52 protein-coding genes, 1 other RNA gene, 2 pseudogenes and 1 other annotated feature (2 of these 56 only partly in view) are annotated in these 57,671 nt (G+C 29.0%); of the genes and pseudogenes, 5 read left to right on the top strand and 50 right to left on the bottom strand.

Going from position 1 to position 57,671, the window contains the following annotated elements:
• From GPX08_RS10315 to GPX08_RS10265, 11 genes and pseudogenes are all read right to left on the bottom strand, one after another.
• A protein-coding gene (locus GPX08_RS10315; protein ID WP_156626723.1) for an N-6 DNA methylase crosses the window boundary here: on the bottom strand, positions 1-160 show its 5' end (the start). It extends 2,501 nt beyond the left edge of the window; the window shows 160 of its 2,661 coding nt (coding positions 1-160); its start codon is at positions 158-160; its stop codon lies off the left edge, out of view.
• Positions 161-317: 157 nt separating this feature from the next.
• Positions 318-671: a transfer-messenger RNA gene (gene ssrA / locus GPX08_RS10310) on the bottom strand.
• Between the two features lie 241 nt (positions 672-912).
• Positions 913-1,401: a DUF1284 domain-containing protein gene (locus GPX08_RS10305; protein WP_156626722.1), complete on the bottom strand. Its 489-nt coding sequence runs from the start codon at positions 1,399-1,401 to the stop codon at positions 913-915.
• Positions 1,402-1,443: 42 nt separating this feature from the next.
• Positions 1,444-1,875, bottom strand: coding sequence for a VOC family protein (locus GPX08_RS10300; protein WP_156626721.1), 432 nt, complete (start codon positions 1,873-1,875; stop codon positions 1,444-1,446).
• A gap of 21 nt (positions 1,876-1,896) precedes the next feature.
• Complete coding sequence (locus tag GPX08_RS10295; RefSeq protein WP_156626720.1) at positions 1,897-2,112, bottom strand: hypothetical protein; 216 nt, start codon at positions 2,110-2,112, stop codon at positions 1,897-1,899.
• A 62-nt stretch (positions 2,113-2,174) separates the two neighbouring features.
• On the bottom strand, positions 2,175-2,588 hold the full coding sequence (locus GPX08_RS10290; protein WP_156626719.1) for a GNAT family N-acetyltransferase: 414 nt from the start codon (positions 2,586-2,588) through the stop codon (positions 2,175-2,177).
• A gap of 12 nt (positions 2,589-2,600) precedes the next feature.
• Positions 2,601-2,842 (bottom strand): annotated as a pseudogene (locus GPX08_RS10285) (hypothetical protein).
• Between the two features lie 218 nt (positions 2,843-3,060).
• Entirely contained in the window at positions 3,061-4,053 is a 993-nt protein-coding gene (locus GPX08_RS10280; protein ID WP_156626718.1) for an oxidoreductase, read from the bottom strand.
• A 225-nt stretch (positions 4,054-4,278) separates the two neighbouring features.
• A complete protein-coding gene (locus GPX08_RS10275) occupies positions 4,279-4,674 on the bottom strand; it encodes an Rrf2 family transcriptional regulator (protein WP_156626717.1) in 396 nt (131 codons plus the stop codon).
• Between the two features lie 578 nt (positions 4,675-5,252).
• Complete coding sequence (gene gltA, locus GPX08_RS10270; RefSeq protein ID WP_156626716.1) at positions 5,253-6,650, bottom strand: NADPH-dependent glutamate synthase; 1,398 nt, start codon at positions 6,648-6,650, stop codon at positions 5,253-5,255.
• A 2-nt stretch (positions 6,651-6,652) separates the two neighbouring features.
• On the bottom strand, positions 6,653-7,540 hold the full coding sequence (locus GPX08_RS10265; RefSeq protein WP_156626715.1) for a sulfide/dihydroorotate dehydrogenase-like FAD/NAD-binding protein: 888 nt from the start codon (positions 7,538-7,540) through the stop codon (positions 6,653-6,655).
• A 507-nt stretch (positions 7,541-8,047) separates the two neighbouring features.
• On the opposite strand from GPX08_RS10265, the gene GPX08_RS10260 reads away from it, so the two are divergent.
• Positions 8,048-9,112 (top strand): beta-propeller fold lactonase family protein, encoded by a 1,065-nt coding sequence (locus tag GPX08_RS10260; RefSeq protein WP_156626714.1) that lies wholly within the window; start codon positions 8,048-8,050, stop codon positions 9,110-9,112.
• Positions 9,113-9,184: 72 nt separating this feature from the next.
• Here GPX08_RS10260 and GPX08_RS10255 read toward each other — a convergent pair whose 3' ends face one another.
• The 25 genes from GPX08_RS10255 to GPX08_RS10135 form a co-directional block, all read right to left on the bottom strand.
• The gene (locus GPX08_RS10255) at positions 9,185-10,351 is read right to left on the bottom strand and encodes an iron-containing alcohol dehydrogenase (protein ID WP_156626713.1); all 1,167 of its coding nucleotides are present in this window, start codon (positions 10,349-10,351) and stop codon (positions 9,185-9,187) included.
• A 506-nt stretch (positions 10,352-10,857) separates the two neighbouring features.
• The gene (smpB, locus tag GPX08_RS10250) at positions 10,858-11,328 is read right to left on the bottom strand and encodes an SsrA-binding protein SmpB (protein WP_136007795.1); all 471 of its coding nucleotides are present in this window, start codon (positions 11,326-11,328) and stop codon (positions 10,858-10,860) included.
• A gap of 271 nt (positions 11,329-11,599) precedes the next feature.
• Positions 11,600-13,816, bottom strand: coding sequence for a ribonuclease R (rnr, locus tag GPX08_RS10245; RefSeq protein WP_156626712.1), 2,217 nt, complete (start codon positions 13,814-13,816; stop codon positions 11,600-11,602).
• Between the two features lie 151 nt (positions 13,817-13,967).
• Entirely contained in the window at positions 13,968-14,345 is a 378-nt protein-coding gene (locus GPX08_RS10240; RefSeq protein WP_156626736.1) for a PH domain-containing protein, read from the bottom strand.
• Between the two features lie 125 nt (positions 14,346-14,470).
• Entirely contained in the window at positions 14,471-14,701 is a 231-nt protein-coding gene (gene secG, locus GPX08_RS10235; protein WP_156626711.1) for a preprotein translocase subunit SecG, read from the bottom strand.
• A gap of 213 nt (positions 14,702-14,914) precedes the next feature.
• Positions 14,915-16,210 (bottom strand): phosphopyruvate hydratase, encoded by a 1,296-nt coding sequence (locus tag GPX08_RS10230; protein ID WP_156626710.1) that lies wholly within the window; start codon positions 16,208-16,210, stop codon positions 14,915-14,917.
• A gap of 444 nt (positions 16,211-16,654) precedes the next feature.
• Positions 16,655-17,248: a protein kinase gene (locus GPX08_RS10225; protein ID WP_156626709.1), complete on the bottom strand. Its 594-nt coding sequence runs from the start codon at positions 17,246-17,248 to the stop codon at positions 16,655-16,657.
• A gap of 66 nt (positions 17,249-17,314) precedes the next feature.
• Complete coding sequence (locus tag GPX08_RS10220) at positions 17,315-18,142, bottom strand: transporter substrate-binding domain-containing protein (protein ID WP_156626708.1); 828 nt, start codon at positions 18,140-18,142, stop codon at positions 17,315-17,317.
• A gap of 326 nt (positions 18,143-18,468) precedes the next feature.
• Positions 18,469-19,212 carry an ATP-binding cassette domain-containing protein gene (locus tag GPX08_RS10215; RefSeq protein WP_156626707.1) on the bottom strand — a complete coding sequence of 248 codons (744 nt, stop codon included), beginning with the start codon at positions 19,210-19,212 and terminating at the stop codon, positions 18,469-18,471.
• Positions 19,213-19,224: 12 nt separating this feature from the next.
• Complete coding sequence (locus GPX08_RS10210; protein WP_156626706.1) at positions 19,225-19,899, bottom strand: ABC transporter permease subunit; 675 nt, start codon at positions 19,897-19,899, stop codon at positions 19,225-19,227.
• A complete protein-coding gene (locus GPX08_RS10205) occupies positions 19,880-20,545 on the bottom strand; it encodes an ABC transporter permease subunit (RefSeq protein ID WP_156626705.1) in 666 nt (221 codons plus the stop codon). Before GPX08_RS10205 ends, GPX08_RS10210 begins: the two co-directional genes overlap by 20 nt.
• A 415-nt stretch (positions 20,546-20,960) precedes the next feature.
• The gene (locus tag GPX08_RS10200) at positions 20,961-21,827 is read right to left on the bottom strand and encodes a DegV family EDD domain-containing protein (RefSeq protein ID WP_156626704.1); all 867 of its coding nucleotides are present in this window, start codon (positions 21,825-21,827) and stop codon (positions 20,961-20,963) included.
• A 136-nt stretch (positions 21,828-21,963) separates the two neighbouring features.
• Positions 21,964-23,490: a 2,3-bisphosphoglycerate-independent phosphoglycerate mutase gene (locus tag GPX08_RS10195; protein WP_156626703.1), complete on the bottom strand. Its 1,527-nt coding sequence runs from the start codon at positions 23,488-23,490 to the stop codon at positions 21,964-21,966.
• A 347-nt stretch (positions 23,491-23,837) separates the two neighbouring features.
• Positions 23,838-24,584 (bottom strand): triose-phosphate isomerase, encoded by a 747-nt coding sequence (locus tag GPX08_RS10190; protein WP_136007787.1) that lies wholly within the window; start codon positions 24,582-24,584, stop codon positions 23,838-23,840.
• Positions 24,585-24,940: 356 nt separating this feature from the next.
• Positions 24,941-26,119, bottom strand: coding sequence for a phosphoglycerate kinase (gene pgk / locus GPX08_RS10185; protein ID WP_156626702.1), 1,179 nt, complete (start codon positions 26,117-26,119; stop codon positions 24,941-24,943).
• A gap of 135 nt (positions 26,120-26,254) precedes the next feature.
• Positions 26,255-27,253: a type I glyceraldehyde-3-phosphate dehydrogenase gene (gene gap, locus GPX08_RS10180; RefSeq protein ID WP_136007789.1), complete on the bottom strand. Its 999-nt coding sequence runs from the start codon at positions 27,251-27,253 to the stop codon at positions 26,255-26,257.
• A gap of 46 nt (positions 27,254-27,299) precedes the next feature.
• On the bottom strand, positions 27,300-28,343 hold the full coding sequence (locus GPX08_RS10175) for a sugar-binding transcriptional regulator (RefSeq protein ID WP_156626701.1): 1,044 nt from the start codon (positions 28,341-28,343) through the stop codon (positions 27,300-27,302).
• Positions 28,344-28,611: 268 nt separating this feature from the next.
• Positions 28,612-29,994 (bottom strand): RNA polymerase factor sigma-54, encoded by a 1,383-nt coding sequence (locus GPX08_RS10170; RefSeq protein ID WP_156626700.1) that lies wholly within the window; start codon positions 29,992-29,994, stop codon positions 28,612-28,614.
• Between the two features lie 510 nt (positions 29,995-30,504).
• Positions 30,505-31,341, bottom strand: a complete 837-nt coding sequence (locus GPX08_RS10165; RefSeq protein ID WP_156626699.1) for a DegV family EDD domain-containing protein — start codon at positions 31,339-31,341, stop codon at positions 30,505-30,507.
• Positions 31,342-31,357: 16 nt separating this feature from the next.
• A complete protein-coding gene (locus tag GPX08_RS10160) occupies positions 31,358-31,822 on the bottom strand; it encodes a tRNA (uridine(34)/cytosine(34)/5-carboxymethylaminomethyluridine(34)-2'-O)-methyltransferase TrmL (RefSeq protein ID WP_156626698.1) in 465 nt (154 codons plus the stop codon).
• A 253-nt stretch (positions 31,823-32,075) separates the two neighbouring features.
• A complete protein-coding gene (locus GPX08_RS10155; RefSeq protein ID WP_156626697.1) occupies positions 32,076-32,915 on the bottom strand; it encodes a Cof-type HAD-IIB family hydrolase in 840 nt (279 codons plus the stop codon).
• Between the two features lie 279 nt (positions 32,916-33,194).
• Positions 33,195-34,697: a vancomycin resistance protein gene (locus GPX08_RS10150; RefSeq protein WP_156626696.1), complete on the bottom strand. Its 1,503-nt coding sequence runs from the start codon at positions 34,695-34,697 to the stop codon at positions 33,195-33,197.
• A gap of 164 nt (positions 34,698-34,861) precedes the next feature.
• Entirely contained in the window at positions 34,862-35,803 is a 942-nt protein-coding gene (locus GPX08_RS10145; RefSeq protein ID WP_156626695.1) for a muramidase, read from the bottom strand.
• A gap of 81 nt (positions 35,804-35,884) precedes the next feature.
• Entirely contained in the window at positions 35,885-37,465 is a 1,581-nt protein-coding gene (locus tag GPX08_RS10140) for a HAMP domain-containing protein (protein ID WP_156626735.1), read from the bottom strand.
• On the bottom strand, positions 37,458-38,168 hold the full coding sequence (locus GPX08_RS10135; protein ID WP_156626694.1) for a response regulator: 711 nt from the start codon (positions 38,166-38,168) through the stop codon (positions 37,458-37,460). Before GPX08_RS10135 ends, GPX08_RS10140 begins: the two co-directional genes overlap by 8 nt.
• A gap of 599 nt (positions 38,169-38,767) precedes the next feature.
• Between GPX08_RS10135 and GPX08_RS10130 the strand changes: the two genes are divergently transcribed.
• On the top strand, positions 38,768-39,067 hold the full coding sequence (locus GPX08_RS10130; RefSeq protein WP_156626693.1) for a hypothetical protein: 300 nt from the start codon (positions 38,768-38,770) through the stop codon (positions 39,065-39,067).
• 219 nt (positions 39,068-39,286) lie between these two features.
• Here GPX08_RS10130 and GPX08_RS10125 read toward each other — a convergent pair whose 3' ends face one another.
• Both GPX08_RS10125 and GPX08_RS10120 read right to left on the bottom strand, forming a co-directional pair.
• Complete coding sequence (locus GPX08_RS10125) at positions 39,287-42,115, bottom strand: hypothetical protein (protein WP_156626692.1); 2,829 nt, start codon at positions 42,113-42,115, stop codon at positions 39,287-39,289.
• Positions 42,115-42,501 carry a CopY/TcrY family copper transport repressor gene (locus tag GPX08_RS10120; RefSeq protein WP_156626691.1) on the bottom strand — a complete coding sequence of 129 codons (387 nt, stop codon included), beginning with the start codon at positions 42,499-42,501 and terminating at the stop codon, positions 42,115-42,117. Before GPX08_RS10120 ends, GPX08_RS10125 begins: the two co-directional genes overlap by 1 nt.
• 187 nt (positions 42,502-42,688) lie before the next feature.
• On the opposite strand from GPX08_RS10120, the pseudogene GPX08_RS10115 reads away from it, so the two are divergent.
• Both GPX08_RS10115 and GPX08_RS10110 read left to right on the top strand, forming a co-directional pair.
• A pseudogene (locus GPX08_RS10115) lies at positions 42,689-43,146 on the top strand (NUDIX domain-containing protein).
• Between the two features lie 50 nt (positions 43,147-43,196).
• Entirely contained in the window at positions 43,197-43,682 is a 486-nt protein-coding gene (locus GPX08_RS10110; protein WP_156626690.1) for a GNAT family N-acetyltransferase, read from the top strand.
• 260 nt (positions 43,683-43,942) lie between these two features.
• On the opposite strand, the gene GPX08_RS10105 is transcribed toward GPX08_RS10110, so the two are convergent.
• The 9 genes from GPX08_RS10105 to GPX08_RS10065 all read right to left on the bottom strand — a co-directional run bounded on the left by GPX08_RS10105 (position 43,943) and on the right by GPX08_RS10065 (position 55,147).
• A complete protein-coding gene (locus GPX08_RS10105) occupies positions 43,943-46,042 on the bottom strand; it encodes a sodium-translocating pyrophosphatase (RefSeq protein ID WP_156626689.1) in 2,100 nt (699 codons plus the stop codon).
• A 266-nt stretch (positions 46,043-46,308) separates the two neighbouring features.
• Positions 46,309-47,208, bottom strand: a complete 900-nt coding sequence (locus tag GPX08_RS10100) for a D-alanine--D-alanine ligase (RefSeq protein ID WP_156626688.1) — start codon at positions 47,206-47,208, stop codon at positions 46,309-46,311.
• Positions 47,209-47,574: 366 nt separating this feature from the next.
• Positions 47,575-48,219 (bottom strand): endonuclease III, encoded by a 645-nt coding sequence (gene nth, locus GPX08_RS10095; protein WP_156626687.1) that lies wholly within the window; start codon positions 48,217-48,219, stop codon positions 47,575-47,577.
• A 141-nt stretch (positions 48,220-48,360) separates the two neighbouring features.
• Positions 48,361-49,065 (bottom strand): 1-acyl-sn-glycerol-3-phosphate acyltransferase, encoded by a 705-nt coding sequence (locus GPX08_RS10090; RefSeq protein ID WP_156626686.1) that lies wholly within the window; start codon positions 49,063-49,065, stop codon positions 48,361-48,363.
• Positions 49,066-49,097: 32 nt separating this feature from the next.
• The gene (gene queG / locus GPX08_RS10085; protein WP_156626685.1) at positions 49,098-50,081 is read right to left on the bottom strand and encodes a tRNA epoxyqueuosine(34) reductase QueG; all 984 of its coding nucleotides are present in this window, start codon (positions 50,079-50,081) and stop codon (positions 49,098-49,100) included.
• 328 nt (positions 50,082-50,409) lie between these two features.
• Complete coding sequence (gene cysE / locus GPX08_RS10080) at positions 50,410-50,994, bottom strand: serine O-acetyltransferase (protein ID WP_156626684.1); 585 nt, start codon at positions 50,992-50,994, stop codon at positions 50,410-50,412.
• Positions 50,995-51,029: 35 nt separating this feature from the next.
• Positions 51,030-51,938 (bottom strand): cysteine synthase A, encoded by a 909-nt coding sequence (cysK, locus tag GPX08_RS10075; RefSeq protein ID WP_156626683.1) that lies wholly within the window; start codon positions 51,936-51,938, stop codon positions 51,030-51,032.
• 336 nt (positions 51,939-52,274) lie between these two features.
• Positions 52,275-52,506: a binding site (T-box leader), on the bottom strand.
• 73 nt (positions 52,507-52,579) lie between these two features.
• Entirely contained in the window at positions 52,580-53,839 is a 1,260-nt protein-coding gene (locus tag GPX08_RS10070; protein WP_156626734.1) for a CBS domain-containing protein, read from the bottom strand.
• A 423-nt stretch (positions 53,840-54,262) separates the two neighbouring features.
• Positions 54,263-55,147 (bottom strand): YegS/Rv2252/BmrU family lipid kinase, encoded by an 885-nt coding sequence (locus tag GPX08_RS10065; protein WP_156626682.1) that lies wholly within the window; start codon positions 55,145-55,147, stop codon positions 54,263-54,265.
• 304 nt (positions 55,148-55,451) lie between these two features.
• On the opposite strand from GPX08_RS10065, the gene pssA reads away from it, so the two are divergent.
• Entirely contained in the window at positions 55,452-55,973 is a 522-nt protein-coding gene (gene pssA, locus GPX08_RS10060) for a CDP-diacylglycerol--serine O-phosphatidyltransferase (RefSeq protein ID WP_156626681.1), read from the top strand.
• Positions 55,974-56,032: 59 nt separating this feature from the next.
• Here the strand turns inward: pssA and GPX08_RS10055 are convergent, their stop codons facing one another.
• The 3 genes in view from GPX08_RS10055 to GPX08_RS10045 are tightly spaced (at most 12 nt apart) and all read right to left on the bottom strand, a layout consistent with a single transcriptional unit that may run on beyond the window.
• Positions 56,033-56,398 carry a hypothetical protein gene (locus GPX08_RS10055; protein ID WP_156626680.1) on the bottom strand — a complete coding sequence of 122 codons (366 nt, stop codon included), beginning with the start codon at positions 56,396-56,398 and terminating at the stop codon, positions 56,033-56,035.
• A 12-nt stretch (positions 56,399-56,410) separates the two neighbouring features.
• Positions 56,411-57,145, bottom strand: a complete 735-nt coding sequence (locus tag GPX08_RS10050; protein WP_156626679.1) for a hypothetical protein — start codon at positions 57,143-57,145, stop codon at positions 56,411-56,413.
• Positions 57,146-57,156: 11 nt separating this feature from the next.
• On the bottom strand, positions 57,157-57,671 hold the 3' portion of the coding sequence (locus tag GPX08_RS10045) for a rubrerythrin family protein (protein ID WP_156626678.1). It continues 28 nt past the right edge of the window; 515 of the gene's 543 nt are visible here — the last part of the coding sequence; its start codon lies beyond the right edge, outside the window; the stop codon is at positions 57,157-57,159.

Here is a 57,671-nt window from a genome sequence, read left to right as displayed (position 1 = left end):
AAATATTTATACTTCCATTTTGTAATCTTGTTATAGAAGCTTTGGGTACTCCATAACAATTTAATAATTCATATATAAAAGTCTCTCTTATTGCTTCGAATTCATTTTCTATAACATATGCTAATTTATTAATATTTTTTTCTATATCAATTAAATTCATAAACTTCTCCCTCATATCTAACATTATCTCTTTTATTATACCTTATTTTTTTTATCTTAAATACTACTTTATATTACACACTTACAATTTCTTACACATTTCTTATCTAGAAAATAAAAAACCTCGACAACACATTTCTGTATTGTCGAGGTTTTCATGGTGGAGGCGACGGGTGTCGAACCCGTGTCCGAAAGCAGACCAATCTGACTTTCTACGAGCGTAGTTTGTGACTAAAATTTCGGTCCTTAGTTCGCTCACAAACAAACTCCTAATTCCCTAGCTTCATGAATACCCCTTTAGCTCAAAGCTTTGCTAAACTTCGTTTCCCACTTCAATGACACCAGTGATCCGGAGCGTGGGAACCCCGGGCTGATGAGCGGCTATATTAAGCTGCTAATGCAAAATTGTCTTCTGCGTTTATCTTTAATGCATACTTTATTATCGAGGTGACATGCTTGCCTCGGCTCGCTTATCAAACCCATCTTACCCCCGTCGAAGCCAAAACGCCCCCAGGTTAAAGTTTAGTTTAACGCGAAATATTCAATTTTCATTCCGTGTTGTAATTATATATTATAAATTTTTTTCTGTCAACAACCTTAAATCATGCATTTTATCTATGATTTTCTTAATTTACTAGTGTAGAATATTTATCTAAATAATTCACTTACTTTTTTATAATTGCATGATACTATCTCTATTTTTTCAGCTTATAATTTTTATTTTTAAATAAAATTTCTATTATATTTTTAAAACTAAACATCTTTATATTTATATTTCTCTAAGACTTTGTATGTCCCCATTATTGTAAAAGCAAATCTAAATTGTAATTCTTCCTCATTAGCATATTCCCAAACTTCTTCAAATAGGCTATAACTTAACTTCTTCATTAATAGATTAAATATATCTTCAAGTTTATAGCTTTCCTCTTCTTTTATCCCAAGTATTTTCAATAACCTATCATCAATTTCTTTATTTAATTTATCCTTACTATAATTATCTAAGAAGGAAACATAATCAGAACATTCATTGTTTGCTCTATGCTTACACGGTTCACAAATATCATCACAATCTCTAGTAAATGTAACTTCACTAACTTCTAAATTTATGATTTCATTTGCTATTTTATAAAAGTCATGGCCAAACTCCATATCTTTAACAAATACTTCAATTCCTTTTCCATGCAATTTTAATATATCTAATAAATGATGAGGTTTTATTCTTATACTTTCCACTAAGTTTATCCCCCTTCCCCTTCTATAAATTATAATCTCCCTCTAATATCCTTAAAAAACAAGCATATCATTTTCATCATACTGAAAATTTGGTCCCCAAGCTACTTCCCAGTAGTATCCATCAGGATCTGCAAAGTAAGCATGATAACCTCCCCAGAAAACATCTTGAGGTTCTTTTGCTATAGTTGCTCCTGCTCTTCTAGCTAGTTCAATTACTTCATTTACTTCATTTTTACTTTTAACATTAAGTGCTAAAGTAACTCCTGAAAATCCTGTGCCTATTTTAGGTGGATTCTCAGAGCTTATATCTTCTGCTAAAAGATTTAAAGGATATAATTCAAACTTTGTTCCTGTTGTATTAAAAAATATTACTGCTGGATTATCCTCTTTTTCATCTGTTTGAAATCCTAATCCATCTCTATAAAATTGGATAGATCTCTTCATATCTCTAACGCCTAAACAAATAATATTAATTCTATTCATAATAACCTCCTAATTCTCTAATTAACAATTTATAATAATATAATCTGCTACTTCTATTGGAGTCAGTTTTGATACATCAACTTTTTGTGTTAATAATTTTTCATAAAGTTTAAGTTGTTCCAGGCTTCTATTAATAACATCCTCAGTTCTAACACCTTTATCTACATCGTTTCCTAATCTAACCTTTAAAGATTCCTTATCACAAGCTAAAGAAATTAAATGTAATAAATGTTTCATATAATTAATAATCCATTTCATAGTGATTTTAAGAATATCTTATAATCTCTTTTACTTCTTAATTATAAGTTTTTAATAAAATAATGCCTCTTACCTGTAATAGGATACTCTTCTAATGAAAATACTTTTTCATAGCCTAACTTTAAATAAAAACCTTCTGCTTGAAAGCTAAAAGTATTTAAGAAAACATACTTGCATCCTCTTCTTCTTGCTTCCTCTTCAGCCTTCTCTATAATTTCAGTGCCAATATCTTTACCTCTTATATCTTCACTTACCCATAAATAATTAATAGTTAACCAATTTCCATGGGTATCTCCTATAAGTCCTGCTACCTTCTTACCTTCTTCATTTTCTAAAAATATCCCCAGCTCCTGTACATCTTTATTTTCTATATGAGCAAGATTATATTTTAATAACTCTTCAAATATTTCTTTTTTATCTTCTTCTGAAGGATTATTAGTTAATTTATATTCCATATTAATTCCCCTCTACTCCCATTGTCCTGGCAATTTTAACTTCTCCATATAAGGAAACTTCTTATCAAACTCTTCAACCTTCTCTGGTATTAACATTTCAAAAACCTTTGATTCATAGAACTTGCCCTAAGAATATGAACTAAATAATGTTCATTACAGCCTGGAACATGTAAGTTCCAGAAAGCCTTCTTAGTCATGTATTCAACATTAAAATAATCACTTTCTCTTTCATCCCTAATAATTAAATTCTTCAAATACCCTTCTCTATTTTACATTTATTAAACTTATTATATTTCCGCAATCATTTGTTCTTAGACTCCTCAAATTCAAACTACCTAAATTCCAAAGGAATTAATTATTTAATTTTTTCATTTCGATTTTGCGTCAGCAAAGGAGAAACTTCATTCTTTCATTTACCAAAACTCTTTAGTCCTTTTTCCTTAATAATTTATTACCCATTATGCATTATCAATTATTGACTAATTTTGTCTGCTGGATATATAACTCCTATTTGCTTCCTAGCTTCTTCTATTACTTCTATTACATCTCTTGAAACCTTTAATGAGTTTATCTTAGATTCTTTTTCTCCTGATTGAATTAGCTTTACAAATTCTTCAACTTCATAGCACATATTAGCTTTCTTATGTTCTAAAGTTAAGTCTTCTTCTCTTCCATCTCTATATATTATTTTTACATTTTCAAAGGTGTTGATTTTATTAATTATTATACTTCCTTCTTCTCCTTGGATTTCTGATGGTAAATATGAATTACTTATTTTTGAGTAAATAACTGCTGCCTCCATATCATCGTAACCAAAGACTACACTTCCTTCACCATCCACACCTGTTTTAAGCATTATTCCATTAGCCTTTATTGTATTTGGCTTTCCAAAAAGATTAACCATAGGTGCTATACAGTAGACCCCTATATCCATAATAGCTCCATTAGATAATTCATTTTTAAAAGCATTTAATATTTCTCCTGCTTTATATTTATCGTATCTTGAGGAGTATTGGCAGTAGCTTGCAAAGTATTTTCTTATCTTACCTATCTTATATAAATTATCTCTTACCACTTTAAAATTAGGTAACATTGTAGTTCTCATAGCTTCCATAAGAACTACATTATTCTCTTTAGCTGCATTTATCATTTTATCTACTTCTTTAGTATTTGAAGCAAAGGCTTTTTCTCCTAATACATGCTTCTTATTATTTAAAAATAAAATAGCTTGGCTAGCATGTAAGGCATTTGGTGATGCTATATAAACTGCATCTATTAAATCACTTTTTGCCATTTCCTCTAGATTAGTAAAGGTATTCTCTATTCCATATTTCCCTGCATATTCTTTTGCTCTTTCTTCTGTTCTTGAATAAACAGCTGATATTTTTGCATCCTTAACCTCCATAGCTCCCTCAATTAAACTATCAGTGATAAAGTTAGTCCCTATTACACCTATATTAACCATATTATCCTCCTTCTGTTTCATTTATTATTTTCTTCTATATATTTATTGTATAAAAAAAAGGAACTGAATTACAACCTATTAAGTAAGATTAATGTAAATTCAGTTCCTATCTTCTTATGTATATGTACTAAATAAAAATTATCATTTAATTTAATATTAATTTTATGATAATACTCATTACGACTATATTTCTTTCATGTCTATATTTTAATACTAAATAAACTTTTATAAGATATCTTGTAAAGTATATTTAGAAAATTCATGTATAAAGGCATCTAAAGAGTTTTGCATTATTCCTTTTAGTTTACATCCTGATCCCATATAAGGGCAACAGTCTGTTTTACTGAAACATTGTGCAATATTTAAGTTATCTTCAGTAATTTTAATAACCTCTCCCAAATTTATATCTACTGGATCTAGTCCAAGTTTTAATCCACCAGTTCTACCTTTCATAGAAATAACTAAATCCGTCTTCGCCATCTTATGTATTATCTTTTTTAAATGATGCTCTGATATTTCTAGTTTCTTCGCTAGTTCTTCAACAGTACAAAGCTTATCTCTGTTTTCTGCTAAATAAATTAGCGATCTAAATGAATAATCAGTGAATTTGGATAAATACATTTTAATACCCCTCTTTCGTTTAATATAATGTCATTTTATAAATAGATATTTATTTATTATAAGAATTAATTTTAATTTATTAATATAAAATTTATATATGTAAACTTATTCCAAAACTACATATTTTTCAAAACAAATTAAATAAAATTCTTTCTATAATTATACTATATTTCATCTAATAATTACTTGGAAAACTATATACTGTTAACAAAAATTTAATACTTTATCCATAATTTATATAAAACCCTATTTTACATATTTAATTATAGGTGTTTTCTACTAGAATTATATAAAACTTTTTCCATTATAAAGACCCATATAATTATTTTTCTTTCATTAAAAATTTAAAAGTTGTTCATTGTTAAAACATGTTGTTTAAACTATTTTTTCCAAAATTATTATTTATTTAAACTTTAAATTTAACTTTTATTTTTAGTGATTTTAATCTTAAATCCCAAAGCTATTTTTAGTAACATTAACTAAAATAACTTTAGGATTTAATATCATAAATTAAAATTAAATTTTATTTTTATCTACTATAATATTTAAATTTATATTCCCTAAATCTTATTACTTAATTATTTATCTAAGTTATTCAAGTACTCATCTATGGCTTGTGCAGCTTTCTTACCAGCTCCCATAGCTAAAATAACTGTAGCAGCTCCTGTAACTGCATCTCCACCAGCATAAACTCCTTCTTTAGTAGTAAGTCCGCTTTCATCTGCAATTAAGCACTTCCACTTATTAGTTTCAAGCCCTTCAGTAGTAGAAGATATTAATGGATTTGGTGATGTTCCAAGAGACATTATAACTGTGTCTACTTCCATAACATATTCAGAACCTTGTTTAACCACAGGCTTTCTTCTTCCTGATTCATCTGGCTCACCTAGCTCCATTTCAACACATTTCATACCTCTAACCCAACCATTTTCATCTACTAAAATTTCTGTTGGATTAGTTAAAACATCAAAGATTACTCCTTCTTCTTTAGCATGGTGTACTTCTTCGGCTCTTGCTGGTAGTTCAGATTCGCTTCTTCTATAAACTATATGTGATTCTGATCCTAATCTTAAGGCAGTTCTTGCTGCATCCATAGCAACATTACCTCCACCAACTATAGCAACCTTCTTACCAACCTTAACTGGAGTATGGTATTCTTCCTTAAATGCCTTCATTAAGTTAACTCTAGTTAAGAACTCGTTAGCAGATAATACTCCATTAGCATTTTCTCCTGGAATTCCCATAAATTTAGGTAGTCCAGCTCCTGATCCTATAAATACTGCTGAGAAGTCCTCATCAGACATAAGTTCATCTATAGTGATAGTTCTTCCTATAATAACATTAGTTTCTATCTTAACTCCAAGTTTCTTTATGTTTTCAATTTCTGGTCTAACTACATCATCCTTAGGTAATCTAAACTCAGGGATTCCATAAACTAAAACTCCACCTGGTTCATGTAGTGCTTCAAAAATAGTTACATCATAACCCTTTCTTGCTAATTCTCCTGCACAAGTTAATCCTGCAGGACCACTTCCTATAACTGCAACCTTAGTATCCTTAAGCTCTGCTCTCTCAGAAAGGTCAACTTCATTTATTCTAGACCAGTCAGCTATAAATCTTTCAAGCTTACCTATAGATACAGCTTCTCCTTTTATACCAAGAACACATTTACCTTCACATTGACTTTCTTGTGGACATACTCTTCCACAAACTGCTGGTAATGCACTATATTTTGCAACTTCTTTAGCTGCTTTTTCAAATTCTCCTTCTTTCATGTATGCTATGAAACCTGGAATATTTATAGATACTGGACATCCTTCAACGCATTTAGGATTCTTACAACCTAAACATCTATTAGCTTCTTTAATTGCTTCTTCATCCGAATATCCAAGGCAAACTTCATCAAAGTTTTTAGCTCTAACTTCTGGAGCTTGTTCTGCTATAGGTACTCTTTTCATTCTATCTTGCATATTCATAATTAATCCACCTTACAACCACAACCACCATGATTATGAGTATCCCCTTCTTCTATTTTTAATTGAGATCTGCCTTCCTCAGTCTTATACATAGCTTGTCTTCTCATGGATTCATCAAAATCTACTAAATGTCCATCAAATTCTGGTCCATCAACACAAGCAAACTTAACTTTTCCACCTACAGTAACTCTACAAGCACCACACATACCTGTACCATCTACCATAATAGGATTTAAACTTACTGTAGTTGGGATATTTAGCTCCTTAGTAAGCATAGCCATAAACTTCATCATAATCATAGGTCCAATTACAACTGCATGGTCATATTTATTGCCTTTTTCTTCTACTAAATGCTTTAAGCAATCAGTAACTCTTCCATTAAATCCATAGCTACCATCATCAGTTGATATATATAAATTCTTAGATACCTTCTTTAATTCATCTTCTAATATTAATAATTCCTTATTTCGACTTCCAACTATAACGTCACATTCAATACCATGATCATGCATCCATTTAACTTGCGGATATACAGGTGCTGCCCCCACACCACCTGCTATAAAGATAATATTTTTTCTTTTTAGCTCGTTTATATCTTCATGGATAAATTCACTTGGCTGTCCTAATGGACCAACAAAGTCTGAAACATAATCTCCCTCATTAAAACTTGCAAGTTCTTTAGTTCCTCTACCAACTGCTTGAAAAACTATAGTTACAGTCCCCTTGTCTTTGCTATAGTCAGCAATAGTTAGTGGTATTCTTTCACCCTTATCATCATTTTTAATAATAATAAATTGTCCTGGTTTAGCTGACTTGGCAACTCTTGGTGCTTCTATATCCATAAGATATATATTATCAGCTAACTCTCTCTTACTAACGATTTTATACATAGCTGTACCCCCTGTTTTATTTTTAACATACTTTTATCTTATCATTTTTTTAATATTCATACAATTCTTAATCTAATTTTTATATAAAAATTTATTAATAATATATTCTAGCCTAATTTAATACTTTTAATGCTCCTTCTTCATTATATAAATCTCTTGATATTTTAAAAGGTGCTATAATATACCATCCTAAATTTATATAATTTACTTTTTACTTAATTCACATTAATATATTTAGCAAGGTTTATGACAATCTTTGAATTCAACAATATCGTTAAATTATTCACTTTTTTCTAGTTTTTAATTTTAATAATAAATATACCCTAAGAAAGAATACGCCTTTTACTTTTCCTTATATTTATTTGATTTATATATTTTAGTAAATGTTATATAATCTAAGTATATATTCCAACAAATATTATATAATTTAAATATACATTTTAACAAATGTTATATAATCCAAGCATAATTAAATAAATTTTATGCAATTTGATTATTTTTTAGGAGGTGTTTTTAATAGATATAACTACAATTTCAAAAGGCTTTATAGGAACTTATACTAAAGGAAATAGCAAAGGAATTTATAAATTCTCTTTCAATAATATAAATTGTGAAATAGACTCTATAGATCTTGCTGCTGAAATCGGGAATCCAACTTTTTTATCAATTTCTAAAGATAAGAAATTTTTATATTCCGTAATTAAAACAACTAATGAAGGAGGAGTTGCATCCTATTTAATAAATGAGGATTTAAGCTTATCTCTTCTAAATTATAAGATTTCACCTGGAGCCTCACCATGTCATTTAATAACTGATAGTAAAAACTCATTCTTATTTTCCGCAAATTATCATACTGGTGAAATATCTTGCTATTCTCTACTAGCTGATGGTTCTATAGGTAATTTAGAATCTAGAGTTTATCATACTGGTTCTGGAATAAATAATGAAAGGCAAGAAAAACCTCACCCACATTTTGTATGCCTTACTCCTAATGAAGAAAAACTTCTTGCTATTGATTTAGGTGTTGATAAACTTTTTGTTTATGATTATGAAAATGGGCTTTTAAAAGAAGATACTTCACGTTCTGTTAAATTGCCCGATGGAGTAGGCCCAAGACATATGGCTTTTCATGAAAATAATAAAGTTGCATTCTTGATTAGTGAACTAACTTCAGAAGTTTTCGTATTATCTTATAATATTGAAAATAATACCTTTAATATATTTCAAAAAATTTCAGCTATTCCTGAAAATTTCAAAGGACAAACTGATGCTGCTGCAATCCATATATCACCAGATGGAAGATTCTTATATACATCTAACCGTGGATTTGACTCTATTGCTGTATTCTCTATAGATAAAAAAACCTTTAAACTCAATTTAGTTGAAATTACAGAAACAAAGGGCTCTCATCCTAGGGATTTTAGTATAGATCCAAGCGGAAAGTTTTTAATTGTCCCCCATCAACTTACACCTAATATAACTCTTTTCCATAGAGATATTAAAACAGGTAAGTTAACTAAGGCTGACAAAGAATTTGTTATTGAGAGTGGAGTTTGTATCAAGTTCATTTAATAAAAGATAGACATATCAAAATGTAATTGTTTTGATATGTCTATTTGTCTATTTAGATTTAATATTATACAACTAAAAATCTACTTTAGTTCCATAGAATGTACATTCAAATAATTTTGACATTGTATTAGCATCTATCTCCCTTGGATTAGAGCCTGTACAAGCATCTGATACTGCATTTTTAGATATAAATTCCAAATTGTCTTTAAAGTCATCCTCTTGAACTCCATACTCCTTCATATTATGTGGTATATGAAGACTGGTATTTAACTCATTGATTAATTCTACTAATGAATCAGTAAGTTCAGTATTATTTTCACCCTTTAAATTTAATGCTCTTGCTATATCTGCATATCTGTCTTCACATTTGATTCTATTATATTGAATTACATAAGGTAAAAAGATAGCATTTGCACATCCATGAGGTATATGGAATACAGCTCCTGTCTTATGAGCCATAGAGTGAACTATTCCAAGTAATGCATTTGAAAATGCCATTCCAGCTAAACATTGAGCTTCATGCATTAAATTTCTCGCCTCTCTATCTCCATTATATGATTTAATTAAATTTTCATTTATCATTTCAATAGCCTTCATAGCTAAAGGATCAGAAAAATTAGATCTTAATGATGCTGTATATGCTTCTATAGCATGAGTAAGTGCATCCATTCCTGTATGAGCTACCAATTTATCTGGCATAGTTTGAGCTAATGATGGATCCACTATTGCAATATCTGGAGTTATATTAAAATCTGCTAGTGGATATTTAATTTTTGCCTTATAATCTGTAATTACTGAAAATGCTGTAACTTCTGTTGCTGTACCACTTGTAGATGGAATAGCTACAAATTTTGCCTTTTGTCTAAGTTCTGGTAATCCAAATGGAATAATTGCCTTTTCAAAAGTAAAATCAGGATACTCATAGAATATCCACATTGCCTTAGCCGCATCTATTGGAGATCCTCCCCCCATTGCAACTATCCAATCTGGTTCAAAATTTCTCATAACTTCAGCTCCAGCCATAACAGTTTCAACTGATGGGTCTGGTTCTACACCTTCAAAAATTTCTACTTCCATTCCAGCTTCATTTAAATAATTTTCTACTTTTTCTAAGAATCCAAAGCGTTTCATAGAGCCTCCACCAACTACTATTATTGCTTTCTTACCCTTTAATGTCTTAAGTACTTCTAAAGATCCTTCCCCATGATATAAATCCCTTGGTAACGTAAAACGAGCCATATAAAAACCTCCAATAATATTAATTTATTTCTATACCCTCTTTAAATTTATTAAATAAATCTTACAGATTGGTTATATTGTTAAAGTATTAACTTTTATATATAAAAAAATAACAACTTACCTATAAGTTATGATAATTACAAGTATATCTAAACAACTATCCTTAAATTATAGTTATCTATCATATAATATTTTTTTCTTTTGAATATCTCTCTTTTAAATTGTTAAAATTACTACAAATAAAGTTATTCTTTTCTAATTTTTATCTCTTTAACCTATCATTTAAAAATAGTTATCCTATTTATTTAGTAATTTTATTTAGTAATTTTATTTTCTACTCTTATTCATTTATAGTATATGATGGTTATTAACTAATAATTATATTATTAGTTAATCTTTTTCATAAAAAGTAATATATTACTATTTTAAACCCTTTTTGATAATTTTTCTACAAAATAAAGACTATAATTTAAATTATTAAAAATCTAAATTATAGTCTTATTTTATTAGTATCTTGTAGAATTTTTTAATTGTCTTTCAATATCTCTCTTATGAGCTTTCTCAAGCATAGAATCTCTCTTATCGTAATTCTTTTTACCTCTGCATAAACCAAGCGCTACTTTAACTTTTCCATTTTTTAAATATAGCGAAAGTGGCACTAGAGTAAAGCCTTGTTGAGATACAAGCCCTGCAAATCTTGATATTTGCTCTTTATGAAGTAAAAGTTTTCTTTCTCTTAACGGATCAACATTAAAGATATTTCCTTGTTCATAAGGACTAATATGCATTCCCTTAATTGTTATTTCTCCATTTTCAACATCAGCATAACTTTCTTTCAAGTTACACTTTCCTGCTCTTATTGATTTTACTTCTGTTCCCACTAAAGCTATCCCAGCTTCAATGGTTTCTTCCACGAAATAATCATGTCTTGCTTTTCTATTTTCAGCTAATGAATTACTATTTTTCTTTCTTACCATAATATCCACCATAAATTTTATTTTATTCTATTTATTAATTATAACAAAATAATTAAAAGTAAACCACCAGTTATAAAATGCGAAGCATTTTATTAATGAAAGAATGAAAAAATTAAAAAATTAAAGAATGTATATAAAAAATCTTTACAGATTTTTTTAAGGTTATCTTTAAAACAAAGGAGGTTTTGCATAGCAAAGCCTTTTCCTTCATTTTTTCATTTTTTCATTCTCTTAATTTTTTCATTTTAAAATGCTGCGTATTTTAAAACTATTATTCCTCTTCTTCATCAGTTAGGGTGTTTTGTATTTCCGCCTTAGCCTTTTGAATTTCTTCACTTAGCTTTTCACTTGGCACTATTTCCTCTTTATTATCTTCTTCTATTAAATCAAAATATACTTCTCTATTATCAATATCTACTCTAGTACATTTTACTTTTACTTCGTCACCTAGTCTATAAATCTTCTTAGTTCTTTCACCTATTAAGCATAAATGTGCTTCATCATAAACATAATAGTCATCATCTAAAGCTGTTATGTGAATAAGTCCTTCTATAGTATTAGGAAGTTCTGCAAATAATCCAAAAGAAGTTACTGAAGAAATTATTGCTGAGAATTCTTCTCCAATTCTTTCTTGCATGTATTCTGCCTTCTTTAAGTCATCTACTTCTCTTTCAGCTTCTTGAGCTAATCTTTCCATTTCTGATGATTGCTTAGATGCTATTTCTACTATTCCAGATAGTTTTGCACTTCTCTTCTCATCTATTTTACCATTAAGCTGTTCCTTAATAATTCTATGAATTTGAAGATCAGGATATCTTCTTATAGGTGAAGTAAAGTGACAGTAGTATTTTGCAGCAAGACCAAAGTGTCCTACACATTCTGGTGAGTACTTAGCCTGCATCATTGAACGAAGTAATAATGTACTAACTACAGTTTCTTCTTTCTTTCCCTTTACCTTTTCTAATATATCTTGAAGAGCTCTTGGGTGGGTTTCTTGTCCCCACTTAACTACATGTCCCAAATTGTATACAAATTCTTTAAATTTCTCTAGCTTTTCTTCATCTGGATCTTCGTGAATTCTATATACAAAAGGAAGATTAGTCCAATACATATGCTCTGCTATAGTTTCATTACAAACTAACATAAATTCTTCTATTATTCTATTTGCAATGGCTCTATCATAAGGTTTTATATCAATAGGCTTTCCTAAATCATTTAATATTATCTTAGATTCTTCAAAGTTAAAGTCTATTGCGCCTCTTTTAAACCTCTTTGCACGAAGAATATTGCATAACTCTTCCATAGCCTTAAAGTCATCTACTAAATAATCATATCTATTAATTAATTCTTCATCATTATTTTCAAGAATCTTAGTAACGTCTGTATAAGTCATTCTTTCTGAAGTTCTTATTACAGTTTCATCAATCTCATGTTTAATAACCTTTCCCTTGTTATCTATAATCATAAAACAACTTAAGGCAAGTCTATCAACCTTAGGATTTAATGAACAAATTCCATTAGATAATTTCTTTGGTAACATCGGAATAACTCTATCTATCAAATAAACTGAAGTTGCTCTCTTTAACGCTTCCTTATCTAGAGGATTCTTTTCTCTTACATAATGAGATACGTCAGCTATATGAACTCCAAGTTTATACTTACCATCATCAAGTCTTTCTATAGATACAGCATCATCTAAGTCCTTAGCGTCTTCCCCATCTATAGTTACCATTCTTAAATCTCTTAAATCTAATCTTCTCTTATATTCTTTTTCTTCTATTTCTTCTTCTATATTCTCTGCATAATTAAGTACCTTTTCAGGAAACTCTTCTGGGAGACCATACTTCTTTATAATAGTTAATATATCTAATCCCTTATCGCCTTTTTTACCTAGGACTTCTTTAACTATTCCTTCTGGACTTCTTCTTTTATCTGCCCATTTTACTATTTCACAGATTACAACATCTCCATCACTTGCACCATTTCTATCTTTTTTAGATATAAATATATCTTGGTTTAGTCTAGTATCTTCAGGCACTACAAAACCAAAGTTTCTACTATCTTCGTAAACTCCGATTACTTTATTATTAACTCTTTCTAATACTTCTTTAACTTCACCTTCACGTTTTTTACCGTTAAAATCTTCTCTTGTAATTTGAACCAGTACCTTATCTCCATTCATAGCACCATTCATTGAAGAACTAGGTATAAATACATCCTTTTCTCCTTCAATTTCAGGTATTAAAAATCCAAATCCCTTTTGATGGACTTCTAACTTTCCTTTAATAAGTCCAAGTCTTTCTGGAACTCCAAACTTATCTTTCTTAGTTCTAACTATTAGTCCTTCTTTTTCCATAGCCTTTAAAACTTTTTTAAAAGACTTATATTCATCAGGGTTTATATCAAATACTGATACTAATTCTTGTATATCCATTGGTCTATAAGCTTCTTCTCTCATAAAGCTTAATAACGTTTGCTTAATTCCCATTTTCTCACTTCCTTTATTAGAAATATAGAGTCATCTTTCGTACCTATACTTCTATATTTTATCCATATATACGTTAAATAATCTTTTATTATACAGATATAATTTATATATTCTATTTCTATATTTTTTTCTATTTATTATTTTCCTTTTATTATCTAAGACAGTATTCAGCAAGAATAGATTGTAACTCATAAATATTAAGACTTTGATTAAATTGCTTTTCAATAGGTAGAGCTGTTCCAGATATCCATATTTTAAGCTCTGCATCTAAATCAAAATGACCAGAAGTCTCAATACTGAAATGTGTTATTGATTTATATGGTATTGAATGATACTCTGTTTTCTTACCAGTAACTCCTTGCTTATCAACTAATATTAATCTCTTGTTTGTAAATAAAAATAAATCTCTTACTAACTTATAACCTTTTTCAATAGTTTCTGTTGATGAAAGTATATTTTCATATTCTTTTCTTAAGCTTTCTAAGTTTATCTCTGAAGCATTTCCCATTAATCCATTAAAAATTCCCACCAAAAACACCATCCTTTTTTATTTTAATTTATGTTAATTAAATTTATTTAAATTAGTATTCCCTAAAATTTATCCCTTAAAAGCATAAAAGAGCTACTAATGATTTAAGCAGCTCGTTTTAATCCCTATATTAAATTTAATGCTATTGTGTTAACAGCAAATAAAGTCATTGTAATGATTGTTAACTTTAACAACATAGATTCCTTTGTTTTTGCCTTGTTCTTAGAGAAAAAAGTTTCATTTCTACTTCCTTGAATTAAACCGCTTAACGCATCTGTTTTACTTGGTTGTAATAATACTGATATTATAATTACTAGTCCTAATACTGCTTCTAACACTAATAAAAAGTTCTTCATTGCTATACCTCCCAACCTAGATATAAATGGTCGTATTTACATAAGGTTATCTTATCATATTGAGTCTAATATTACAAGTAACTATTATTAAATATACTTAAAATTTGTATTTATAAGGAAGAAAATTATTAAAAGGAGCTATAACAAGTTTAGAAAATCAATCTTGTTATAGCTCCTATATTAATCTTATTGCTTAATAAAGATTATAAGAAATTACTTCTTAATGTTGAAGAATGCTCTTCTTCCTCTGTATTCAGCAACGTCATCTAATTCTTCTTCAATTCTGATTAATTGATTGTACTTAGCAACTCTTTCAGATCTTGCAGGAGCACCAGTCTTGATTTGACCAGCGTTAACAGCTACAACTAAGTCAGCTATAGTAGTATCTTCAGTTTCTCCTGATCTGTGAGAAATTACTGCTGTGTATCCAGCTCTGTTAGCCATTTCGATAGCATTTAAAGTTTCAGTTAAAGTACCGATTTGGTTTAACTTGATTAGGATTGAGTTAGCAACTCCTAAATCAATACCCTTTTCTAATCTTTCAGTGTTAGTAACAAATAAGTCGTCTCCAACTAATTGAACTTTCTTACCTAATCTTTCAGTGATTAGCTTCCAACCTTCCCAGTCTTCTTCAGCCATACCATCTTCGATTGAGATAATTGGATACTTATCAACCCAAGCTTCTAAGAAATCAACCATTTCAGCTGCAGTTAAAGTCTTTCCTTCATGTTCTAATACATACTTTCCATCTTTGTAGTATTCTGATGAAGCAGCATCTATAGCTATGAACATATCTTCTCCAGCCTTGTATCCAGCTGCAGTGATAGCTTCTATGATAACTTCGATAGCTTCTTCGTTTGACTTAAGGTTTGGAGCGAATCCACCTTCATCACCGATAGCTGTTGAATATCCTTTATTGTGTAAAGTTTTCTTTAAAGTATGGTAAACTTCAGCACACATTTGTAAAGCATCGCTAAAAGTCTTAGCTCCAACTGGCATTACCATGAATTCTTGTAAATCTACTGAGTTATCAGCATGTGATCCACCATTGATTATGTTCATCATTGGAACTGGTAAAACTTTAGCATTTACTCCACCAACATATTGGTATAATGGTAAATCTAAAGATTTAGCAGCTGCATTAGCAACAGCTAAAGAAACACCTAAGATAGCATTAGCTCCAAGCTTTGCTTTGTTTGGAGTTCCATCTAATTCAATAAGTAATTTATCAATGTATGGTTGATCATAAACGTTACATCCTATTAATTCTTCTGCAATTGTATCATTAACGTTTTGAACTGCCTTTAAAACACCTTTTCCTAAGTATTGGCTCTTATCCCCATCTCTTAATTCAACTGCTTCATACATACCAGTTGATGCTCCTGATGGAACAGCTGCTCTTCCTACAGTACCATCTTCTAAGTATACTTCTACTTCTACTGTTGGGAAACATCTAGAGTCTAAAATTTGTCTAGCTACGACATCTACTATTTCGTTATAATTTTTCACGATTTTTTCCTCCTTTATTTTAATGTTACTATTTACCTTTTTCTATTCATACCATTATTATTATCTCTATCCTCGACAGAATTATTCATAATAGTATTACTTATAAGAAAATTTTAAAATAAATAACATTTTATAGCATATAATAATCATTATCACATTTTCACTATTATTATACCACTTTGACCATATATTTCAATACGTATTTACTTATGTAAACAATTACCCATTATTAAATTTAAATTAAATCCACATTTTAATAGTTTAATTTAACTTTGTTTACATTAATACTTAATTATATACATAAAATCACAATTAAGTACAAATACATTAAGAGAATTATAATTAGCTTTTTATTGATAATACAAGATAATATTGATAATTTGGTAATTTAAAGCAATTTATTCCGTTAATTATTAACTAAAAAAACAGTGGCCATTATAGCCACTATTCTTCCTCATCTTTACTTTGTGTATATTGATTATATCTTTTTTCCCATAATGCTGCCGTCTTTTTGTCTATAATATAAATATCTTCAAGAAAACTATCCAAAACTCCAATTTTATCAAGACCTTTCATAAGGTGCCTCGGATAATTCACTTTCTTTTTATAACATTGCTTTGGATCTATTACCATGACTTTATTATCATCAGTTATATAAATATCCCTACATCTTGCATCAAGCTTAGTAAACTTTAATTTTTTAAACTCACCAATCAAATCATATAAGCTTTCTGATATCTCATAGTTAAATCCTTTTTTCTTAATATAGTGATCTAGTCTCTTTCCTTGAACCTTGTCTCTTACCATATAAAAATTGCCTATATTATATACTCTAGGAAAATATTTAGATCTACTAACCTTTTTAAGGATTTCTCCTTCTTCTTTGCAACATTTTGACTCCTTAAATATCTTAACTGCTTTGTTATCTGGTAATTCATATACTATTCCATTATGACCTTCTCCAAGAAATAAAGCTTCTTTAAAAAGCCCTTCCGTTTCAGAATCAAAGTCAGCTGAATAAGAATAGGTTCTAGGCATAATGTTCTCCCCAAAAATTATTATTACTATATACTATTATTATTAAAGAAATATTATAACAAATCTTTATTCAAAAATAACTGATTCTGGCTTTACTGTATCCCCATAAGCAGGAGCTAAAGTCTTATTAAATGCTTCTTTAAAGAATCCTTCACTAGTTAAAGTATCTATTTCTTTATTTACCCATTCTAAAAGCTCAGTATCTCCTTTTTTAACTGCTGGAGCTATTGTATCTTCATCACCTAATGAAGAAATATAAGTTGTGTATCCTGGATTTTCTTTTGCCCAAGCAAATAATAAAGTATTATCATGAGCTAAAGCATCTCCTCTTCCATCTTTTAATGCTGCAAAAGTTTCTGTATTTTGCTCAAATTTAACTAATTCTATATCTGGGTGATTCTTAGTAAAGTAACTTTCTGCTGTAGTTCCTTTATTAACTAAAAGCTTTTTCCCCTTTAACTCTTCAACTGACTTAATAGGAGAACCATCAGATGATACTACACCTAAAGCAACCTTCATGTATGGATTTGCAAAATCAACTTTTTCTTTTCTTTCAGGAGTAACAGTAAAGTTTGCAAGAATTATATCAACTTTATTAGATTCTAAATATTCAACTCTATTTGCTGCCTCAACTAATACAAATTCGACTTTGCTTTCATCTCCAAGTAAGTCCTTAGCTATTCTCTTTGCTAAATATACATCATAGCCTTGATTCTCTCCTTTTTCATCTACAAATCCAAAAGGAGGTTTATCGCTAAATACTCCAATTCTCACTTTTCCTTCTGCCTTTATTTTATCGATTGAAGACTTATTTTCATCTACTTTTTGACCGCATCCAACTAATATCCCCACTGCTAATACAAATGTTAAAATTATTGATAATAGTTTCTTCATATTATTTACACCATCCCTTTTTTATTTTTTATATTTAATTACTTATTATTTATTTATTTTAAAACGCGAATCATTTTATTAATTAAGAATTTAAAATTAAAAATGAAGAATTAATGATGTTTTGCTATACAAAACTTAAAATTCAACTTATAAGAAAAACTTTTTTATTCAAAACTCCGTAGGAGTTTTTTCCTTTAGTATCCTACATTCACAAAATAAAATGATTCAAGGAGTCTTAAACATATTATGTGTAAGCCGACTTGGAGCTAGCGATGGAGGCAGAGCATAATATGTTTAAGACTCCTGCGCATTTTAACAAATCGCTACTAATAGAAATCAAAAGAAGCTAAAAAGCTCTTAGCTCTTTCTGTTTTTGGATTACTGAAAAATTCCTTAGGAGTAGATACTTCTACCACCTTTCCTTCCTCCATGAAAACTATCTTATCTGCTACATGCTTTGCAAATTCTAATTCATGAGTTACAACCATCATAGTCATACCATTCTTTGCAAGCTCTAAAAGTACCATTAATACTTCTCTAACCATTTCTGGATCTAAAGCCGCAGTAACTTCATCAAAAAGCATTATTTCTGGGTTCATGCATAAAGCTCTAACTATTGCAATTCTTTGCTTTTGACCACCTGATAACTCTCTTGGATAAGAAAATTTTCTATTATATAACCCAACTCTATTTAGTAATTCATCTGCCTGTTTTTCTACTTCTTCCTTTTTTCTATTTTGAGCCTTAGTTGGCCCAAGAAGTATATTATTAATTACATTTAAATGTGGGAATAATTCATAGCTTTGAAATACCATCCCTATAATTCCTCTTACCTTTTCAAAAGGTGTCTCTTTTCCCAAAATACCATAGCCTTCAAGATAAATTTCTCCATTACTTATTTCCTCTAAACCATTAATACACCTTAGAAATGTACTTTTCCCACAGCCAGATGGTCCAAGTATTACTACTACTTCCCCCTTTTTTACTTCTAAATCTATTCCCTTTAAAGCTTCAACTTCTCCATATTTCTTCTCTATGCCTTTTACCTTTAATAAAAATTCATCACTCACAACTCTTCCCCCTTAGTTCAATCTTCTTTCAAGTGCCTTTGCCCCTAAAGAAATAGGGAAACAAATAATAAAATAAATAATTAGCATACAGCCATAAATCCAAAATGGAGTAAGAGGCTCTGTTAAAATAGATCTTTCAATAATTTGCTGACCAACTTTAACTAAATCTACTGTCCCTATTAATGTCATTAAAGTTGTTGTCTTAATCATTCTTGTAGTTAAATTAATTATTCCTGGCAGAACCCTCCTTATACTTATTGGAATTATTATAAACCTATAGGTTTTAAATTTATTTAAAGATAATGCCATTGAAGATTCATAATATATTTTGGGTATAGAAGTTATAGCACCTCTTACTAAATCTCCAATCTCGGCTGTACCCCATAATGTAAAGACTATATACCCAACTAATGTTGATTCTATATGGATATTAAAAAGTTTAGGAATTCCAAAATAAAATATAAATAGCCATACCATTATTGGGACAATTCTTATACTTTCAAGATAGATAAAGGATATATTTTTTATAACCTTGTTTTTACTAGTCATTATTATTCCAAATATAACTCCTAAAATAGTTGATAGTATTACCGAAACTAAGGCTATATTTAAAGTTACAACTAGTCCCTCCATTAATCTTTTAAAATTATCTATATTAAAAATTGCGTTATTCGCCAAATTCTCCATACCTTAACCTCCTTTCTATAAATCTACTAAATATAGATATTGGAAGTAAGATAATAAGATAAAATACTACTACTAATATTAAAGCTTCACTTGTCTTATAATACATCCCTATAACATCCTTAGTCACAAACATAAGCTCAGCCACTGCTATGGATGCAATAATTGAAGTTTCTTTGACTAAAAAAATACAATTAGCAACTATAGATGGTATTGAAATAGAAAAGCTTATTGGAATTATAATATTAGATAGTATTTGCATTTTACTAAGACCTAAGGCTTCACCACTCTCTATTTGTGATTTTTCCACAGCATCAACTCCCCCCCTTAAAGACTCTGCCATATAAGCTCCACCTAAGAAAGCTAGTCCTATAACTCCGCAAGCGAAACCACTTAGTTTTATTCCAAACTTAGTTAATCCATAGTAAAGAAAAAAAACTTGAATAAGTAAAGGTGTGTTTCTAGAAAACTCAATGTAAGCCTTGGATATGAAATTCAAAACCTTTAAATTGAAATATCTTGCAGTCTCTATAAATATCCCAATTAATAAGGATAATATAATAGAAACCACTCCAAGCTTTAAAGTCATAATCGTACCTTGCATAAATGTAGGTATAATTTCTCTAATAAAATTAAAATCTATATTCATTTATATTCCCCCATTGTAAAGTCGAATAAAGCTCACTATACGCAAACTATAAATACAATTTATCTTATAAGTTTATTCATAACTCTGTGTAAATTCAGTTTTATTTCTTCTTAATTATTTATTCCTACTATTCCGATATGTTTTGTTGTTTATATTCTTTATTCTATATATTCTGTTTATTTTTGTCAATACATTTTTTGGGTAATTTGTATGTTTATTTTATTATCTTTTCTTAGTAATGTTGTTTAATTTCTAATAAATTTTTAATTTAATATTTTAGAATTAATCTGAGATCTTTACTTTTTTATTAATAACATCAACAACTAATAGATAGTTTATGTTTTAGAGTATAGTTGGTGAAAAATAAAAAAAGGAACTCGTTTAACGAATTCCTTAAAATCATAGTTTTATAAAATTATCTTTCATTACCCAAGAACACAACTCCTATAGTTCCAGGACCACCATGAGTACCTATAACTGCTCCAATTGAGTTAATTATTACACCTTTAACATTATACTCATTTAATATCATTTCCTTAACTGCTAATACATCTTCTAAACAGTCAGCATGGCATAAAAATATAGTTTGATCTTCTATATTTTCGCCTTTTTCTTTAATTAAATTAACTAAGTGCTTTAGAGCTTTCTTTCTTCCCTTTAGCTTTTCAGCAGGAACCACTCCACCATCATTATCAATTTTTAAAGTAGGTTTTATTCCAAGTAATCCACCAACTACAGCAACAGCTCCAGAGATACGTCCACCTCTCTTTAAATGATTTAAATCATCAACTGTGATTCCATGAATTACTTTTCTTTTTATAGATTCTAAATAATTAACTATCTCTTCAATAGTATTATTGTTTTTTATCATTTCAATAGCCTTATATATTAATAGTCCTTGCCCCACAGACACACTTAGGGAATCTACTATATTTATATTAGCTTCTGGATACTCTTCTAATATCATTTTTCTAGCTGTTACAGCACTACTAACTGTACCACTTAAGGCTGATGATAGTCCTATATATAAAATAGTCTTACCTTCTTTAACATACTTCTCAAACATATCATGAAATGTACCTACATTAACTTGTGTTGTTGAAGGCATAGCCCCTTCCCTTACTGCTTTAAAAAAGTCTTTATGACTTAAAGTTTGTCCTAAGTCATCTGGGATAAACTCTCCATTTAAATTTACCATTAACGATGCTACATCAATATCATTTTCTTTAATAAAATCTATAGATAAATCACATGCTGAATCTGTAACCAACTTAATACTCATATAATTCACTCCTATAAGTTATAATTTCATTTTTATTGATATTATAACTTCCAATCATTTCATTGTCAAATGTTTTGATTTTCAAACTAACTTTGAATATAAAAAAGCGTAGCCTTAAGCTACGCTTTTATTATAATTAGTTATTTACTATTAAACATTCTCCAGTCATTTCTGATGGCTTTTCTAATCCCATTACATTTAACATTGTAGGAGCTATATCAGCAAGTTTTCCTTCTTTTAAGCTTCTACCCTCTGTTCTATTTGATACCCATATAAATGGAACTGGGTCAGTTGTATGAGCTGTAAATGGATTTCCTGTTGAGAAATCTATCATGATTTCAGCATTACCATGGTCTGCAGTTACAAATAAAGTTCCATCTTTTTCTAAGATCTTATCTGCAATCTTACCTAGGCATCCATCAACAGTTTCTATAGCCTTAACTGCTGCTTCCATAACTCCAGTATGACCAACCATATCTGGGTTAGCAAAGTTAAGTATAATCATGTCATACTTATCTTCATCTAATCTCTTAAGTAATTCATCAGTTACTTCGTGAGCACTCATTTCAGGTTTTAAATCATAAGTTGCAACCTTTGGAGATGCTATTAATGCTCTATCTTCTCCTTCATATTCCTTTTCAACTCCACCGTTAAAGAAGAATGTAACGTGTGCATACTTTTCAGTTTCAGCAATTCTTAATTGATTTAATCCTTTATTTGAAACATATTCTCCTAAAGTATTATTAATACCTTCTGGTCTGTAAGCAACATTAACTCCTTCTAAAGTCTTGTCATATTGAGTTAAAGTTACGAAAGTTAAGTTTAAAGTTTCTCTATTAAATCCAGTAAATTCTTTATCATTAATAGCTCTAGTTATTTCTCTAGCTCTATCTGGTCTGAAGTTAAAGAATATTACTGAGTCTCCATTCTTTATAGTTCCTTCTGAATCTACTACAGTTGGTAGTACAAATTCATCTGTCTTATTATCGTGATAAGACTTTTCTATTGCTTCTACAGCTGATGTAGAAGTTTCACCTTTTCCTAGAACCATTGCATTGTAAGCAAGTTCTACTCTTTCCCATCTGTTATCTCTATCCATTGCATAGTATCTTCCAGATATAGTAGCTAACTTACCAACTCCAATTTCTTTCATGTACTTTTCAATTTCAACTATGAAATCTTTACCTGATGATGGTGGAACGTCTCTACCATCCATGAAAGCATGAACATATACTTTTGTTAAACCAGCATCTTTTGCTAATTTTAATAATCCTTTTAAGTGATCTATATGTGAGTGAACTCCTCCATCTGATAATAATCCTAATAAATGTAAAGCAGAGTTGTTCTTCTTAGCATTTTCTACTGCTAAATTTAAAGCTTCATTCTTAAAGAATCCGCCTTCTTCAATTTCCTTTGTTATTCTAGTTAATTCTTGATATATAATTCTTCCAGCACCAATATTTAAATGTCCTACTTCTGAATTACCCATTTGTCCATCAGGTAATCCAACAAATAATCCACTAGCTTGTAATTGTGTGTTTGGATATTGAGTCATTAATCTATTATAATTTGGTTTTTGTGCTGCTTCTACAGCGTTTCCATCGGACTTTGGAGCTATTCCAAATCCGTCTAATATCATTAACATTACAGGTTTCTTCGCCATAATTCCCTCCAAAATTTACTTAATCTATATTTGAAATCTATATTGACAATACTTTAATATTATCTTTCTTTAATTTCACCTTTATTATACTACAATTACTTTATTTAAACAATAAATGTGCAAGCCTGTTAAACCTTTGCATGAAAATAATTTGAGAATAATTATTAATTAATAATGAAATTATTGTATTTTATGTAAAAAATATAGCCATTGTCAATATTTATCTTCATCTTTTTTTATAAAAGTTACTTCGTTAATTTAATTTTATATCTACTACAATTAATACCAATAATGAATAAAAAGGCTGTATAATAATTATCTAATAATCATTATACAGCCTTAATCAATTAAAAGTTAACTATTTGTGAGAAATCTGCAGCAACTAAGCTAGCTCCACCAACTAAAGCTCCGTCTATGTCTGACATAGCCATTTGATCTTTAATAGTGTTTGGCTTAACTGATCCGCCGTATTGAATTCTTATCTTATCAGCAACTTCTTTTCCAAACATTTCAGCTAAAACAGCTCTTATAGCCATAATAGTTTCATTTGCTTGTTCATTTGTAGCAGTTTTTCCAGTTCCTATTGCCCAGATTGGTTCGTAAGCAACAACAACTTTTTCTGCTAATTCTTTAGATAATCCTTCTAAATCAGCTTTAATTTGTGCTCCAACAACATCATTAGTTGTTCCGTTTTCTCTTTGCTCTAAAGATTCTCCACAGCAAAGGATTGGAGTTAAGTTATGAGCAAATGCAGCCTTAACTTTCTTGTTTAAAGCTTCATCTGTTTCATTGAAGTATTCTCTTCTTTCACTATGTCCTAATACAACATAGCTAACTCCCATAGCTTCAAGCATTCCTGGAGCAACTTCTCCTGTGAAAGCTCCTTTTTCTTCAAAGTGCATGTTTTGAGCAGCAACTTTAATGTTTGATCCTTCAACTGCTTTTAAAACAGCATCTAAACAAACAAAAGTAGGGCATACTACAACATCACATGTAGCATTTGCTACTAATGGTTTTAATTCTTCTACAACTTTTACAGCCTCAGCTGGAGTATAATGCATCTTCCAGTTTCCAGCGATAATTGGTTTTCTCATTTAAATCACCTCTTATTTTTAATGGGAAGAATGAAGAAATGAAAGAGTGAAAAAATTTATGAAGTTATTCAACTAAGTTGAATAATTAAAATCAAATTTAATTTTATAACTTCACTTAAATAAAATTATAAATATTTTTGATTTACTTAATCCAGTTAACTGGATTATTTTCATAATCCTTTCATTTTTATTTAAAAGTACAACCTTTAAATATAACTTTCATTTTTCAATTCTTCACTTTCTTTAATCCAACTTTGTCTGGATTACTTCCTTAATTCTTTCATTATAGTAAAAAGTGCAACTTTTAACTATAATTTTCATTTTTTCATTTTTTCATTAATAAATAAAACTTGTTTTTATTTATTATTTAAAGCTTCTATTCCTGGTAAAGCCTTACCTTCTAAGAATTCTAGAGAAGCTCCGCCACCTGTAGAGATGTGAGTCATCTTGTCTCCAAATCCTAAGATATTAACAGCTGCAGCTGAGTCTCCTCCACCGATAACTGTTGTTGCATCTGCATCAGCCATAGCCTTAGCAACTGCAATTGTTCCCTTGTTGAAGTTATCGAATTCGAATACTCCCATTGGTCCGTTCCAAATAACTGTTTTAGCATCTTTAATTGCATCAGCATATAAAGCTTCAGTCTTAGGTCCGATATCTAATCCCATGTTTCCAGCTGGAATGTTTTGATCTTCTGTAACTACTGCTTCAACATCTTTGAATTCTGCAGCAATTCTGTGGTCAACTGGTAATAAGAACTTAACTCCCTTTGCAGCTGCCTTTTCGATCATTTCCTTAGCGTAATCAATTCTATCAGCTTCTACTAAAGAAGATCCTACTTCATATCCTTGAGCTTTTAAGAATGTGTAAGCCATTCCTCCGCCGATGATTAGTGTATCAACTTTTTCTAATAAGTTGTTTATAACAGCTATCTTATCTGAAACCTTAGCTCCACCTAATATAGCAACGAATGGTCTAACTGGATTGTTTACAGCTTCTCCTAAGAACTTTAATTCTTTTTGAATTAAGTATCCACATACAGCTGTATCTAAATAATCTGTAACACCTACAGTTGAGCAGTGAGCTCTGTGAGCTGTACCAAATGCATCGTTAACAAATATATCAGCTAAAGAAGCTAATTCTTTAGAGAATTCTTCTATGTTCTTAGTTTCTTCTTTTCTGCATCTTGTATTTTCTAATAATACAACATCGCCATCTTTCATAGCTTCAACAGCAGCTTTAGCATTAGCTCCTACTACTTCTTCATCTCTAGCAAAAACTACTTCTTTGTTTAGCATTTCGCTTAATCTCTTAGCAACTGGAGCTAAAGACTTAGAAGCATCTTTTCCTAAGTGTGAGCAAAGGATAACTTTTGCTCCATTATTTATTAAATAGTTTATAGTTGGTAATGCACCATTTAATCTATTTTCATCAGTTATAACTCCATCTTTTAGTGGAACGTTGAAGTCACATCTTACTAAAACCTTTTTGCCTTTAACTTCGATATCTTCTATAGTTTTCTTATTAAAGCTCATTGATTTCACCTCTTAATTTATTTTATTTATTAAAAATAATTTGCTTATAATTTAAAATTGGTCTGGCCTCATAGATTTTCTATAAAACCAGACCAATAATTAATGCTCTATTTCAAGTATTACTTAACTATTTAATTATCTAGTTACGAAGTACTTTAAAGTTCTTATTAATTGGTTAGTGTATGACATTTCATTGTCGTACCAAGCAGCAACCTTAACTAATTGCTCTTCTCCAACAGTCATAACCTTTGTTTGAGTTGCATCGAATAATGAACCGTAAGTGATTCCGATTACGTCTGATGAAACTATTTCATCTTCAGTGTAACCAAATGATTCATTAGCAGCAGCAGCCATAGCAGCGTTGATTTCTTCAACAGTTGCTTTCTTGTCTAAAGTTACAACTAATTCAGTTAATGAACCTGTAGTAACTGGAACTCTTTGAGCACCACCATCTAATTTTCCTTTTAATTCTGGAATAACTAAACCAATTGCTTTAGCAGCTCCAGTTGAGTTTGGAACGATGTTAGCAGCAGCAGCTCTACCTCTTCTTAAATCGCCTTTTCCGTGAGGACCATCTAATGTATTTTGGTCATTAGTGTAAGCGTGAATTGTAGTCATAAATCCTTTTTGGATTCCGAACTTATCGTTTAATACTTTAGCCATTGGAGCTAAGCAGTTAGTAGTACATGAAGCACCTGAAACTACTGTTTCGCTTCCATCTAATATATCGTTATTTACGTTGTAAACTACAGTCTTGATGTCTCCAGTTGCAGGAGCTGAAATAACAACCTTCTTAGCACCAGCTTGTAAGTGTAAGCCAGCTTTTTCTTGAGAAGTGAAGAATCCAGTACATTCTAATACTACGTCAACGTTTAATTCTTTCCATGGTAAGTCTGCAGGATTTCTTTCAGCTGTAACTTTTATTTCTTTTCCATTAACAACGAAAGCTCCTTCTTTAACTTCTATTTCTCCATTGAATCTTCCTTGTGAAGAATCATATTTGAATAAGTGAGCTAAAGTCTTAGCATCAGTTAAGTCATTGATTGCTACCACGTTGAATTCTGGGTTTTCAATCATTAATCTTAATGCTAATCTTCCTATTCTTCCAAAACCATTAATTGCTACATTTACCATTTGCAATTACCTCCTAAAAATAGTTATATTTAAAATTTTAAAAATTTTAAGCTAATTTATTATGTTCTTTGATGAACTCCACAATCTTTTTGCCAGCTGCTTCGTCAGTTACTAGTATAGCATTATGATTGTTCATCATAGTCGCAATAATAGCATCAACTTTATTTTCCCCAGCAGCCACTGCAATATGTGTGTTAATTTTTCTTGCTTCATTAATATTTATTCCAATTGAAGTATTTTCTGATACTACTTTAGAATCTTTGTTAAAATAGCATCCAAAGGCTTCTCCAACAGCTCCTAAAGATTTAAGCTTATTGAACTCTTCAATAGATACATCTCTTTTTTCTGCCATTACTAAGGCTTCACCAATACCATATATTAAAATATCTGCTTTATGTATATTGTCTATTACTTCTTTTATTTCTTTTTCTTTTAATAAGGTATCTAAGAGATTTAAGCTTAGATTTTCTGGAATATGAAGCAATTTGTAAGCACCATTTAACTTTTGAGCTAAAGATGCAGCTAATGTGCTTGCTTGTATTTCAACTTTTCTTCCCATTCCGCCTCTAGCTGGAACAACAAGAATATTCGAAACATTATTAATCTTTGGTACAGCTTCAACAAACTCTTTTATAGTGTTTCCACCTGTTATGGCTATAATATTGTTATCTTTAATTATAGATTTTAAACACTGAGCTGTAGCTTTTCCAATTTCCTTTAAGATAGTCTTGCTTTTTTTTACATCTCCTGGAACAATTATCACTTCTTTTAATCCAAGGAAATTCTTAATGCTGTCTTCAATATCTGATAAACCTTTTATTTCATGAATAAATTCTTTAAGTTTATCAACTATTTCTTCCCCTTCTTCTGTAACTGTCATTCCTGGTGTATTAATTTCAATTAGATTTTGAGACTTTAAAAAATTTATTTCATTTCTTACAATTCTTTCTCCAAGATCTAATTGATTTGCTAAAACACGTCTTCCTATAGGCTGATTGTAATATATAGTCCTTAGAATACTATAACGCTTTTCTAGGACTTCTACAAGTTCAGGAACTATTTTTTTCTGTAAAGATAATATTTCCTGCACTGTCAACCCTCCTTTGGTCAAAAAATGTCCCATATATAATATATATGTCCCACATCTAATATTATAAAACACTTCTATAAATTTTAAAAGTACTTTCTTTAAAGTTTTCTAAAAGTTTTACAATTATTTAGCATATTACCTTTAATGAGGAAGAATATATATCTTTGTAACCTCTTCCTCATTATTCATATTTACTTACTTCTTATAACTTTATATTGCCTTATACAACTCTTTATTACTTATCTAATTTTAGTATAATCTTTTTTCTTTATTCTATTCTTTTCCTTTTACTTGAAGACTTTATTCCAAGTTCTTCTCTATACTTAGCTACAGTTCTCCTTGAAATATTTAACTTCTTTTTGTTTAATTCATCACAAATTATTTGATCTGATAGAGGTTTTTTCTTATCCTCTTCATCTATCATTTCTTTAATTTGCTTCTTAATATTAACAACTGCTACTTCTTCATCATTATTTTTTGAAGTACTTAAGCCACTTGTAAATAAGTCTTTAATCTTTACAGTTCCAAAACTGGTTAATATATATTTCTCTTTAATTGCTCTACTAACTGTTGATTCATGAATATTAAGCATTTCAGCCATTTCCTTTAAAGTCATTGGCTTTAAATACTTTTGTCCCTTATCAAAATAATCTTTTTGCTTTTCAACTACTTTTTCTAATATTCTAAGTAAGGTACTTTTCCTTTGCTCAATACTTTTAATTAAAAACATTGCGCTATTAAGCTTTTCCTTAACATAACTTTCGGTGTTTTTATCCTCTTCACTATTAATAATATCCTTATATAAATTACTAATTGAAAGTCTTGGTATTACACCTTCATTCATAATAACAAAATACTCACCATCAATTTTTCTAATAGCCGCATCTGGAATAATAAATTTTACATCATCTCCAGTAAAAAATCCTCTTGATGGCTTAGGTTCAAGTCCTTTTATTATATCTCCTAAATCTTGTGCTTCTTTAGGAGTAATCTTTAAATTTTTAGCAATAACATTAAATTTATTATCCGCAATTAAGTCTAAATACTCATCTATTATTTCTTCAAGATTCTCATCTAACATTCCCTTTTTAATTAATTGAATCTTTAAGCATTCCTTTAAATCTCTAGCTCCAATTCCATCTGGTTCTAAATCTTGTAGAATTTCTAAAGCCTCTTCTCCTAATTCTATAGAAATGTTCAATTCTTTACATATATCTTCAAGAGGCATGTCCAAATAACCTCTGCTATCTATATTTTCTATCATATATGAAACAATTGCCTTCTTATATTCATCTTCATCAGCTTCAATCAGTTGCTCTTGTAAATATTCAGTAAGGGATTCGCTTTTAGATATAAAATTAAAGGGTGAAACCTCATCATCCTTATTATAATCACCATAGCTTTGATTTCCGTAATTATCGAATTCTAAGTACTTTATCATTTCCTTATAATCAATTTTATCTTCAAACTTCTTTTCTTCTTGCACGAAGTCAAAATCGCCTTCAAGAATAGGATTTTCTAAGAATTCTTTTTCTATATATTCTCTTAAATCATAAGTAGACATCTGCAATAACTTAATAGATAATTGCATTTGCTGAGTCATTATTAACCTTTGTTCCTGGGTAAGATTTAAATTAAAATCTAATTTCATATATCACACCTTCATCCTATAGAGACATTGTATTATTGCGTCTTATTTGTTAATTCTAATTTAATAATTATTATGTTAGTATTTTATAAAATTAATAAAACCTTATATTCTTCAATTATCTAGATGAAACAAACTCTTATAAAATGTTCTTTTATTTTAAATTATTTTTATTAATAATTTAAAAATTTTATTAAAATATTATTAACCTTTATTCTAATAATAGTATAAACTCTACTCTAAGATTCTATCAACCATATATAACTTCAAAAACAAAATTTTTCTTGATGTTTCTCATTATTACTTTAAATAATATAGGTTTTTGCAATTATTTTAATTTTATAAAAATTATTTAAACATTTTCAATTTAATATAAATATAGCAATGATAGAGCTATTTACTAGATACTTTATCATTTTTACTTAAAGAAACTATATTTTATACCTTTTATATTTTTATCCATATAAAAAATGCGTACCATATAATTTTATGATACGCATTTTTTAATTCTTTTTACTTACTTAAAAAGAAAAATCCACAAGCTCTATTTCCAGAATGTATTCCTACTGCACAACCTGGAGTAGTTTCTATATACTTAATATTATTTTCTTCTAAATACTTTTTAAGTTCAGCCTTGATTTCTGGGCTTACTATTTCTATTAGCATTACTGGCTCGTTTTTATCTGGATTACCATTTTCATAATCAGAAATAATTTTCTTTATTACCTTCTTATTTCCTCTTATCTTATCTTTAGCAACCATCATTCCATCTTCAAATCCAATTATTACTCTAAGACCTAAGGCAGTACCTATAGCACCTGCAGTTTTAGAGATTCTTCCACCTCTTACTAGGTTTTCTAAAGATTCGAAACAAAGAGATGCATTCATCTTATGTTTCATACCATCTATCTCTTTCTTTATTTCTTCAGCAGTAAATCCTTTATCTCTAAGTTCACATGCTTTTAATACGAAGAATCCTTGCGCTGATGTAATTACTTGAGTATCTACTATAACTATATCATCAGATTCTATCATATCTTTAGCTATACATGCAGAGTTATATGTTCCACTCATATTTGAAGACATAAGAATTGCTAATACTTTATAACCTTCATCTAATGATTTTCTAAAGTACTCTTCAAATCTGCTTGGAGTTATTTGAGCAGTTGTTGGCAATATCTTATCTTGCTCTATTTTTTCTTGCATTTCTTTTAGGTTAATTTCTTCTCTATCTACGTAACTTTTATCTCCAAAGTTTATTAGCACTGGTAGTATCTCAATATCATTTTCTTTTATTAATTCTTCTGGAATATCTAGACAACTATCTGTAACTATTTTTATTTTTTCCATTTTTATTCCCCCTAATTTACTTCATTTCAGGAAAACCAATTTGTCTTAATGCCTCATATGCTACTATTGCAACTGTGTTTGAAAGATTTAAACTTCTTGTGCTAGTTTTTATCATCGGAACTCTAATTCCTCTATGAGCCATATGTACTTCTTCAGGAACACCAGAAGATTCTCTACCAAACATTATGAAATCACCTTCTTTATACTCAACTTCATCATAATGATCTGCTGCATGAGTACTTGATAAGAAAATTCTTTCATTCCCATATTTTTTCATAAAATCTTCATAACTTTCATGAATTTCTAATTTTAGTTCGCTCCAATAATCTAACCCAGCTCTTTTAACTTGTTTATCATCAATTTTAAATTTCATTGGTTTTATTAAATGTAGCGTTGAGTTAGTCAAAACGCAAGTTCTAGCTATGTTACCTGTATTTTGAGGTATCTCAGGCTGATATAATACTATATTTAAATTATTCATATATTCTTACCTCCACTAAAAAAGTAAGATGAATCCATCTTACTCATAATACCATAATAAAAATAATACTATATGAAAACTCATTAGTCAAAGTCATTTGAACTTTATTAACAGAATATTTTTTTATTCAATATATAAAGCACTATTTTCTACAAGATATCCTACTATTCTTTAATTTTAAGCATTACTTTTTTCTAGTTTATCTCAATATATTCTATAATTAATATTCTTTTAACTAGAGTATTAAACTCATTTAATCAATATGAAATATCTTTTTTAATGCCTTAGCTACTCCATCTTCTTTATTAGTATCTGTAACAAAGTCAGCAAGTTCTTTTACTCTATCTATAGCATTTCCCATTGCAACTCCAAGCCCAGCATACTCAATCATAGAAATATCATTTTCATTATCTCCAATACATACTATTTCTTCTCTTTTGAAGCCATAATAATCTGCTAAAGCTTTCACTGCCCTACCTTTTGATACACCTCTATTATTAATTTCAAGGCTCCTACTTCCTGATCCAAAACATACAACATCATCAAATTCATTTAATTTATTCCTAAGTTCTAATAATTTTTCAGGCTCTAATGAAAAAGCTATGCTTTTAGTGATTTTACCATTTTTTCTAGCGAAGAATTCTTTCCATCTTTCTAAATTATTAATTACATTATAGTGAATCTTTAAATTATCATGACCAATTTGCTTTGTCATATATAATTTAGTTGCAAGCTTAGTAATATAATTTCCACAGTATATTTCATCTGATGTATAGAAGTGGAATAATAAACCTAAACTTTCAAGAGTTTCAACTAATTTAATGCATGTTTCTGTTTTAATAGGATTTTCATATATTATTTTGTTTGTGTATTTATCTCTAACTATAGCTCCATTTGCTGCAATAACTGGAGACTTTACACCTAAAAGATGAGAGTAATAAGCAGCATTATTGTATATTCTTCCTGTAGTTACTACTACTTCTATACCCTTATCATGTAATATTTTAATCACTCTCTTGCTTTCATCTGATATTTTTCTTCCTTTACCTAGTAAAGTTCCATCCATATCAATGCAAACCATCTTGTATGTCATAAATACTCCTTCATGAAATCTTTTATTTTATAATTATGATATCATTATAATTTTATTTCAACAATAAACTTAACAAGATAATAACATAAAAAATGCAAAGCATTTTAAAATGAAAAAATTAAGGTAATGAAAGAATGAAAAAATTGAGGAGGAGGTTTTGCTATGCAAAACCTCCTTAATTTAAATACTCTCTTATAAAAAATCCTTATTTTTTATAAGCATTCTTTCATTTCTTCATTTTTTAATTCTTTCATTAATAAAATGCTTCGCATTTTATGCCTAGTTGTTTGGTTTTGTATCAGGCTTTGTTTCATCATCCTTTTTATCAGAAGTTTCTTCTTTTTTTGAGTCCTCTTTCTTAGGCTCTTCTTTCTTAGGAGCTTCTTTCTTCTTAGTACCCTTTTTAACAACTGTATCTGTTGTCATATAAACATCTGTAGCAATAAACTCTCTATCTACTTCTACTCCATTTTCATAAGTAACTTGATATGAACTAGCCTTATATCCTGGCATTCCATGAGATACAACTTTTTCAGTTCCTTCTTCCATAGTTGGATCATCTTCATACTTAACTTCTGGATTATATTTTTCATGAATTTCATTTACTAAATCATAAGTTTTATTTCCCATAGCTTCAACATTTCCGTATAAAGTAAAGTTAACTTCTCCACCACTAACATATCCTTGAATATATACTGGGAAATCATAAGTATTTACAAACTTATAATCTATATATGGATTAGCTACCGTTGCATCTAATCCCGGTTCAGAATAAGAAACTGTAAGAGAGTGATTCATTCTTTCTGTTGATCTAATATTTGCTCTCATTACTGCTCTATAAAGCGTTGTTGAAACTTGACATATTCCACCACCATAATCAGGAACTATTTCATTTCCAACATAAGTATTAGCTTTTTCATAACCTTTTTCTGGGGTAGTATCTCCGATTAATCCATTATAACTAAACTCGTCTCCTGGCATAAGTATGGTTCCATTAACTATATCAGCTGCAAGCTCCATATTCTTAACTCTGCCATCACCAGTATTAACATAAGATGTACTATAGCTACTTATCTTACCAGTTATACTAGCTAAATCTTCAGCTTTTATTCTAGCTTCTTCAACTACTAAATCAAATGTTAGTATCGCTTCGTGACTTGGATCTCCATTTATATTTTCAACAAGCTTGTTATGAAGTTCTTCCTTATCTATAGTTTTTCCTGAAACCTCATCAACAATAGAAATATTCCCTGAATTTATTTCAATTGTAGCATTTTTAGGCTTTACTCCTACTTCATTAATAACCTTATCTTCAAAGGCTAATAAAGCTTCTTCATTATAAGAAAGTTTTGTATCTACATTAGTTGTCTTTTTTCCCTTTACATATGAATTCTTAGTAAAAATGCCATCATCTTTTCCTACTAACATAGCTGCCTTTACTACTTCTTCTGGATTATAAGTTGGCTTTAATTCATCATAAGTTAGTTCTAAAGACTTGTCCTCAACTTGAACTACTAACTTCTTGTCCAAAATCATATTAGGTAATTTTTCTTCAAGCAATTTAGCTGCTTCTTCCTCATTTAATCCACCTAAGTCTACACCATAAACAGTTACACCTGGATATATCTTATCTTGCCATGATGCTACTTTTTTATTAACTGAAAAAATATAACTTATTATACCTATTATCAACACTAAAATTACTATACCAGCTAATATCAAAGTATTCTTATTTATTTTTTTCAACTGCCCCACTCCCTTCTTATTAAGTATAATAAACATAACCGTTCATATTAATATTATATAATATTTTTTCTCTAAATTTAACATAAATATGTTAATAATATTTAATTTTAATAAATAATTACTACATAAATATGTATATTCTGTTAAGCAAATAAAAATGCTGCTAATACTTAGCATTGTAGTATTAGCAGCTTATTTTTTTATACAACTACTTTACTTCTAATTTGAGAAGTTTCACCATCATTATCAAAAGCTTCTATTGATATATTTATTGGTGCATTAGTCTTAACAGGTAATTCCCTTAATGGTATTTCAAAACTTGTATCATTCTTATCAACAGTTCCAATCCAATATCCATTTGCAAAAATATTATATCCTAGTAAATCTACATCAGTATTTTTGCTCCAATTTACTCTTAAAACTCCGTCCCTCTTAACAGCTCTTAAATTTCTAACTTGTCTTGGTTGCATAAGAAGATCTACGCTATCTGGTCCCCAGTTTCCATCAACTGGATTTCCAACACCTCTAACAATTTGTTCTTGAGTAAATTGCCAAATTCTCCACCTAGTCCATCCACCCACATTAGGAGGATAAGGTGGATTGCTTGGTATCTCAATGTACATTGCGATCCATAATATCATATTTTTCAAAGGCTGACTTCCATCTGGTAACTTAAAGTCATTATACAACTCTATGAAAAATGTTGCTGTATATAACATTAGCCTTCTTCTAGTCTTTCTCTCAAACCTTCTTCTAAACCTATCAATCCAATCTATTAAAGCTTTAGTACTTATTTTATTCTCTACAGGAGCTTCCACATCTAGAACAGGAAATAAATCACCATAATTTTTATTTCCAAACCCCTCCTGTAATATGTTAATAAAATCATCACATTGAGAATCTGCTGTAGTTAAATCATAAGATGGTATAGCATAATGATAAGCTCCTACTGGTATTCCATAGTCCCTTGCTGACTTTGCAAATTCTAAGAACTTTCTATCTACTCTAAATCTACCAGTCCCTGATCCTGAAGATCTAATATATAGGAAATCTATAGTCCTCGCCAAAGTCTCAAAATTAACATCTTGACTATACTCATTTATGTCTATTCCAAATCTACTATTAGCATTTCTATTTTGCATTTTTCCTCCAAGAATAATAATCTCTATATCATTTTATAAATTACTTTCTTAAAGGTTACTTATATCTATCAATATTATTTCTTATTTTACTGTTTTTAATTTAATAAAGAAGCTAACTTCATTTTCAACACATTCAGCCCAAATTTTACCCCCATGTAGCTCAACTATATTTTTGGAAATAGCAAGACCCAATCCACTTCCTTTTGTATTAGAGTTTCTTGCCTCATCTACTCTATAGAATCTATCAAATAATCTTTCAACTTTTTCTTTAGGTATATTTTCCCCATTATTTTTTATTACTATATTTGCATACCCATTATTTTCATAAGCTGAAACCACTACTCTTCCAGGCTTAAATGAATATTTTATTGCGTTTGAGAATAGATTTTCAAAAACTCTAACCATTTTACCAGCATCAATCTCTACTATTGATTTTTCATCTACAAATCTTGTTACAACTTCTAGCTCACTTTCTTCAAAAACAGGTATATATTCCTCAATTACTTGAGATAAAAATTCAACTATATTTACATTAGTTTTCTCTAAAGATATTCCTCTTGAATTTAATTTGTTATATTCAAATAAATCTTCGATTAACTCTTTAAGTTGAGTTGCTTTATTAAAGGAAATATTTAAATACTCTTTCATCATTTCTTCATTCTCATATTTACCGTCTTTTATCAGGCCAATATATCCCATAACTGAAGTTAGAGGTGTTCTTAGGTCATGTGACACATTAGTAATAAGTTCACTTTTAGTCTGCTCTGATCTTCTTTCAGCTTCAATTCTAATTTGAATTTCTGAAGCCATGTTATTAATATTTTCTGCTAAATTCTTTATTTCATCCTTACCCTTTTCTTCAACTCTATATGATAAGTCTCCACTAGAAATTATTCTAACTCCTGATGCAATTTCTTCTATATACTTCATTTTTCTATTAGTAATTATTATAAATATTGAGATAAATAAAATTACAGAAAGTACTAATGCTAAAAATGAATTTTCATCTACATAATATTCATTAGATATATATGGAGTCGGAGTTTCATAATAAATAAGGTAAGCTCTATCCCCTCCTAGATTCACAGGATATAAAAATACCTTCTCGTCACCTTCATTTGTTGCAGTATTGCTTTTATCTATTACAGCATAAATATCTAATTTTTCTTGAAAATCACCATTTACTTTATATAGTATCTTACCATCTAAATCTGTAATATAAATTTTAGCTTTACTATAGTTATAATTTTCTAAATAACTCTCGATAGTAGCTTTATCACTTAATCCATCAACACTTTCATTATTACTCAAATCCCTTGCAATATTGTTTGCTGTTGATTGAATTGAACCAATATCATATTCAATATTAGTTATAGTTCTATTCTTTGCTAGCATATTATTAGCAAAACCATAGAAAAAGAATGATAAGACAAAACAAATAGCAAATACAACCATAAGCTCGAATCTAATACTTTTTTCTATATTCTTATACACCCACTCACATAACTCCTTAATAAATACTCCTGGTCCTGAATTGTCAAATCTATGAAATAACTTCTTTAAGAAATTTTTAAATCTATTAATAAGTCCAACTTTTTCTTTCTTAATTTTCTCTGTATTGTTCTCATTATTATTCTTATCTTTTTTGTTCTTTTTACCTATCAATTTTATAGCCAACCCCCCACACAGTTTTTATATACTTAGGTTTTCTAGGATCCTCCTCAATCTTTTCTCTTACCTTTCTTATATGAACCATTACAGTATTATCAGACTGCATAAACTCTTGCTTCCAAACACTGTTATAAATATTTTCTATACTAAATACCTTCCCCCTATTTTCAGCAAGTAAAACTAAGATATCAAATTCAGTTGGAGTTAACTTAATTTCTTCTCCTTCTTTGAAAACTTCATGAGTTTCTAGGTTTATAGTAATATCATCTACTTCTAATGTATTCTCAATATTATTAACACTTTCCACTTGTGTAGTTTTGTTAAATCTCTTATATCTTCTAAGTTGAGACTTAACTCTTGCAACTAATTCCAAAGGATTAAAAGGTTTTGTTAAATAATCATCTGCTCCAGTATTAAGCCCTAGTATCTTATCCATATCCTCAGACTTAGCTGATAACATAATAATTGGCATTTCTCTTTCTTCTCTAATTTTTAGACATGCCTCTATTCCATTAACCTTAGGCATCATTATATCTAAAATAATTAAATCAACCTTTTCTTTTTCTAGTAGCTTTAAAGCCTCTTCTCCATTTTCAGCCTTTAAAGTTTCATAACCTTCACCTTTTAAATATATATCTACTAAATCTCTTATTTCCTTTTCATCATCAACTATTAAAATTCTTTCATTACTCATATTTCCACTTTCCTCCAAAAACTTTCCTATAAATAATTAACTAACTACAATCATTTATAAATTTTATAAGATAAGTTTATCATACTCTCATTCCTTATTTATATTTTAGGTAAAATATCTTAATAATAAAGGATAAAATTCCTTAAAAAAATCTTAATTGTGTTAAATTGTACAGGAGTATATAACATATTATGCTCTGTCTCCGTCGCACGCTCCAAGTCGCCCTACGCATAATATGTTATATACTCCTCGAATCATTTTATCTTTTAAACTCACCGGTACTAAATGAAAAAACTCCTTGTGGAGTTTTGATTAAATTTTAGATTTTTCAAAAACATCTAGAATATTACGTTCTGTCGATCTCGCAGGCTCCAAGTCGGTTTACTCACAATATGTTAAATCTCCCTTGAATAATATAATTTTATGGATTAAATGCTACTTAAGGAGGAAATTCAGATGGGCTGATTTTCAATGATTATTGTTAATCTTATAGATACTATTGCAAAACTGTCAATAAAATTTGCTCTTTCAAAATTAAATAATACAGTATTGTAAAAATATGTTATAATTAGTTAAAATACTAATTTAGGAGGATTATTATGAAGAGTTGTACTGAATGTAATCATAAGTTTAGTGTTTATGATAGATTAAAAAATATTTTAAGTTTTAATGGATATTTGAAGTGCAAACAATGTAACTCTGTTTATAAACCTAAACCTAATATATATAGGGGCGTATATACTGGATTAGCTGTTTTTATAACTTCTTTTGGATTTAATTACATTAATTTGAGTAATTTTAAAATAAAAATACTATTGCATTTTTTTATTTTATTTATAGTTTTATCTTTGTTTGATTTTTTACCTCATAGATGGCATAAATATACAAGGATTAAATAAATATAAAATTAGATATTAGTCCATAAAATATCGTACTATTTAAAAATGAATATGCGGTATTTTTTAGTGCGTAATTCAAAATTATCACGCTAAAAGAAGGATATCTATATTGAGAAAATTATAACTTATAACTTTCTCAATATAGATATCCTTTTATTTAGCTTTATAACATAGTTACTTAAGATTTATCCCATGAATCATATAAATTACATATAATTTTTAACCTGTATAAGCATTTATCATCCTGTATTTATTTTCTCCAATTTTCTCTATATCTACAAAAGCAAACTTATTTATTATCCATCCATCCTCTCCATCTACCCCATTACCAGCATACCAAGGACTATATTCATTCGTTGCCTTTATATCATACGAAATACCTACTGTAAAAATATTTTCCCCTTCAGAATATAACTTACAATCTGTTATTTTATAATCTGTTAAAGAAGGTTCTGGTTCCTTATTAATACCATTAACAAGGTTATGAAACCAATCTGTACTCCTAATATTAATATATTCTTCGTAAATAGTCTTCCCTATATATACTTTATCTGTAGAAGTTGTTTCAATTATTGGATAAGCTAAGGCTGAATCTATATACCCTGATTTTGTCTTAACTACTCTTTTAAAATCACTTCTCTCTATTTGAGTTAGAAAAGTTTTTTCAGTACCTTTTACTAATTTATCAGACCATTTTATATTTATATAATTTCCATCAAACTCTCTTAATGGTTTATCTATATATTCCATACCAAGTTTAAGCTCACAAACATTCTTATTTAACTTCACTTTTCTAGAATCAATTTTATATGATTTATCTCCTAAAATTAATTCAACTGGTTTCCTTGCTCCCATCCATTGTGATGGATAAATTATAGTTATATCTGAACCTGAAATTCTTAAGTTATCTCTACTTTGCTTAACTAGTGGCTCCCCTAAAATTTCAGATAATGAACCTTTAATCTCAGTGGAATCTCCATTATATAAACATATTATATTGTCCTTATAATATACATTTTCAGCTGACTTCAACTCTTCTATATCTATTAAAATATAATCACTGGCATAATTAGGTTCACGATAATCATCACCATTAAATATACCTATTTCAATTAAAGCAGCTTTGGCATCACTATATTCATATATAATTATATCATTGTCATTGATATCAACAGTATTAACCTTTGCTGAATATGCATTATCCTTAGTCTCTAATTCTTCCCTCTTCTTTTCCTCTGCTTTAAAATTAGGTATCCCTGCTAAATTTTTAAATATTGTATTATAGGAAATATCCGTATATTCATTAACTCCAAATTCTTTTAATATTTCAGAAGTATCCCCTTCATCTTTATTATAATATTCATTAGATATCCAATATCCTACTAACTTATTTTTATAAATAATAGCTATAGCTTCTTGCAGTCCACGACTTACATCTAAATTATATGAAATAAGTTCTACCTCCAGCCCTAGATAATTAGATAAGTCATATCCATTTTCTAGAGATTTATTAAATCCATTATTTAAAGAAGTAAAATTTTCTATAATATTAGGTAAAGAAATTCTACCTCCATTCCTACTTCCTAAAATAATATTATATCCATCAGCATCAATTTTATTTAAAAATTCAGTATGTACTTCTGAACTTACTTTCCCCTCTGAGTTTTTATAAGTATCTTCATATTCTAGCTTATTATAAAAATCCTTAATTTCTTTTATTACATTATTGTCTACTTTATAAACTATACCATTTAAATATATACTGCCATCAACAAAGCTTATATCATAATTTTCCTTACCTTTAAGATTAATATTAACCTCATACCCCTTGTAATTTCCTTGCTCTTTATCTTTTATTTCTATTGAATTTATATAATCTACAATCTTACTTATATCATCTTTATTATCAATAGATTTCACTTTAGGTGGCGATGGCATAACTGTTATTGTTATACTATTTATTTTAGAGCTATCAACTAAGTTAAACTTTTCAGAAGTTAATTTATTAGTTAAGAGAGCTATAGCTAAAATAAATATTACTAATATTCCTACTAACATAGTCCTAAATCCAAACTTCTTATTTTCAGCAATATTTTTTATTCTATCCTTAAGCCTCTTTTTGTCAGTTATCATGGATGTTGTCCCTGGAATAGGTCTTTTAGAATGAATTAACTGAAGTACATTAATTATTGTATTTCCATAGTTTAAATTTTCTTCTTCTCCTATTTTAGTTAAAACCATTTCATCACAAGCAGCTTCACAATCACTTCTCATTATATTAAATCCAATATAAATTATTGGATTTAACCAATGAATAGCTTTTATTATAGATGTTATCCATGTTACTAAGATATCTTTTCTTTTATAATGGCAAAGCTCATGTGTAATTATATATTTCATTTCTTTTTCACTTACAGAGGTTACAACCTTTAATGGAATTAATATTTTAGGTTTAATTATCCCACAAAGACTAGGACTATTAATTTCATTAGTTACTCTTATTTCAATATTTCTATTTATAGATAATATTTTCTTTTCCTTAGTAATATCAATATCTACATCATAATTCTTATACTCTATATATTCCTTTTTAATACTAAGGTGAAGTTTTAAATAAGATATTAATACCCTTAAAATAAGTATAGAAGCTACACTTATCCAAAGATAAAATATTATTTCTTTATAAGTAAAATTATTGCTTTGTTTATTATTATCATTAACTATATTATTTGCTGGTGAATTAAAATCTGTAGAAATGTAATTATTAATTTCGTCATTAGGTATTCTTTGAATTGTATCTTGATTATTTACTTGTGTATTGCTATTTATAATTGAATTATTACTTTCTTCTATAGAATTAACATTAACTAAGTTAAAAAGACTTAATTTACTTTCTGGGCCAAAAGGAATTATTAATTTTATTAATAAAATAAACCAAAGGTAATATATTATAGACTTTTTCATATGATTTTTTAGTAGTAATCTTATTAGCAAAATTATTCCTATTAAAAAACTTGCAACTATTGAGGATTCAATAATATAACTCATTATTCATCCTCCATATCTAACTTTTCATTTAAAATATCCCTTAGCTCATTTATATCTTCATTAGTTAATTCTTCACTTTTTACCAAGTTTACTATCATATCATTTAATGATCCATTAAAAACTCTTTTCAAAAATGATTGGCTTTCTTCTTTTATACATTCCTCTTCTGATATTAATGAGTAATAAACATACTCCTTGCCATTTTTCCTAAAACCAATAGCTTCTTTGTTTAAAAGTCTGCTAATAAGGCTTTTAATAGTAGTGCTTTTCCATTGTTGCTTTCCATTAAGACTTTCTATAATTTCATTAGAAGTTACTTCTTCTTTTGACCACACTATCTTCATTATTTCCCATTCTGAATCAGATATTTTTGGTAGCTTATTCATTATACCCCTCCTTAGATTACAAATGTAATCTTTAATTTAAGTTTACAAGTGTAATCCATATATGTCAATATTTATTTACCATTATTTCTATTTACTTGTAAAATGTATTATTGCATTATTATGTAAATTAATTTTATAAATTATGTTATAATTATTCAAAGAATACGACAAATTTAGGAGGTCTATCATGGGAGAGCATTTCAAATCATATTCAGCAGTAATGCCAGTAATAATAAATAAAAAAGAAGATAAAACTCAAATACTATTACATCGTAGAAAAGATACAGGATATGATGATGGTAAGTGGGATATGTCAGGAAGTGGACATGTTGATGAGGGGAAACAGCTAAAATGGCTGTTGTAAGAGAAGCTAAAGAGGAGCTTGGAATAAACATAAATCTAGATGATTTATCATTTGCTCACTTAGCTCATCGTGTAAGTTCATCCGGTGGAAGAACTTATTATGATATGTATTTCTTAGTTGAAAAATTTGAAGGAATCCCTAAGATAATGGAGCCAAATAAAGCTTCTGAATTAAAATGGTTCGACTTAGATGATCTTCCAAGTGATATCATGAATATTAGAAAAGTAGCTATTGATAATATTAAAAGTAACATTACATATAGTGAATTAATAGAAAATTAACAGCATACTATAAATTTAAATTATATAAATATTAAAGATAGGAGATTTATATGGAAATTAGAGAAGCCACTAAAGAAGATTTAGAAGAAATTATTATTATAGAAAGCAAGTGTTTTCCTGAAGCTGAAGCAGCTAAAGAAGAAGATTTTCGTAATAGATATGCTGCTTTTAAAGAAAACTTTTTTGTAGCTGTAAAAGATTCAAAGGTTATTGGTTTTATAAATGGATGTACTACTGACAAACCTGAATTACCTGATGAACTATATCACAATACTGAATTACATAATCCTTCTGGAGATTATCAAACTGTTTTTGGATTAGATGTATTACCAGAATATCGTAACTCTGGTGTTGCCTCAGAATTATTAAAGCATTTTATAAGAATATCTAAGGAACGTGGTAAAAAAGGAATGGTTCTAACTTGCAAGGATCACTTAGTCCATTATTATGAAAAGTTTGGTTTTAAACACGTTGGAGTTTCAGACTCTTCTCATGGTGGAGCGAAATGGAATGATATGATATTGCTATTTAAATAAATAAGCGGGCATATATAAGTTACAGTTCCACTTGCTAGTATTTTAACTGCAAGGTAACTTAAACATATATGTGTCCACTTAACTTTATCTATTTAAAAATCTCTACTTAAAATCCCATCAAAAAACATCTTACAAAAAGCGTTTTCTAAAATATTTCTACTTAATTATCTTTAAAGCTATCTCTTTAAATTTATCCACTTAACTATCCACTAAGAAATTAATAAAATATCTTACTAAAATTTATTTCTAATATAAATTTTCTATAGTACTCCAAAAGCAAGTATTAATGCTCCAAATACAATTGATACCATTGACATTAGTTTTATTAGAATATTTATTGAAGGTCCTGTAGTATCTTTAAAAGGATCTCCTACTGTATCTCCAACAACTGCTGCTTTATGACATTCTGAGCCTTTTCCACCTAGCACTCCAGATTCTATATATTTCTTTGCATTATCCCAAGCTCCACCTGAGTTTGACATCATTATAGCCATTGCAAAACCTGTTACTGTTGCTCCTGCTAAAAGTCCTGCTACTCCATTAGGTCCTAGAATAAGGCCAACTATTACTGGCGTAGCTACTGAAATTATTGCTATTGTAATAAGTTCTCTTTGAGCAGACTTTGTACATATATCAATACAAGACTCATAATCTGGCTCTCCCTTTCCTTCCATAAGTCCAGGAATTTCTTTAAATTGTCTTCTTACTTCAACTACTATTTTTGAAGCAGCTCGTCCAACAGCATCCATTGTCTTTGATGAAAATAAGAATGTCACCATTCCACCTATAAATAATCCTATTAAAACTTGAGGGTTTAATATAGATAAGTTAAATTCAAAATTAGAAGTTCCGCTTTTAACTATATTTTCAATAGAATCCTTATATGCTGCTATAAAAGCTAAAGCTGTTAACGCAGCTGAACCTATTGCAAAGCCTTTTCCAGTAGCTGCTGTAGTATTTCCTAGGGAATCTAATGCATCTGTTCTTTTTCTTACTTCTGGATCTTGCTCAGACATTTCAGCAATTCCACCAGCATTATCTGCTATAGGACCATAAGCATCTGTGGCTAAGGTAATTCCCAAGGTAGATAACATTCCTACAGCTGAAATAGCAATTCCATAAAGACCTAAATTAAAATCTTGAGTTCCTCCTGATAAATTAAAACTTATTAATACCGATATAGCTACTATCACTACAGGTATTGCAGTAGATGCCATTCCTAAAGATAATCCACCTATTATTATAGTAGCTGGTCCAGTTTCACTCATTGAAGCCAGATTTCTTGTTGGTTTATAACTATCTGATGTATAGTATTCAGTAAAGAATCCTATTAAAATTCCTGCAAAAAGCCCTGATAATATACTAAAGTAGACTCCTATGTTTTCAGAACCTAATATTTCTCTTACTATAAAATAAGATCCTACTGCTACAATTACTGATGATATATAAACACCTCTTCTTAGGGCTGAAAGTAAGTTCTTTTGACTTGAATCTTCTTTTGCCTTTACAAAAAATGTAGAGAAGATTGATGCAACTACACCTAATGTTGCAACAAGAAGTGGAACCACCGCTCCTTTTGTTGATAGTCCTGCAGCAACAGCTAATGCAGAAGATGAAATTAGGGAACCTACATAAGACTCATAAAGATCAGCTCCCATACCTGCAACATCACCAACATTATCACCAACATTATCTGCAATAACAGCTGGATTTCTTGGATCATCTTCTGGAATCCCTACTTCTACTTTTCCTACTAAATCTGCTCCAACATCTGCAGCCTTTGTAAATATTCCTCCACCAACTCTAGCAAATAAAGCCATTGATGAAGCCCCTATTCCAAAGGTTAAAATATTAGTTGTAACTTGCAGTATTCTTTCTGCTTCTGATAAATCTCTATAATACCAGTCTAAAAATATAAATCCAAGAGCTATATATAAAAGACCTAGAGAAACTACTACAATCCCTATAACAGATCCACTTTTAAAGGAAATTTTCAAAGCTCCATTTAAACTTTTCTTAGCAGCTGTTGTAGTTCTCGAATTAGCTTGAGTCGCAACTTTCATACCTATAAAACCAGTAAGTCCTGACAAAAATCCTCCTATTACAAAAGAAAAAGGAACAAATATTGAAACATACCCAAAAAGGCTCATAATAAGGAATATAACAAACATTATCACAAAAAATATTGTTACTCCTTTGTACTGCCTCTTTAAATATGCATTTGCTCCTTTTCTAATCTTAATAGCAATGCTTCGTACATTTTCATCCCCTTCGTCTTCTTTCATAATGCTTCTTCCTTGATAAGCTGAAAAAAGCAAACCTAAAACTGAACCAAGTAAAACTAAAAGAATAAAGTTCATAATTATTCCCCCTTATATATTGAATATATAAACACTTATTTTACTTTATTATTATACGTTCTAGATTTCAGGAAAGTACTCTTCTTGTCATAAAATGCTAAGCATTTTATTAATGAAATAATGAAAAAATGTTTATAAGAATCTTTACAGATTTTTGTAAGAACATCTATAAATAAAAGAGGTTTTGCATAGCAAAACCCCTACCTTCATTCTTTCATTTTTTCATTACCTTAATTTTTTAATTTAAAATGCTTTGCATTTTAAAACTATTTCTTTAATGAGTATTCAATTATCATATCAATGAAGCTTGAATAATCTATTCCTTTTTCTCCTGCACTTTGAGGGAATAAACTAGTAGCTGTCATACCTGGTAAAGTATTAGCTTCTAGTATATATGGAACATTATCTTCAGTGATTATCATATCTATTCTAGTATAAACTGAACATTTTAAAGCTTTATAAGTATCTAAAGCCATTTTTTTAACTTCATTATAAAGTTCTTCATCTAATTCAATCGGATAATGCTCTGCACCATTTGCTGAGTACTTTTGTTCATAATCATAAAAATCAGTTTTAGCCTTTATAGCTAAGATTGGAAATAACTCATGATCAAATACAGGACATGTAATCTCATTTCCTTTAATGAATTCTTCAATCATTACTTCCTTATCCCACTTAAGGCCTTCAACTACTGCATGCTCTACATCTTCCTTCTTAGTAACCTTAAATGTAGCAACACTTGATCCACCATTAGTAGGCTTAATAAATACTGGGTATCCCATATCTTCTATAGCTTCATAGTCTATTTCATCTACTGAAGATACATTTAACCACTTTGCAGTTCTTATTCCTTTAGCCTTTAAAACACTTTTAGATAAGTCTTTATCCATACATAATGCACTACTTAAAGTATCACATCCTGAATAAGGTATTCCAAGGGTATCTAAAACTGCTTGAACTGAACCATCTTCTCCAAACTTACCATGAAGAGCTAAAAGAGCAAAATCAATTCCTTTTACCTTTTCAATTACGTCCTCTTTACTATCTATAATTATAGGTGTTACTTCATATTTTTCTTTATTAATATGCTGCATTATTGAATTACCACTACTTAATGATACTTCTCTTTCTGAGGATATTCCCCCCATTAATACTCCAACTTTCATAATGTCCTCCAATTACTATTAAATTACTTACTTATTTTTTATACTTATACTGTTATTCTTAGATTTCAAGTTACTTATTTCATAATTATCTTAATTCCATAATATCCTATTAAATAATTAACCCATTACATAATTATATCACTGTATAAAATCTATGAAAAGAATATAGTTGTTTTAAAATGCGAAGCATTTTATTAATGAAAGAATGAAAAAATTAAAGAATATATAAAAAAATCTTTATAGATTTTTTTAGTCATCTTTAAAACAAAGGAGGTTTTGCATAGCAAAGCCTCTTCCTTCATTTTTTCATTCTTTCATTACCTTAATTTTTTCATTTTAAAATGCTTCGCATTTTAAGATGAATTATTATTTCTTCTTAAGTTTTAAGTTTTCCTTATAATATTTGCAGTACTTTGTTAAAGGGCAAATCTCACATTTTGGATTTCTAGCAATACAACATCTTCTACCATGGAAGATTAATAAATGGTGAGTTAAACTCCATTCCCTTTTTGGTAATTCTTTTTGTAATTGCTTTTCAACCTCTAAAACATTTTCTGAATTAGCTAGACCTAATCTATTTGAAACTCTAAAAACATGAGTATCAACTGCTATAGAAGGCACATCAAAAGCATTAGATAAAACTACATTTGCAGTTTTTCTACCTGCACCTGCTAATGAAGTTAATTCTTCCATAGTACTTGGAACTTCTCCATTGAAGTTTTGCTTTAATTGATTGCACATCATTATTAAGTTCTTAGCCTTACTTCTATATAGTCCTATTTGCTTTATTCTACTTTCTAACTCTTCTAAAGATAAAGTTAAAAATGCATCTAAATCAGGATAATCTTTGAATAATGTTTCAGTTACTTCATTAACCTTCTTATCAGTAGTTTGAGCCGATAATATAGTTGCAACTAAAAGTTGAAATGCAGATTCATGGTTAAGCTCACACTTTGCATCTGGATATTCAACCTTCAATATATCTAAAATTTCCTTAGTTCTTTTTTTCATTAAATCACCCACCTTAAGCTATCTTAAAAACAGCTAAATTAATAATTAACAATTAGAAATGTGCAATTAATGTGGTAACTAGTTACAAATTATTAAAATCCTTTTATGAGAACCTATATATTATATAGTTTATAACTTTTATTATTTATAAACTCCCTTATATTTCTCAGGTAATAAATCAGAAATTGACTTCATTAAAAACTGCATAGATCTTTCATCAAATTCATGTTTATCTTCATCTTTTCCCTTAGTAGGTAATGACATAGGATTACCAAATTTTATATGTACATCAGCATAATTAAATTTTTCTCCTCCCATATCACCATCTTTATTAATAGGTAAAAGAATTTCAGTACCATGCATTCCTATTGGTACTATAGTAGCTTTCGTAAGTCTAGCTATTAATAAAACACCTTTTTTACCCTCAATCATAGCTCCAGTTCTACTTCTTGTACCTTCTGGGAAAATGACTAAGTTTTCTCCGCCTCTAACTAATTTTACTATTCTAGTTATCGCTTCCTTATCTGCAGAATTTGGCTTAATTCCAACATTCTTAATCATCATAGTTCCAAGTTTAGTTACAGGGTCATTAGATAATTTAATTCCAGCCACAAAGGTTGGATCAAATTTTTCTCTTAAAACCTTGTCTAAAACAAGTCCATCAGCATTACTTAAATGATTGCAAATAAAAATCAAAGGTCCATTTACATTTTCTAATTTATCTAATCCTTCTATTTTAATGTTTGCATACTTTTTAAAATATCTCTTTACTAATACTCTTGTTACTTTAACTACCACTGATTCTGGTAGAGCATTTACTATTCTCACTGCCATTGGTGATAACATCCTTCTACCTCACTTCTTAGTTTCTATAATTATTATATTTTATTACTATTTAAAAGTCTATTCACATAATCATTTAAATAAGGAGAATCTGTTTTAATATTGCTTATATCTCCATTACTAGTATTTATTTTAATTAATGCATTTCTTTTAAGAACATTTTTCCCTCTCCAACCACAGGAGGTTTTTAAATAACTTTCTTTAAATCCTTTATTATTTACATTTGCAAGTTCTAATGTGTTATCAGAATTCATAAAATCAAAAGGTATAAATTCTTCTATTTTTGAAAATTCCTTTTCCTTATTATAAGGACATGGTTCTTGGCAACTATCACATCCAAAGACTCTTCCATTTAAAAGCTTTATATGTTTATCTGATAAATCCTTTTTTTGAGTAAAGTATGATACACAAATATTACTATTCTTTTTATATGGATTTATAGCCTTACTTGGACAGCTTTTATAGCAAAGCTCACAATTACCACATTCCTTAAAATCTTTTATTTCTTCGTAATTTCTTTCTTCACAATCTATTTCTAAGTCAGTAATTATCTCTCCAAGAAATACATAAGAACCATACTTTTCAGTTATTATCAAATTATTTTTTCCTATAAAACCTACTCCTGCTAAGTAGGCAATATATCTTTCAGGTAAAAAGTTACTATCTACAAAAGAAGAAGCTTTTCCACCCAAACTTTCTATATATTCACAGATCTTAGATAAATAAGACTTAACAACTTTGTGATAATCTGTTCCTCTAGTATAAACTGAAAATCCATTATCACAATAATCTACATTATGCAGATAAGGGAAAGCTATTGAAATAATAGTCTTCCCCTCCTCCATATAAATAAAGGGATTTATTCTTTTTTCTACATCCCCTTCTTCAAATTCATTTTCAAGTCCCTTTTCTTTTCTATCATAAAAAAAGCTTCTAAGTTCTGTAAACTCTCTACATTTTATAAAACCTAAAGTATCTAAACCTAAAGTATTACAATAACTTATAATTTTTTCTCTCATATTAATAACAATATATAAAATAACTTATAGATTGCACTGAAAAGTTATTACAAACTCTTCAATCCAAAGAACCTATAACACAAATATAAAAATTAAAAATATAATATTAAAATTTGAATCTCAATATAAAAAATAATTTTAAAGAAATTACTTAAAAACATATTATTAAGTATCCATCTCATTATCAATTAATATTTATACTTAATACTTTATTGATGTAATTCTTACAGAATTCCTAAAATAATTATTTTATCAAAACTCATTCATGAGTTTTTTCCTCAATTCTTCATTATTCATTCTTCATTTTTAATTTGTGCGCCAGCACACCCTATATCATCATATTATTATATATTGTTTTTCTCCTTCCATCTTCATCGATAACTTCGATAATATCATTAACATTTTTAATAATATTTCTACCAGCACATCCAACAACAGTAGCTTTTCCTGGTACATCTTTTAATACTACAGTGTTAGCTCCAACTCTACATCCTTTTTTTAAAGTAATTGGACCAAGAACCTTTGCTCCAGCTCCAATAATAACATCATCTTCAACAGTAGGATGTCTTTTACCCTTTTCTTTACCAGTTCCACCAAGAGTAACACCATGATAAATAGTTACGTTATTTCCTATTTCAGTAGTTTCCCCAATTACAACACCCATACCATGGTCAATAAATAATCCCTTACCTATTTTGGCCCCTGGGTGAATTTCTATTCCTGTAGTAAATCTTGCTATTTGAGAAATAAATCTAGCTAAGAAAAACCTTTTATGCTTATATAAAAAATGTGCTATTCTATATGCTACTAAAGCATGAATACAAGGATATAATAAAAATACTTCTATTTTACTTCTAGCTGCTGGGTCATTTTCTAATATATTATTTATATCATATCTTAAGCTATCAAACACAGCAAATCCTCCTTAAATTTAATTGCATAAGGTAATTAGTCATATATTCCCATTGATATATACTTTTCCCCACCATCTGGGGCAATAGCTAAAACTTTCTTACCCTTACCAAGAGCTCTAGCTTTTTCTAATGCTACATATATTGCTGCCCCTGAAGATATTCCAAGTAATATGCCTTCCTTTTCAGCAACTAACTTAGTAGTTTTAAGTGCATCTTCATCAGAAACTTTTACCACTTCATCTATCACTTTAGGGTTATAAATTTCAGGTATAAAGCCTGATCCTAACCCCTGAATTTTATGCGCTCCAGCATTTCCCCCACTTAAAACAGGTGATTTCTTAGGTTCAACTGCAACTATTTTTATATTGCTTATTTTCTCTTTTAATTTATTTCCTACTCCAGTTACAGTTCCACCAGTTCCTACCCCTGCAATAAATAAATCTAAATCATTTAAATCAGAATATATTTCTTCTGCTGTTGTATAATAATGCTTTTCACTATTTGCTATATTTTCAAACTGCTGTGGCATAAAATAATTTTCCTTCTTTGAAAGCTCCTTAGCCTTTTCTATAGCTCCATTCATACCTTCTGATCCATCTGTTAAAATCAGCTCAGCACCATATGCTTTTATTAAATCTCTTCTTTCTTTACTCATACTATCAGGCATTACTATAACAACCTTATAGCCTTTTAATCTTCCTATCATAGCTAAAGCTATACCAGTATTTCCACTTGTAGGTTCAACTATTACAGAACCTTCCTTTAATAATCCCATCTTCTCTGCATTTTCAATCATTCCAAGTGCTGCTCTATCTTTAACACTTCCTCCTGGATTTAATTTTTCAAGCTTTATATATACTTCTGCACTATTTTCATCTGCTAACCTATTTAATTTTAATATTGGTGTCTTACCAATCATATCTAACATGTTATTGTAAATCATAATATCCTCCATTTTTTATATATAATAAATTTACTCTTCAAATTCCAATTGAATTTATTTGTATAATTTGCAATAAATATTTTACTTTAATTTAATATGTATTTCATATTTATCCCATCGCTACCATTGCTAACACTCCCAGCTTCTGTAAGTGGGAGCTAAGCACTGCTACGCACCTGAATTAGTTCTTCTAACCTTCAGATGGAGCACAGGGTATTCCTGCACTCTGTGAAAGTGATTCACACAAAATACAATATTTTGATTCTCTACTTTTTAAGAAAACTCCACCTGAAGATAAGAATCACTTTATAATAAAAAGCCCCCGTCTCTAGTACTTATAGAGACGAAGGCAACTCCGTGGTTCCACTCTAATTAGATTAAACAATTAATCTCACTTATTACTGCAAAATACAGCATTCATTGTAACGGATGAATCCGGAAAGTTCTACTAATAATTCAAACTTCAACTCCAAAGGGCACTTCATATAAACTCTAGGTAAAGGGATCTCATCTTACCCTTCTCTCTGTAACCTTCCTTTATACTACTTTTCTTCTTCACTGTTTTTAATTCTGAGTAAATTACTAAGCTTTATAATTTTATTATATGACTAAAGAATTAATTGTCAATATTTTAACTGATCTTACCTTATTTTTTTCTTCCATACTGGATAAAGAATTTCATCTATTAAATCATGTGTATTTACAGCACCTATTAACTTATCCTCTTCATCTATAACTGGTATAGATAATAAGTCGTATTTTGAGGTAAGCTCTATAGCTTCATTAATATCTACATCATGTCTTATAACTTCAATATCTTCTGTCATAATATCTTTAACTTTAGCATCTGACTTATTTAATATTAGGTCATAAGAAGTAATAGCTCCTAAAACTCTTTCTTCTTCATCAGTAATATAAATCCTATAAAGCTCGTCTTCTTCAATTTCTTCCATTTCCCTTAATATCTCAATAATTTCTCCAACAGTAATATCTAAATTAAAAGATAGGAAGTCAGTTCTCATAATACTACCAACAGCTTCATCTTCATAACCTAATATCTCTTTAACTTCTTCTGCATCTTCCTTCTCAAGATTAACAAGGATTTTTTCCCTTTCCTCATCATCTAATTCATCTAGGACGTCTGCAATTTCGTCATTTGACATTATTTCTAATAATTCAGCTGTCTTAGTTTCACTTAAGTCTTTAATAATACTTCCTTTATATTCTGGGTCTATTTCTTCTAATGTATCTGCTGCTAAATCTTCATCTAAAGATTCAAATATTTGTTTTCTTGAACTTGCATCTAAGTTCTCTAATATATCTGCTAAGTCTGCTGGATGTAATGTAGAAAGTTTCTTATATGGAACTGAAATCTGTAAATTATTATTTACCATTTCCAATGATTCAACATCATCCCACATTAAAACTCTATCTTCATAGTCCTTTCTTAAAATCTTATATATAAAGCTTCCAAGCTTTGCACAGTTTAATCTTCTAAACCTTGCATAAGGACCTGTTTCAACTGCAATAACTCTATATTCTCCAGCTATTTCTGCTATTCTTAAATCATCAACTCTTACTACCTGTTTTCCATTAATATCTACAATTTTTTTATCTAGTAAGTGCTCTGATAAAAGATAGGAATATGTCCTTGGTAGTATTTCTTTACTTCCTCTTGTAACTATCTTAATCTTATTATTATCCATTTGGTTAAATGTTATTGTCCTAAATTCATAATGAAATGTAGTTCCATCTCTCTTTACCTTATAGCCAATAACTCTAGGATAACCATCTTCAGTAGTTACATAAATATCTCTAAGTTCTCCTATACTTTCATCAAATTCATCGTATATTTTTCGTCCTAAGATATTTGTGTATAGAAATACTGATAGTTTCTTCATATTCTTCATATCTTTTCCTCCTCAATTTTAGAGGAGAATTAATATATTTATGTTAATTTATAATGAAGTTTATCTCCTCTAAAACAATAATATTCAATTTTGATAAATTGCTACTCTGAGGGACACCCTCCATTTAAATTCACTCCTTATTTTTTTCAAATCAATCTATTTTAATTCATCTATGGAATATCTCCAATATTATATTATATTAAAAAACAACTAAAAGGCAACATTTTCTTAAAATATTATTGAGTCACAATTTTTACCATATATGCTTTTATTTATTATTGTTACCATTATCCTTTCTAGTATTAAAATAATATTGTTAGAAAATCATAGTAAAATTATTTTAAAGCAGAAACTCAACAAAGAAGAATTAATTTAATTCTTTTTTGTTGAGCTTCTAAATAATATATTCGCTAATTATGACTTAACACCTAAAACCTTAAGTCCACCCTTTATACATTTTATGTTTAATGGAAAATCTGGTCCTTTTTCTCCGTCAATATCTGTTACAATATCCTCAGAAGATTCAATACATAAATTATCTGTTTTAAAATAAATAACATTGTCTGAATCTAAATGCTCTCCTCTTAGAACCTTAACAAATAAAGGAATAAGCTCTATTATTGGGATAGCCTTAAAGATTATTACATCTAATAAACCATCTGTAGCTGCTGCTCTAGTTGCAAGTTTAAAATTTCCAGCTGTTTGTCCATTAAATACCAGCATAAAGTACATATGGCCATCATATTCCATTTCCTTAGAGCTTATTTTAATTTTTAACTTTCTAAAGTTTGGAAGCTCCTCTAAACCTTTTAAATAATAAGCTAGCTTGCCTATTGTATTTTTCAAATTAACATCCGTTTTTTGAGAAACATCTGTAAATAATCCCGTACTAGCTACATTAACAAAGTATTTATCATTAATACTTCCTAAATCTACAGCTGTTACTTCTGAGTTAATGATTTGTTTGCAGGCTTTAATTATATCATTAGGCATTCCTAAGAATTTCCCAAAATCATTTGCAGTTCCAACAGGTAATATCCCAATTGGTACTGAAACTCCTGCTTTCGCCATAGCATTTACTACACTATCTATAGTTCCATCTCCACCTGCTATTAGTACATAATAGTAGTTTACATCTTTAAAGTCATTAAAGGCATTTATTACATCCTCATCCTTATCGATTCTATATGGGACAACCGTGTATCCTGCTTCTTGGTGAATCTTTATAACCTTATCAAGTTTATCTATTATTAAATTTTCTCCTGAATATGGGTTATAAATAAACTTAACCTTTTTCACTTTACCCCTCCTTAATAATTAAACTAATAATTATTGAAAAATTTCATAAAATAAATATACTAATTATTATATCATATTTTTTCGTATTACTATATTTTACATATAAATAAAATTAAATATTAGTTATTTTTCTTAAGATTATATTAATAACACCTTAATTTTCTCTTTTTTCGTCTTAAGATTATATTAATAATTATTTTAATACTTATGACCTTATATTTATGTTAAATATGTGATATAATAGTGCATTGATAATAAAGGAAAGCTTAACTCTATCTTCCTTTATATAATAGGGGTGATAATTATGAAGAAAAGTTGTATACCAAATATTTTTACATTTATTAATTTATCATGTGGCATAATATCTATTTTATACACATTCGAACAAAACTATTTATTTGCGTGCTTTTTTATAATAATAGCAGCACTTGTTGATAGATATGATGGTAGAATTGCTAGATGGTTAAATGTTTCTAGCGAACTTGGAAAAGAGCTAGATTCTCTAGCAGATTTAGTGTCCTTTGGTGTAGCACCTTCAATATTAACATTTTTAATGTATGATTTAGCAAAAGTTGGACCAGCCGGTATAATTGGAATAGCTGTACTTCTTGCATTCCCTATTTGTGGAGCATATAGACTTGCAAGATATAACACTTCAACATTTGATGGTGTATTTACAGGAGTTCCAATAACAATCACTGGTAGCTTCATTGCAGTATTTGTATTTTTCACTTTAAATAAAAATATAACACCATGGATTCCTATCATATTATTAGCAATAGGTGCATATCTAATGGTTAGTACATTTAAGTTAAAAAAGGTATAGAAACATAAATAGGCTGAATCAAATTTTATATTTTGACTCAGCCTATTTATGTTTATTGATTATTCTTCATCATCATCCTCATCTTCATCTCTTTCAGAGTTGTTAAATTGTAAATCATAATCAATTTCTGTTAATATATTATCCTTTATTGTTTTATCATCTATATAATTCTTCTTAAGCTTACAATATTTAACATAAGCTCCACTACAGTCATCAAGAGTCTTTATTATTTCATCAATAATCTCACCCAAATTGTCAGCTCTTTTTACTGCTTCTTTTACATCACCTTTTTTAGCTTCTGATATATTATTAAGCTCATTTGCACCACCTATTAGTAGTCTATAAGAGTTAACCATGGAACCAAGCAAATTAGTTAAATTATTTATATCATTATATTGATTTTTCATTAAATGCCTGTAAGACAAATTATCACCTGCTTACATATTTATAGTTGCATTAACAAGTTCATTATCAATTTTATTATATATATTATCACTATTTTTTAATAAAGCCTCTATATCTGCGCTACTCTTGCATTCAACTCTTTTATTTACAAGCATACAATTTAGATTTTCAATCTGATCTTTTAAAATCTTCCTAGCATCATTAAGTATTTCATCAATGACAGCTTCAATAGAATCATAATTTAAGGTTTTGCAATTAAGTTTAGCTAAATTCTCGTTATAAATATCACTTATCTTATTTATATAATAATTAACGAATGCATCTACATCCGCAGGGGTTAGAGGTCTTCTAACATTAAGAATCTCTTCTTTATACATATTATATATATCTTTAAATTTCCTAGCATAATAATTTACAAGTCTTATACTTTCTTTTTCATTATTTCCTAAACAGTTAGCATCTCTAAGTTCCCTAATAAACCTCATAAAGCCGTTAATATATTTAACTATTTGTTCTTCTATATCTTTATCTTCTATGTTCTCAAAATAATTACTTGTAAATTCCCCATCACTTCTTAATCTTTCATCCTTAACTAAGCTTTTATTATCTAAAACATCATTTCTGCTTATATTACTAATAAAGCCTTCGTTATTATCCTCTCTTTTTTTCTCAGAATCATATTCCATAGAATTATTTTCATTATTAAACTGAAACTCATTATTAAATAGTACTGGAACAAAAAACTCCTTTGGTAATGAAATAAACATAAGCTTCCTCCTTAAGGATTAGTTACCTTACAGTAAGGTTTAAAATATGCTCTTGGATACTTGCATAACGGACAAACTAATGGTGCTTCTTCACCTTCATGAATATATCCACAATTCATACATACCCATAAAGATCCTGCTGGTCCCTTAAACATAGTTCCATCCTCTATCTTGTCATAAAGTTCTTTAAATCTCTTAGAATGATTTTCTTCTGTTTCAGATAATTCCTTGTAAAAATCAGCTATTTCATTAAAACCTTCAGCTCTTGCATCTGCTTCAAATCCCTTATAAATGTCTTGAAACTCACTATTTTCACCTAAAATACTAGCCATCAAATTATTTTTAGTACATCCAATCAAATTTAAGTAAGTTCCATAAACCTCTCTTGCATGAGCAAATTCATTTCTAGCAGTTTCATCAAATATTTCAGCAACCCACTGATATCCATCAAGTCTTGCTTTCTCAGCATATAAATTATATCTAGTCCTTGCCCTTGACTCACCAGCAAAAGTTCTAAATAGATTAC

Source organism: Clostridium tertium (genome assembly GCF_902652255.1).
Classification (GTDB): Bacteria; Bacillota; Clostridia; order Clostridiales; family Clostridiaceae; genus Clostridium; species Clostridium tertium_A.
Note: the sequence above shows the minus strand (reverse complement) of the source record. Positions and strands in the feature narration are given on the sequence as shown.

Coding starts and splice junctions, on each gene's coding strand:
- GPX08_RS10125 (WP_156626692.1), bottom strand. CDS start 42,115: ATGAGTTATATTATTGAATCCTCAATAGTTGCAAGTTTTTTAATAGGA.
- GPX08_RS10280 (WP_156626718.1), bottom strand. CDS start 4,053: ATGGTTAATATAGGTGTAATAGGGACTAACTTTATCACTGATAGTTTA.
- GPX08_RS10290 (WP_156626719.1), bottom strand. CDS start 2,588: ATGGAATATAAATTAACTAATAATCCTTCAGAAGAAGATAAAAAAGAA.
- GPX08_RS10195 (WP_156626703.1), bottom strand. CDS start 23,490: ATGGCGAAGAAACCTGTAATGTTAATGATATTAGACGGATTTGGAATA.
- GPX08_RS10130 (WP_156626693.1), top strand. CDS start 38,768: ATGAAGAGTTGTACTGAATGTAATCATAAGTTTAGTGTTTATGATAGA.
- GPX08_RS10050 (WP_156626679.1), bottom strand. CDS start 57,145: ATGTTTATTTCATTACCAAAGGAGTTTTTTGTTCCAGTACTATTTAAT.
- GPX08_RS10170 (WP_156626700.1), bottom strand. CDS start 29,994: ATGAAATTAGATTTTAATTTAAATCTTACCCAGGAACAAAGGTTAATA.
- GPX08_RS10255 (WP_156626713.1), bottom strand. CDS start 10,351: ATGGCTCGTTTTACGTTACCAAGGGATTTATATCATGGGGAAGGATCT.
- GPX08_RS10275 (WP_156626717.1), bottom strand. CDS start 4,674: ATGTATTTATCCAAATTCACTGATTATTCATTTAGATCGCTAATTTAT.
- GPX08_RS10220 (WP_156626708.1), bottom strand. CDS start 18,142: ATGAAGAAACTATTATCAATAATTTTAACATTTGTATTAGCAGTGGGG.
- GPX08_RS10200 (WP_156626704.1), bottom strand. CDS start 21,827: ATGAGTATTAAGTTGGTTACAGATTCAGCATGTGATTTATCTATAGAT.
- gltA (WP_156626716.1), bottom strand. CDS start 6,650: ATGAATATGCAAGATAGAATGAAAAGAGTACCTATAGCAGAACAAGCT.
- rnr (WP_156626712.1), bottom strand. CDS start 13,816: ATGGGAATTAAGCAAACGTTATTAAGCTTTATGAGAGAAGAAGCTTAT.
- GPX08_RS10265 (WP_156626715.1), bottom strand. CDS start 7,540: ATGTATAAAATCGTTAGTAAGAGAGAGTTAGCTGATAATATATATCTT.
- pgk (WP_156626702.1), bottom strand. CDS start 26,119: ATGAGCTTTAATAAGAAAACTATAGAAGATATCGAAGTTAAAGGCAAA.
- GPX08_RS10210 (WP_156626706.1), bottom strand. CDS start 19,899: ATGGAGAATTTGGCGAATAACGCAATTTTTAATATAGATAATTTTAAA.
- GPX08_RS10135 (WP_156626694.1), bottom strand. CDS start 38,168: ATGAGTAATGAAAGAATTTTAATAGTTGATGATGAAAAGGAAATAAGA.
- GPX08_RS10090 (WP_156626686.1), bottom strand. CDS start 49,065: ATGTTATCACCAATGGCAGTGAGAATAGTAAATGCTCTACCAGAATCA.
- GPX08_RS10145 (WP_156626695.1), bottom strand. CDS start 35,803: ATGCAAAATAGAAATGCTAATAGTAGATTTGGAATAGACATAAATGAG.
- GPX08_RS10150 (WP_156626696.1), bottom strand. CDS start 34,697: ATGTTTATTATACTTAATAAGAAGGGAGTGGGGCAGTTGAAAAAAATA.
- GPX08_RS10070 (WP_156626734.1), bottom strand. CDS start 53,839: ATGAAGAAACTATCAGTATTTCTATACACAAATATCTTAGGACGAAAA.
- GPX08_RS10205 (WP_156626705.1), bottom strand. CDS start 20,545: ATGAATATAGATTTTAATTTTATTAGAGAAATTATACCTACATTTATG.
- nth (WP_156626687.1), bottom strand. CDS start 48,219: ATGAAAAAAAGAACTAAGGAAATTTTAGATATATTGAAGGTTGAATAT.
- GPX08_RS10165 (WP_156626699.1), bottom strand. CDS start 31,341: ATGGAAAAAATAAAAATAGTTACAGATAGTTGTCTAGATATTCCAGAA.
- pssA (WP_156626681.1), top strand. CDS start 55,452: ATGAAGAAAAGTTGTATACCAAATATTTTTACATTTATTAATTTATCA.
- gap (WP_136007789.1), bottom strand. CDS start 27,253: ATGGTAAATGTAGCAATTAATGGTTTTGGAAGAATAGGAAGATTAGCA.
- GPX08_RS10105 (WP_156626689.1), bottom strand. CDS start 46,042: ATGAACTTTATTCTTTTAGTTTTACTTGGTTCAGTTTTAGGTTTGCTT.
- queG (WP_156626685.1), bottom strand. CDS start 50,081: ATGAGAGAAAAAATTATAAGTTATTGTAATACTTTAGGTTTAGATACT.
- GPX08_RS10155 (WP_156626697.1), bottom strand. CDS start 32,915: ATGACATACAAGATGGTTTGCATTGATATGGATGGAACTTTACTAGGT.
- GPX08_RS10225 (WP_156626709.1), bottom strand. CDS start 17,248: ATGCCTAGAACCTATTCTTATTCAGCTGACTTTGATTCTGAAACGGAA.
- GPX08_RS10300 (WP_156626721.1), bottom strand. CDS start 1,875: ATGAATAGAATTAATATTATTTGTTTAGGCGTTAGAGATATGAAGAGA.
- smpB (WP_136007795.1), bottom strand. CDS start 11,328: ATGGTAAGAAAGAAAAATAGTAATTCATTAGCTGAAAATAGAAAAGCA.
- GPX08_RS10100 (WP_156626688.1), bottom strand. CDS start 47,208: ATGAAAGTTGGAGTATTAATGGGGGGAATATCCTCAGAAAGAGAAGTA.
- cysK (WP_156626683.1), bottom strand. CDS start 51,938: ATGATTTACAATAACATGTTAGATATGATTGGTAAGACACCAATATTA.
- GPX08_RS10120 (WP_156626691.1), bottom strand. CDS start 42,501: ATGAATAAGCTACCAAAAATATCTGATTCAGAATGGGAAATAATGAAG.
- GPX08_RS10190 (WP_136007787.1), bottom strand. CDS start 24,584: ATGAGAAAACCAATTATCGCTGGAAACTGGAAGATGCATTATACTCCA.
- GPX08_RS10295 (WP_156626720.1), bottom strand. CDS start 2,112: ATGAAACATTTATTACATTTAATTTCTTTAGCTTGTGATAAGGAATCT.
- secG (WP_156626711.1), bottom strand. CDS start 14,701: ATGAAGAACTTTTTATTAGTGTTAGAAGCAGTATTAGGACTAGTAATT.
- GPX08_RS10110 (WP_156626690.1), top strand. CDS start 43,197: ATGGAAATTAGAGAAGCCACTAAAGAAGATTTAGAAGAAATTATTATT.
- GPX08_RS10160 (WP_156626698.1), bottom strand. CDS start 31,822: ATGAATAATTTAAATATAGTATTATATCAGCCTGAGATACCTCAAAAT.